Source organism: Microvirga sp. ACRRW (genome assembly GCF_022346925.1).
Classification (GTDB): domain Bacteria; phylum Pseudomonadota; class Alphaproteobacteria; order Rhizobiales; family Beijerinckiaceae; genus Microvirga.
Window position 1 is genome coordinate 1 of sequence record NZ_JAKRNJ010000005.1, and the last position, 57671, is coordinate 57671.

At 58.9% G+C, this 57671-nt stretch carries 49 protein-coding genes, 1 tRNA gene and 1 riboswitch (1 of these 51 running past the window's edge); of the genes, 41 read left to right on the top strand and 9 right to left on the bottom strand.

The window, feature by feature from the left end; all coding sequences use genetic code 11:
* The 12 genes from MHY87_RS12845 to MHY87_RS12900 all read left to right on the top strand — a co-directional run.
* Nucleotides 1–817 (top strand): FadR/GntR family transcriptional regulator (locus MHY87_RS12845; protein ID WP_370644921.1); only part of this gene is annotated, 817 nt, incomplete at its 5' end.
* A gap of 252 nt (nucleotides 818–1069) precedes the next feature.
* Entirely contained in the window at nucleotides 1070–2173 is a 1104-nt protein-coding gene (gene chvE / locus MHY87_RS12850; RefSeq protein ID WP_370644922.1) for a multiple monosaccharide ABC transporter substrate-binding protein, read from the top strand.
* 99 nt (nucleotides 2174–2272) lie between these two features.
* A complete protein-coding gene (gene mmsA / locus MHY87_RS12855) occupies nucleotides 2273–3802 on the top strand; it encodes a multiple monosaccharide ABC transporter ATP-binding protein (protein WP_239352298.1) in 1530 nt (509 codons plus the stop codon).
* 1 nt (nucleotide 3803) lies between these two features.
* Nucleotides 3804–5003: a multiple monosaccharide ABC transporter permease gene (mmsB, locus tag MHY87_RS12860; RefSeq protein WP_239352300.1), complete on the top strand. Its 1200-nt coding sequence runs from the start codon at nucleotides 3804–3806 to the stop codon at nucleotides 5001–5003.
* Nucleotides 5004–5102: 99 nt separating this feature from the next.
* On the top strand, nucleotides 5103–6578 hold the full coding sequence (locus MHY87_RS12865; RefSeq protein ID WP_239352302.1) for an aldehyde dehydrogenase family protein: 1476 nt from the start codon (nucleotides 5103–5105) through the stop codon (nucleotides 6576–6578).
* 72 nt (nucleotides 6579–6650) lie between these two features.
* Nucleotides 6651–7403 (top strand): SDR family NAD(P)-dependent oxidoreductase, encoded by a 753-nt coding sequence (locus tag MHY87_RS12870; protein ID WP_239352304.1) that lies wholly within the window; start codon nucleotides 6651–6653, stop codon nucleotides 7401–7403.
* Nucleotides 7404–7571: 168 nt separating this feature from the next.
* Nucleotides 7572–8045, top strand: coding sequence for a lytic transglycosylase domain-containing protein (locus MHY87_RS12875; RefSeq protein ID WP_239352306.1), 474 nt, complete (start codon nucleotides 7572–7574; stop codon nucleotides 8043–8045).
* A gap of 282 nt (nucleotides 8046–8327) precedes the next feature.
* Nucleotides 8328–9554, top strand: a complete 1227-nt coding sequence (locus tag MHY87_RS12880) for an ABC transporter substrate-binding protein (protein ID WP_239352308.1) — start codon at nucleotides 8328–8330, stop codon at nucleotides 9552–9554.
* A 69-nt stretch (nucleotides 9555–9623) separates the two neighbouring features.
* Complete coding sequence (locus tag MHY87_RS12885) at nucleotides 9624–10553, top strand: YVTN family beta-propeller repeat protein (protein WP_239352310.1); 930 nt, start codon at nucleotides 9624–9626, stop codon at nucleotides 10551–10553.
* Nucleotides 10554–11585: 1032 nt separating this feature from the next.
* Nucleotides 11586–13460 (top strand): methanol/ethanol family PQQ-dependent dehydrogenase, encoded by a 1875-nt coding sequence (locus tag MHY87_RS12890; RefSeq protein ID WP_239352312.1) that lies wholly within the window; start codon nucleotides 11586–11588, stop codon nucleotides 13458–13460.
* Nucleotides 13461–13573: 113 nt separating this feature from the next.
* Entirely contained in the window at nucleotides 13574–14098 is a 525-nt protein-coding gene (locus MHY87_RS12895) for a c-type cytochrome, methanol metabolism-related (protein ID WP_370644923.1), read from the top strand.
* Entirely contained in the window at nucleotides 14070–14921 is an 852-nt protein-coding gene (locus MHY87_RS12900; RefSeq protein WP_239352314.1) for a substrate-binding domain-containing protein, read from the top strand. Before MHY87_RS12895 ends, MHY87_RS12900 begins: the two co-directional genes overlap by 29 nt.
* Nucleotides 14922–14936: 15 nt before the next feature.
* Here the strand turns inward: MHY87_RS12900 and MHY87_RS12905 are convergent, their stop codons facing one another.
* From MHY87_RS12905 to MHY87_RS12915, 3 genes are read right to left on the bottom strand one after another with little or no spacing between them, the layout of a single operon-like run.
* Nucleotides 14937–15536, bottom strand: coding sequence for a hypothetical protein (locus tag MHY87_RS12905; protein ID WP_239352315.1), 600 nt, complete (start codon nucleotides 15534–15536; stop codon nucleotides 14937–14939).
* Between the two features lie 15 nt (nucleotides 15537–15551).
* Entirely contained in the window at nucleotides 15552–16394 is an 843-nt protein-coding gene (locus MHY87_RS12910; protein ID WP_239352316.1) for an ABC transporter permease, read from the bottom strand.
* Nucleotides 16391–17155: an ABC transporter ATP-binding protein gene (locus tag MHY87_RS12915; protein WP_239352317.1), complete on the bottom strand. Its 765-nt coding sequence runs from the start codon at nucleotides 17153–17155 to the stop codon at nucleotides 16391–16393. Before MHY87_RS12915 ends, MHY87_RS12910 begins: the two co-directional genes overlap by 4 nt.
* A gap of 369 nt (nucleotides 17156–17524) precedes the next feature.
* On the opposite strand from MHY87_RS12915, the gene MHY87_RS12920 reads away from it, so the two are divergent.
* The 12 genes from MHY87_RS12920 to MHY87_RS12975 all read left to right on the top strand — a co-directional run bounded on the left by MHY87_RS12920 (nucleotide 17525) and on the right by MHY87_RS12975 (nucleotide 32471).
* A complete protein-coding gene (locus MHY87_RS12920) occupies nucleotides 17525–18472 on the top strand; it encodes an ABC transporter substrate-binding protein (protein WP_239352318.1) in 948 nt (315 codons plus the stop codon).
* A gap of 1 nt (nucleotide 18473) precedes the next feature.
* Nucleotides 18474–19238 (top strand): ABC transporter permease, encoded by a 765-nt coding sequence (locus MHY87_RS12925; RefSeq protein WP_239352319.1) that lies wholly within the window; start codon nucleotides 18474–18476, stop codon nucleotides 19236–19238.
* Nucleotides 19226–19957: an ABC transporter ATP-binding protein gene (locus tag MHY87_RS12930; protein WP_239352320.1), complete on the top strand. Its 732-nt coding sequence runs from the start codon at nucleotides 19226–19228 to the stop codon at nucleotides 19955–19957. The genes MHY87_RS12925 and MHY87_RS12930 overlap by 13 nt, the downstream gene beginning before the upstream one ends.
* A 516-nt stretch (nucleotides 19958–20473) precedes the next feature.
* Nucleotides 20474–20836: a hypothetical protein gene (locus MHY87_RS12935; RefSeq protein WP_239352321.1), complete on the top strand. Its 363-nt coding sequence runs from the start codon at nucleotides 20474–20476 to the stop codon at nucleotides 20834–20836.
* A gap of 137 nt (nucleotides 20837–20973) precedes the next feature.
* Entirely contained in the window at nucleotides 20974–22086 is a 1113-nt protein-coding gene (locus MHY87_RS12940) for an S-(hydroxymethyl)glutathione dehydrogenase/class III alcohol dehydrogenase (protein ID WP_239352323.1), read from the top strand.
* Between the two features lie 293 nt (nucleotides 22087–22379).
* Nucleotides 22380–22958: an S-(hydroxymethyl)glutathione synthase gene (gene gfa / locus MHY87_RS12945; RefSeq protein WP_239352325.1), complete on the top strand. Its 579-nt coding sequence runs from the start codon at nucleotides 22380–22382 to the stop codon at nucleotides 22956–22958.
* A gap of 149 nt (nucleotides 22959–23107) precedes the next feature.
* Nucleotides 23108–23584, top strand: a complete 477-nt coding sequence (locus MHY87_RS12950) for a formate dehydrogenase subunit gamma (protein ID WP_239352326.1) — start codon at nucleotides 23108–23110, stop codon at nucleotides 23582–23584.
* Complete coding sequence (locus MHY87_RS12955) at nucleotides 23581–25137, top strand: NADH-quinone oxidoreductase subunit NuoF (RefSeq protein ID WP_239352327.1); 1557 nt, start codon at nucleotides 23581–23583, stop codon at nucleotides 25135–25137. Before MHY87_RS12950 ends, MHY87_RS12955 begins: the two co-directional genes overlap by 4 nt.
* 12 nt (nucleotides 25138–25149) lie before the next feature.
* On the top strand, nucleotides 25150–27993 hold the full coding sequence (fdhF, locus tag MHY87_RS12960) for a formate dehydrogenase subunit alpha (RefSeq protein WP_239352328.1): 2844 nt from the start codon (nucleotides 25150–25152) through the stop codon (nucleotides 27991–27993).
* Nucleotides 27994–28047: 54 nt separating this feature from the next.
* On the top strand, nucleotides 28048–28302 hold the full coding sequence (locus MHY87_RS12965) for a formate dehydrogenase subunit delta (RefSeq protein ID WP_239352329.1): 255 nt from the start codon (nucleotides 28048–28050) through the stop codon (nucleotides 28300–28302).
* Between the two features lie 324 nt (nucleotides 28303–28626).
* Nucleotides 28627–30909 carry an EAL domain-containing protein gene (locus MHY87_RS12970; RefSeq protein ID WP_239352330.1) on the top strand — a complete coding sequence of 761 codons (2283 nt, stop codon included), beginning with the start codon at nucleotides 28627–28629 and terminating at the stop codon, nucleotides 30907–30909.
* A gap of 182 nt (nucleotides 30910–31091) precedes the next feature.
* Complete coding sequence (locus tag MHY87_RS12975) at nucleotides 31092–32471, top strand: FAD-containing oxidoreductase (RefSeq protein WP_239352331.1); 1380 nt, start codon at nucleotides 31092–31094, stop codon at nucleotides 32469–32471.
* A gap of 41 nt (nucleotides 32472–32512) precedes the next feature.
* On the opposite strand, the gene MHY87_RS12980 is transcribed toward MHY87_RS12975, so the two are convergent.
* Nucleotides 32513–33403 (bottom strand): LysR family transcriptional regulator, encoded by an 891-nt coding sequence (locus MHY87_RS12980; RefSeq protein ID WP_370644925.1) that lies wholly within the window; start codon nucleotides 33401–33403, stop codon nucleotides 32513–32515.
* 155 nt (nucleotides 33404–33558) lie between these two features.
* Here MHY87_RS12980 and MHY87_RS12990 point away from each other — a divergent pair, with 155 nt between their 5' ends.
* The 5 genes from MHY87_RS12990 (at nucleotide 33559) to MHY87_RS13010 (ending at nucleotide 37754) form a co-directional block, all read left to right on the top strand.
* Nucleotides 33559–34407 carry a lysine/arginine/ornithine ABC transporter substrate-binding protein gene (locus MHY87_RS12990; RefSeq protein ID WP_239352332.1) on the top strand — a complete coding sequence of 283 codons (849 nt, stop codon included), beginning with the start codon at nucleotides 33559–33561 and terminating at the stop codon, nucleotides 34405–34407.
* A 73-nt stretch (nucleotides 34408–34480) separates the two neighbouring features.
* Nucleotides 34481–35599, top strand: coding sequence for an FAD-binding oxidoreductase (locus MHY87_RS12995; protein WP_239352334.1), 1119 nt, complete (start codon nucleotides 34481–34483; stop codon nucleotides 35597–35599).
* Nucleotides 35580–35888 carry a (2Fe-2S)-binding protein gene (locus MHY87_RS13000; protein ID WP_239352336.1) on the top strand — a complete coding sequence of 103 codons (309 nt, stop codon included), beginning with the start codon at nucleotides 35580–35582 and terminating at the stop codon, nucleotides 35886–35888. The genes MHY87_RS12995 and MHY87_RS13000 overlap by 20 nt, the downstream gene beginning before the upstream one ends.
* Nucleotides 35885–37387 (top strand): NAD(P)/FAD-dependent oxidoreductase, encoded by a 1503-nt coding sequence (locus MHY87_RS13005; protein ID WP_239352337.1) that lies wholly within the window; start codon nucleotides 35885–35887, stop codon nucleotides 37385–37387. Before MHY87_RS13000 ends, MHY87_RS13005 begins: the two co-directional genes overlap by 4 nt.
* Before the next feature lie 16 nt (nucleotides 37388–37403).
* Nucleotides 37404–37754 (top strand): RidA family protein, encoded by a 351-nt coding sequence (locus tag MHY87_RS13010; RefSeq protein WP_239352338.1) that lies wholly within the window; start codon nucleotides 37404–37406, stop codon nucleotides 37752–37754.
* A gap of 94 nt (nucleotides 37755–37848) precedes the next feature.
* Here the strand turns inward: MHY87_RS13010 and MHY87_RS13015 are convergent, their stop codons facing one another.
* Entirely contained in the window at nucleotides 37849–38529 is a 681-nt protein-coding gene (locus MHY87_RS13015; RefSeq protein WP_239352713.1) for a GntR family transcriptional regulator, read from the bottom strand.
* Nucleotides 38530–38922: 393 nt separating this feature from the next.
* On the opposite strand from MHY87_RS13015, the gene tcuA reads away from it, so the two are divergent.
* From tcuA to MHY87_RS13035, 4 genes are all read left to right on the top strand, one after another.
* Nucleotides 38923–40311 carry an FAD-dependent tricarballylate dehydrogenase TcuA gene (tcuA, locus tag MHY87_RS13020; protein ID WP_239352716.1) on the top strand — a complete coding sequence of 463 codons (1389 nt, stop codon included), beginning with the start codon at nucleotides 38923–38925 and terminating at the stop codon, nucleotides 40309–40311.
* Complete coding sequence (gene tcuB / locus MHY87_RS13025; RefSeq protein WP_239352339.1) at nucleotides 40298–41455, top strand: tricarballylate utilization 4Fe-4S protein TcuB; 1158 nt, start codon at nucleotides 40298–40300, stop codon at nucleotides 41453–41455. The genes tcuA and tcuB overlap by 14 nt, the downstream gene beginning before the upstream one ends.
* A gap of 79 nt (nucleotides 41456–41534) precedes the next feature.
* Nucleotides 41535–42500, top strand: a complete 966-nt coding sequence (locus MHY87_RS13030) for a tripartite tricarboxylate transporter substrate binding protein (RefSeq protein WP_239352340.1) — start codon at nucleotides 41535–41537, stop codon at nucleotides 42498–42500.
* A gap of 206 nt (nucleotides 42501–42706) precedes the next feature.
* A complete protein-coding gene (locus tag MHY87_RS13035; RefSeq protein WP_239352341.1) occupies nucleotides 42707–43519 on the top strand; it encodes a cytochrome c oxidase assembly protein in 813 nt (270 codons plus the stop codon).
* An 18-nt stretch (nucleotides 43520–43537) separates the two neighbouring features.
* Here MHY87_RS13035 and MHY87_RS13040 read toward each other — a convergent pair whose 3' ends face one another.
* Nucleotides 43538–44131, bottom strand: coding sequence for a HupE/UreJ family protein (locus MHY87_RS13040; RefSeq protein WP_239352342.1), 594 nt, complete (start codon nucleotides 44129–44131; stop codon nucleotides 43538–43540).
* Between the two features lie 516 nt (nucleotides 44132–44647).
* On the opposite strand from MHY87_RS13040, the gene MHY87_RS13045 reads away from it, so the two are divergent.
* On the top strand, nucleotides 44648–45073 hold the full coding sequence (locus tag MHY87_RS13045; protein ID WP_239352343.1) for a hypothetical protein: 426 nt from the start codon (nucleotides 44648–44650) through the stop codon (nucleotides 45071–45073).
* A 72-nt stretch (nucleotides 45074–45145) separates the two neighbouring features.
* Here MHY87_RS13045 and MHY87_RS13050 read toward each other — a convergent pair whose 3' ends face one another.
* From MHY87_RS13050 to MHY87_RS13060, 3 genes are all read right to left on the bottom strand, one after another.
* Nucleotides 45146–46273, bottom strand: a complete 1128-nt coding sequence (locus MHY87_RS13050) for a ribonucleotide-diphosphate reductase subunit beta (protein WP_239352344.1) — start codon at nucleotides 46271–46273, stop codon at nucleotides 45146–45148.
* Between the two features lie 72 nt (nucleotides 46274–46345).
* The gene (locus tag MHY87_RS13055) at nucleotides 46346–49210 is read right to left on the bottom strand and encodes a ribonucleoside-diphosphate reductase subunit alpha (protein WP_239352345.1); all 2865 of its coding nucleotides are present in this window, start codon (nucleotides 49208–49210) and stop codon (nucleotides 46346–46348) included.
* A gap of 101 nt (nucleotides 49211–49311) precedes the next feature.
* A riboswitch (cobalamin riboswitch) is annotated at nucleotides 49312–49516 on the bottom strand.
* Between the two features lie 168 nt (nucleotides 49517–49684).
* Nucleotides 49685–49774: transfer RNA gene (locus MHY87_RS13060), tRNA-Ser, on the bottom strand.
* 390 nt (nucleotides 49775–50164) lie between these two features.
* Between MHY87_RS13060 and MHY87_RS13065 the strand changes: the two genes are divergently transcribed.
* From MHY87_RS13065 to MHY87_RS13095, 7 genes are all read left to right on the top strand, one after another.
* On the top strand, nucleotides 50165–51181 hold the full coding sequence (locus MHY87_RS13065) for a septal ring lytic transglycosylase RlpA family protein (RefSeq protein WP_370644926.1): 1017 nt from the start codon (nucleotides 50165–50167) through the stop codon (nucleotides 51179–51181).
* Between the two features lie 140 nt (nucleotides 51182–51321).
* Entirely contained in the window at nucleotides 51322–52533 is a 1212-nt protein-coding gene (locus MHY87_RS13070) for a D-alanyl-D-alanine carboxypeptidase family protein (protein ID WP_370644927.1), read from the top strand.
* Entirely contained in the window at nucleotides 52533–53207 is a 675-nt protein-coding gene (gene tmk, locus MHY87_RS13075) for a dTMP kinase (protein WP_239352347.1), read from the top strand. Before MHY87_RS13070 ends, tmk begins: the two co-directional genes overlap by 1 nt.
* Nucleotides 53197–54261 (top strand): DNA polymerase III subunit delta', encoded by a 1065-nt coding sequence (locus MHY87_RS13080; protein WP_239352349.1) that lies wholly within the window; start codon nucleotides 53197–53199, stop codon nucleotides 54259–54261. The genes tmk and MHY87_RS13080 overlap by 11 nt, the downstream gene beginning before the upstream one ends.
* A 49-nt stretch (nucleotides 54262–54310) precedes the next feature.
* On the top strand, nucleotides 54311–55861 hold the full coding sequence (metG, locus tag MHY87_RS13085) for a methionine--tRNA ligase (RefSeq protein ID WP_239352351.1): 1551 nt from the start codon (nucleotides 54311–54313) through the stop codon (nucleotides 55859–55861).
* Between the two features lie 48 nt (nucleotides 55862–55909).
* Complete coding sequence (locus MHY87_RS13090) at nucleotides 55910–57241, top strand: family 1 glycosylhydrolase (RefSeq protein WP_239352352.1); 1332 nt, start codon at nucleotides 55910–55912, stop codon at nucleotides 57239–57241.
* A gap of 67 nt (nucleotides 57242–57308) precedes the next feature.
* On the top strand, nucleotides 57309–57671 hold the beginning of the coding sequence (locus tag MHY87_RS13095) for a TatD family hydrolase (protein WP_239352353.1). Its footprint extends 447 nt past the window's final position; the window shows 363 of its 810 coding nt (coding positions 1–363); it begins with the start codon at nucleotides 57309–57311; its stop codon lies beyond the right edge, outside the window.

A 57671-nucleotide genomic window follows, 5' to 3' on the forward strand; every position in this document is an offset into this window, starting at 1 on the left:
CGGCAGCGTCGATCCGAACAAGGTAGGGTACAAAGAGCGCATCATGGTTTTGGCGAACGATCTACAGAAGCCTGCGAGGACGCGGTCGGCCCACGATCTCGTGGCCCACGGTATCGGCCAGAACATCATGAGAGGGCGGTTTCCCATCGGTAGCATCCTGCCCGGCGATGCCGAGCTGATGGAGCTGTTTGGCGTCTCCCGCACCGCCCTGCGCGAAGCCCTGAAGACGCTTGCCGCTAAGGGACTCATCGAATCCAAGACCAAGGTCGGCACGAAGGTTCTGGATCGTCATAACTGGAACATGTTCGATGCCGACATTCTCGAATGGCATCTCGAGATGGGCGTCGATGCCAGATTCCTCGGGTGGCTTTTCGAGATCCGCCAGACACTCGAACCATTCGCCTGCGCGACCGCTGCCCTGCGCCGGAACTCCAAGCAGCTCGAGAGCATGAGGTCGGCCCTTCAAGCCATGTATGGTTGCGCATCCAACCGGCAGGGGTTCACCAAGGCGGACCTTGCCTTCCATCAGGCCATTCTTGAGGCCTCGGGCAATCCGTTCCTGCAGTCCATTGGCTCTGTCATCGGTGCCGCGCTCGCCACATCGTTCACAATCAGCTCTCCGGTTTCGAGCGACGACCGCTTTGAGACGGTCATGAGGCAGCATCAGGCCGTATTCGATGCCATCGAGAGCCAGAACCCGGTAGCGGCCAGCGAGGCTATGTCTTTCCTGATCATGCAGGCGGCCGAACGTATTCGGATCAAGCACGGCGCAAGCGCTCTGACCGCGATTCAGACCCACGCCTTCTCAAGCGATTGATCCTCTACTCCTTCGTTTCCCAGGACTTCCGGACTGTCCTGATGCGCTTCTCCACGGCTTAATAGTATTATAGTATTATTGGGCGATTGATCACGTGACTTTCGTGGGGAAATCGCCTGATATGCGACCAGCAAGGGCTCCCGAAGAAGGGCCCAGGATATCGGCGCTTGGACGACATTCTCCAGTCGGAGAAGAGCCTTAAGCCGCCTAGGCCCGCCGTATCAGAACTCTAGATATGAAGCCGGCACAGCCATGAACCGTCCGGCCATAGGATGGAAAGGGAGAACGACCTTGAGGACTTTCACGACTGCTTTCGCAGCACTGGCTCTCGGCGCAACCAGCCTGCTCACTCCGGCATTGGCCCAGGATAAGGGCACAGTCGGCGTGGCAATGCCCACTAAGTCGTCCGCGCGCTGGATCGACGACGGCAACAACATGGTCAAGGTGCTGAAGGAGAAGGGCTACAATGTTGACCTTCAGTACGCTGAAGACGACATCCCGAACCAGCTCGCCCAGATCGAGAATATGATCACCAAGGGCGCGAAGGTGCTCGTGATCGCCTCCATCGACGGCACCACCTTGTCGGACGCTCTGCAGCAGGCCGCGGACAAGGGCATCAAGATCATCGCCTATGACCGCTTGATCCGTAACTCGAAGAACGTCGATTACTACGCCACCTTCGACAACTTCCAGGTCGGCGTGCTTCAGGGCGGCTACATCGAGAAGGCGCTTGGATTGAAGGAGGGCAAGGGCCCGTTCAACGTCGAACTCTTCGGCGGCTCGCCGGACGACAACAACGCCTACTTCTTCTACAACGGCGCCATGTCCGTTCTCGATCCCTACATTAAGAGCGGCAAGCTCAAGGTGCAGAGCGGCCAGACGGGCATGGACAAGGTCTCGACCCTTCGCTGGGACGGCGCGGTTGCCCAGGCCCGCATGGATAACCTGCTCTCCGCCTATTACACCGACAAGCGCGTGGATGCGGTTCTCTCACCTTACGACGGCCTGAGCATTGGCATCATCTCGTCGCTGAAGGGCGTCGGCTACGGTACGCCGAAGCAGCCGATGCCGGTCATCACCGGCCAGGATGCCGAGGTTCAGTCCGTGAAGTCGATCCTCGCCAAGGAGCAGACCTCGACGGTGTTCAAGGACACCCGCGAGCTCGCCAAGGTGACGGCAAACATGGTGGACGCCGTTCTGTCCGGCAAGCAGCCCGAGGTGAACGACACGAAGACCTACGAGAACGGCGTGAAGACCGTTCCCGCCTACCTGCTGAAGCCTGTCAGCGTTGATGCTTCCAACTGGAAGGAAGTTCTGGTGGGCAGCGGCTACTACAAGGAAGACCAGTTCAAGTAAGACTTGAACGGCGGACGGACCCTGCGTTCCGGCGCAGGGTCCTTGCTCATTTCTGGAAGGGCCATCGGGCCCTTTCTTGAGTTGCCCGAGGTTGAAGCGATGAACGCGATCCTTGAGATGCGAGGGATCACCAAGACGTTTCCGGGCGTGAAGGCGCTCGACAATGTCAACATCACCGTCAAGGCCGGTGAGATCCATGCGCTCGTCGGCGAGAACGGTGCGGGAAAATCGACGCTCATGAAGGTGCTGAGCGGCGTCTATCCGCATGGCTCCTATTCCGGCGAGATCGTCTACGAGGGCCAGGAACGCCGCTTTAAGGGCATCTCGGACAGCGAAGAGCTCGGCATCATTATCATTCACCAGGAGCTGGCCCTGGTGCCGCTTCTGTCGATTGCGGAAAACATCTTCCTCGGCAATGAGCAGGCGAAGTTCGGCGTCATCGACTGGTCGGCGGTTTTCTCGCGCACGAAGGAGCTGCTCAAGATCGTCGGCTTGAGCGAGTCGCCGGAAACGCTGGTCACCAATATCGGCGTCGGCAAGCAACAGCTCGTCGAAATTGCGAAGGCACTATCCAAGAAGGTCAAACTGCTGATCCTGGACGAGCCGACCGCCAGCCTGAACGAGAAGGACAGCGATGCGCTCCTGAACCTTCTCTTACAGTTCAAAGCGAAAGGAATCTCCTCGATTCTGATTTCGCACAAGCTCAATGAGATCACGAAGGTTGCCGATTCCATCACGGTTCTCCGCGATGGCGGCACCGTCGAGACCCTCGATTGTCACGCTGGCGAAATCAGCGAGGACAGGATTATCCGCGGAATGGTCGGTCGCACCATGGAGGACCGTTATCCTAAACGCAAATCCCGCATCGGGGAGACCATCTTCCAGGTGGAGAACTGGTCAGCCTATCACCCGCTTCATTCGCATGTGCAGGTGGTCAAGAACGTCAATCTGAACATCCGGCGCGGCGAGATCGTCGGCATCGCGGGACTGATGGGAGCAGGGCGGACCGAGTTCGCCATGAGCCTCTTTGGCCGAAGCTACGGTCAGAACATCTCCGGGCGCGCCCGGCTGCACGGCAAGGAGATCGACGTCAGCACGGTGGAAAAGGCCGTCGCCAACGGCATCGCCTATGCCACGGAGGACCGAAAGACCTATGGTCTGGTTCTCGAAGAGGACATCCGCAAGAACATTACCCTGGCCAATTTGGACGGTGTGTCGAAGAACCTCGTGATTGACGATATTCGGGAACTGGCGGTCGCCAACGATTATCGTGGCAAGATGCGCATCCGCTCATCCAACGTATTCCAGGAGGCTGTGAACCTGTCGGGCGGCAATCAGCAGAAAGTGGTTCTGAGCAAGTGGCTCTTCTCCGACCCGGAGATCCTCATTCTGGATGAGCCCACACGCGGCATCGATGTCGGCGCGAAGTACGAAATCTACACGATCATCAACGGGCTGGCGGATGCCGGCAAGGGCGTCCTCATGATCTCGTCGGAAATGCCGGAACTGCTCGGTATGTGCGACAGGATCTATGTGATGAACGAGGGCTCCCTGATTGCCGAGCTCGATGTCGCCGAGGCCTCACAGGAAAAAATCATGCACGCTATCGTCAAGTCGGGGAGGCGCTGAGATGGATACGAGAACCGCTGACGAGCTTCACGTTTCCCAGCAAAAGACGTCGTGGCTGGAGTTCATCAAGGCTCATTTCCGCGATTATGGAATGCTGCTGGCTCTCTTGGTCATCATGCTGTTCTTTCAGGTGACGACTGACGGTACCCTGTTGCGGCCGCTTAACCTCACGAACCTCGTGCTGCAGAACAGCTACATCGTCATCATGGCGCTGGGCATGCTGCTGGTCATCGTGGCCGGGCATATCGACCTGTCGGTGGGCTCCATCGTGGGCTTCGTCGGCGGATTGGCTGCCATGATGATGGTCCGCTGGGGCTTCGATCCTGTCACGACCACCATCGCCTGCCTCGCGGTCGGCGGCCTGATCGGCGCGGCCCAGGGCTACTGGGTGGCTTATTTCAAGGTCCCATCCTTTATCGTGACGCTTGCTGGCATGCTTGTGTTCAAAGGGCTTACGCTTGCGCTCCTCGGCGGCATGTCGGTAGGCCCGTTCCCGGTTGTTTTCCAACGCCTGAGCTCCGGCTTCATTCCCGATTTCTTCGGAGGCGAGGGGTTCAATTATACCTCTCTCTTCATCGGCGTCGCGAGTGTCATCGCCATTGTCTATTTCAGCGTCCGCAGCCGGACGAACCAGCTGAAGCATGATGTCGAGGCGGCGCCTTTCGGCCTCTTCGTCGCCAAGAACGTGCTTCTGGCATTTTTCGTGATTGCGTTCTGCTATCTCATGGCGACCTATCGCGGCTTGCCGAACGTGCTGGTCATCATGGCCGGCCTCATCATTCTCTATGCGTTCGTGACCAATCGCACGACCATCGGCCGTCGCATCTATGCACTCGGGGGCAATGAGAAGGCGGCAAAGCTCTCCGGCATCAAGACGGAGCGCCTGACCTTCCTTACCTTCGTGAACATGGGCGTATTGGCGGGCTTGGCGGGTCTGATCTTCGCGGCGCGCCTTAACACGGCGACCCCGAAGGCCGGTCTCGGCTTCGAGCTCGACGTCATCGCCGCCGTCTTTATCGGCGGGGCCTCTGCCACAGGCGGTGTCGGCAAGGTCACAGGTGCCGTGATCGGCGCCTTCGTCATGGGTGTCATGAACAATGGCATGTCGATCCTTGGTATCGGAATCGACTATCAACAGGTGATCAAAGGGCTTGTGCTGCTCGCGGCCGTATCCCTCGACGTCTACAACCGGAAGAAGTAACAAGAGGGCCCTCGCTTCACGGCGAGGGCGCGAGGAATTGAATGGTACTTGCCAGGGGCAGGGCGCCTTCGAGCCTGGACACGGAATGGAGAAAGACCGATGACGAAAAACTATATTGCCGGTGAATGGGTTGCCGCGTCCGAAGCGTCGCCTAACCTCAACCCGTCCAACACCAATGACGTGATCGGCGATTTCGCGCGGGCTTCCACAGCCGAGGCGCAAGCCGCCATCGATGCAGCCCATGACGCTTTCCCCGCCTGGTCCCGTTCCTCCATCCAGCAACGCCACGACATCCTGAAGGCGGTGGGCGACGAGATCCTGGCCCGCAAGGATGAACTCGGACGCCTGCTTTCCCGCGAAGAGGGTAAGACCCTGCCGGAAGGCATCGGCGAGGTCACCCGCGCCGGCCAGATTTTCCACTTCTTCGCAGGCGAGTGCCTGCGGATGGCCGGTGAGAAGCTCCCGTCAGTGCGGCCTGCCATCGATGTCGAGATCACCCGTGAGCCGGTGGGCGTCGTCGGTCTCATCACGCCCTGGAACTTCCCGATTGCGATTCCTGCCTGGAAGATCGCCCCCGCGCTCGCCTATGGCAACACCGTTGTGTTCAAGCCTGCCGAGCTGGTGCCCGGCTCCGCGCATGCTCTCTCCGAGATCATCATCCGCGCGGGCGTGCCCGCTGGCGTGTTCAATCTTGTGATGGGTAAAGGCTCCATCGTCGGCGAGGCTCTGCTGCAGAGCCCGAAGGTATCTGCGATCTCGTTCACCGGCTCGGTGCCGACGGGGCGCCGCGTGGCCATGAGCGCCATCACGGCCGACCCGATGAAGAAGATCCAGCTTGAGATGGGCGGCAAGAACCCGATGGTGGTGCTTGACGACGCCGACCTGAAAGTAGCCGTGGAATGCGCCATCAACTCGGCCTTCTTCTCCACGGGCCAGCGCTGCACCGCCTCCTCGCGCCTGATCGTGACGGACGGCATCCACGACCGTTTCGTCGCGGCGATGCAGGAGCGCATGCAGGGTCTCGTGATCGACGACGCGCTGAAGAGCGGCACGCATATCGGTCCCGTAGTGGACCAGAGCCAGCTCGATCAGGACCTCAAGTACATCAAGATCGGCCAGGAGGAAGGCGCCAAGCTCGTGGCGGGTGGCGAACTCCTCAAGCGCGATGCGCCCGGCTTCTATCTCTCACCGGCACTTTTCACGGAAGTAGGCAACCAGATGCGCGTAGCCCGTGAAGAGATCTTCGGGCCTGTCGCCACCGTGATCCGTGCAAAGGATTATGACGAGGCGCTGGAGCTTGCCAATGATACACCGTTCGGTCTCTCGTCGGGTATCTGCACCACCAGCCTGAAATATGCTGGTCATTTCAAGCGTAATGCGGAGGCCGGCATGGTGATGGTGAACCTGCCGACGGCGGGCGTCGATTACCATGTGCCGTTCGGCGGCCGGAAGGGATCGTCCTATGGTCCGCGCGAGCAGGGCCGCTACGCGCAGGAGTTCTACACCACGGTCAAGACCGCCTACACCTTCGATGGCAACGGTCCCTACGTGCCGAAGACCAAGGGCAGCGAATAAGCCTCCACAAAAAGGCGTTGTGGCATCCATACGTCGCAATGCCAGCATTGTCTCCGAACAAACGAGAGTTCCATGACGCAGACGATTTACGGCTCCTTGAAGGGTAAGACGGTCCTCATCACAGGCGGTGCCAGCGGCATCGGCGAGAGCATCGCACGGTCTTTCCATGAGCAGGGAAGCAATGTCGCCATCCTCGACTACAATGCCGAGGCAGGCGAGGCCCTGGCGAAGGAACTTGGTGAGCGCGTGCATTTCGAGCACAACGACGTGCGCGATATTCCGGCCCTGCAAGCGGCCATCCGCCGCGCGAGCGAAAAGCTCGGGCCCATCACCATCCTTATCAACAACGCCGCCCGCGATGACCGCCACACCATCGATCAGGTGACGCCGGAATATTGGCGCGAGCGTTTCGCGACGAACCTCGATCACCAGTTCTTCGCGGCCCAGGCTGTCCTGCCGGACATGGAGAAAGCTGGCGGGGGCTCCATCATCAACATGGGCTCGACTAGCTATATGGTGAGCGACGATTCCTTCGCAGCCTACAAGACCGCGAAATCCGCTTCCGTCGGTCTCACTCGCGCATTGGCGCGTGAACTCGGCCCGAAGAACATCCGGGTGAACTGCCTCGTGCCTGGTTGGATCATGACCCAGCGCCAGATCGATCTCTGGCTCACGCCCGAGAGCGAGAAGGAGCTGCTCAAGCGCCAATGTGTGAAGCGCAAGCTCGTGCCGCAGGATATTGCCAATATGGCTCTCTTCTTGGGCTCGGACGCTTCAAGTGCCATGTCGGCTCAGACCTATCTGGTGGATGGCGGCTGGGTCTGAAATTCGTCTCTACCACCAAATAGAAAGCCGGTGCCCAGCACCGGCTTTTTTGTTGCAAATGCTTGGTTCTAGTCACGTAGATCGAGTATTTCGCGCGCTCTTACAGCCAAGCTGACGCCTTATTGCCACGTTCGGTCGGAGAATGCCCCTTCAAACAAAGGGGTTGTCATGATCGCTCGTTTTGCTCTTGGCTGTGCCATGGTTGCCGCCTGTACCTTGCCGGCCGCCGCTACCGACCGCGCCACCATCGATACTCTCGTCTCCCAGCATGCCAAGGCTTACGGCGTGCCTGAAGGCCTGATCCATCGCGTCATCCGACGCGAGAGCGGCTACAACCCCCGAGCCACGAACCGGATCTATTACGGCCTCATGCAGATCAGCCACGCCACAGCGCGCGGCATGGGTTATCGAGGCTCCGCAGCGGGCCTGCTCGATGCCAACACCAATCTCACCTACGCGGTCGCCTATCTGGCCAATGCCTACCGAGTGGCCGGCGGAAACCAGGATCGTGCCGTCTCTCTCTATGCAGGCGGCTACTATTATGTGGCGAAGCAGAAAGGCCTTTTGGGGCAGCTTAGGACAGCGATGAGCGATCCCGTCGCAACCGGTTCGATTGCGTCAGTATCCGTCTCTGGGCAATGATCCGATCCGTAGGATTGAAGACTGGCCCACAGGCCAGTCCGCCGTCTTGTACTGCGCAAAAGTCAGGAGCTTAGGGCAGCCTTCTCTTCTCATGCTCGTCAGTGATGCCGGAATATTCTTCTCCTGAATGTAAACGATCCGCCGGTAGAAAATGCGGACAGCTAAGTCTTGTTTGATCGGATTGCTGCGCAATAATCGTGTGCATTCGCCGAAGTGAGAGGCCGTCGTTGCGGCATTGGCTCGGCTTTACTCTTCGGCCTCGTGTGAACAAGGCACCTTCCAATGGTACCGCTTCGCTCAAGGCAACAACTCCAGGGTCACCAGGTGATCGGCCTGCTGATCTTGAGTGCATTCATTGCCGCCCTCTGGGTTCTGCCCGCATGGGCGCAGATACCGGCTTCAACTGACATTCGCATCGCGCTGATCACGCGCCAGCCATCGCCGCCACCGCTCTACGAGTTCGACCCTGTGCCTGAGAATGAGGGGATTGCAGGCGGGCAGCTGGCGATCCGCGACAACAACACGACCGGTCAGTTCACAGGTCATCGCTACATCCTCGAAGAGGAGGCGCTCGAAGAGGGCCAGGATGCGGTTGCGGCTGCACGCAGTCGCGTTGCAAGCGGCGTCGGATTCCTGGCGATCAATCTTCCGGCTGACGAGCTTCTGGCGATTGCCGATGCGCTCAAAGACGAGAACGTGGTGCTTTTCAACGTCAGCGCGACAGATGACCGGTTGCGGGGTACCGATTGCCGTCCCAACGTCTTTCATATGGCGCCGAGCCGCGCGATGCTGACCGACGCGCTTGCCCAGTTTCTTGCCTTCAAGCGATGGCGGCGGCTCTTTCTGATCGTTGGTCCGCAACAAGCGGATAAACTTTATGCGGAAGCCATGAGGCGGTCTGCCCGCAAGTTTGGGCTTGTGATAGCAGACGAGAAGCCTTGGGAGTTCGGCCCATTGGCTCGTGCGAAGGCTGACAGCCCAACGACAGCCGAGGCGCTGGCCGTCACGCAGAACATCACTTATGACATCGTCGTCGTGGCCGACGAGGCAGGCGATTTTGGCGACTACGTCGCATATCGAACCTGGGATCCACGGCTCGTCGTGGGAACTCAGGGACTGATCGCAACCACGTGGCACCCAACTCTGGAAGTGTGGGGTGCGGCACAGGCACAGACCCGTTTCCGTCGTTCTGCGGAACGCTTAATGCGGCCTCTCGATTACCAGACCTGGATGGCTGTGCGAACGATCGGCGAGGCCATCACCCAGACCAAAGCGACAGATCCCGGGACGGTGAAGCAGTTCATCCTGGGAGCGGATTTCAGTCTTCCAGCTTACAAGGGTGTGTCGTTGAGCTTCCGTCCCTGGGACCGGCAGCTCCGCCAGCCGCTCCTTATCGTGCAACCACGCTTTCTCGTCTCAGTGGCTCCGGAGAAGGGCTTCCTGCACCAGCGTACACCGCTCGATACCCTTGGCTTCGATCAGCCGGAAACCAGTTGCAAAGCCCAATAGAGGAGAGATTCCATGTCGTGGATTTGTGTCGCTCCAAGGACCGCGCTTGCCGTTATCTGGGCCGTGTGGATGGGCGCTGTACCCGAGGCGAATGCCTATCCGATCTATGTCTCGAACGAGAAGGACAACACTGTTTCGGTCATCGACTCGGACAAGCTCGCGGTGATTGCGACGTGGAAGGTTGGTCGGCGTCCCAGAGGCATCACCTTAAGTCTGGACGGCAAATGGCTCTATGTCTGTGCGAGCGACGACAGTCGGGTGGATGTTGTCGATACGGCGACCGGAAAGGTGGTGCGCAACCTGAGGTCTGGTCCTGACCCTGAACTTTTTGTCCTGCATCCGAAAGGAAACCCGCTCTACATCGCCAACGAGGATGACAACATGGTCACCGTTGTTGATGTGAATTCAAACCGCGTTCTGGCCGAGGTGCCGGTCGGGGTCGAGCCGGAAGGGATGGGGATCAGCCCTGATGGGACGATCCTCGTGAACACGTCCGAGACTACCAACATGGCTCACTTCATCGACACGGTGAACCATCAGGTCGTCGGCAACGTGCTGGTCGATGCGCGTCCGCGAGTTGCCGAGTTCTCCGCCGATGGGAAAGCGCTGTGGGTCTCTTCCGAAGTTGGAGGGACAGTGAGCGTGATCGACCCTGTCAGTCGCAAAATTCTCAAGAAAATTGAATTCTCCATCCCTGGAATTACAAGGGAGGCGATTCAGCCGGTTGGGGTGCGGCTGACGAAGGATGGCAAGAAGGCCTTCGTTGCTTTAGGTCCGGCGAACCGGGTCGCCGTGGTGAATGCTGAAACGCTTGAAGTGGAAAAGTATTTGCTCGTCGGCCAACGTGTCTGGCAACTCGCCATGACACCCGACGAAAAGCTCCTGATCTCGACGAACGGCATCTCCAATGATGTCTCGATCATCGATGTCGCCTCTGAGAAAGTGCTGAAGAGCGTCAGAGTTGGAGGATCCCCGTGGGGAGTTGTCGTCGGGCCGTAAACAGAGCCCCGGTCCCGTCGATCTGAGCATGCTCATGGAGTGTCGAGACGAAGTCCCATTCTAAACTCATTCTGGGTACTTCTTCTGTGTAGTGTTTATAACTCGCATGGAATGGCACGCACTCAGCGTGGATGGAACGTCAATTTGCGAGGCCGATTGTTCTGAAGTGCATCTCATGAGAGGGAGAAACGCACATGAGGACAAACACATTCTTGATCGTCAGCGTAGCTTCCCTGTTGGTAAGCTCTGGAGTGGTAGCCGGGCCTTGCACCGACAGAATCGATACATTCTCGAAGCAACTGGCCAGCCGTGACGCAGGCTCCGGTCCGACCAGCACAGGATCTGCTCAGATGGGGCAGGGCGGAGCTGCCTCCTCAACCGGTACAATACAAGGACAGGGAAGTGCGGCGGGTGCTCCTGGAGCCGCTGCAACACCCCGACAAGTGCCAAAGGCCGGAGCGGTTCCTGAAACTCAAGCGACGCCAGCGATGAATGAGGCCACTCAAGGGCGGGCCGCGTCACCTGCCGATGCTCGCGCTCAGACGCAAGGCCAACCGACGAGTGCGCAAGTTGCACAGGGTGAAAAGGCTTCAGATCCAGATCGAATGCGTCAGGCGATGGCCGCTCTCGACCGTGCCCGCGCTTTCGACCGCGAAGGGAAAGAGACTGAATGTATGAGTTCGATACAGGAGGCCACCCAACTATCCGGTATAAAGTAATGACGGTGGAGTGAGAGGCGTGCATGGCACGTGAAACGCGCAGCAAAGTGAGGACAAGCAGGAGACGAGCAAAAGCAAAAATTGCTTAGTAAGGCAAATTATTCTAAATTGCTTTCGTCTTCGGTTAATCCGGGCTGGCGTTCGCTTCGCCGTCCGACGCCAGCCAAGCTGGGCCTCTCGCTCTCCTTTGGCACGACGCCGTATATGGCCGCCAAACGCTACCGAAGCCGAATGATCCCATGAGTACGCCGCGTGAGCGGTCAGCATGATGTTGGCTGCGTCTTGGCAGAATGCGTCCATCGGGAGGAAACAAATGCGAAGAGTTGTGCTTGCGACCGTGCTGCTAGGCACGGCTTCGGCGGTTTGGCCAGTTTCTGCCAACGAAGACTTGATGAAGATGACCCAGGACCCCAAGCAATGGGTCATTCAAACGGGTGATTATGCAAACACCCGATTTTCCAAACTCAATCAAATCACGAAGGATAATGCCAACAAACTGCAGCCTGTCTGGCAGTTCTCGACCGGCGTTCTCCGTGGCCATGAAGGTGGGCCCCTGGTGATCGGGGATGTGATGTATGTCCATACGCCATTCCCTAACATCGTCTATGCTCTCGATCTGAACAGCGATGGCAAGATCCTCTGGAAATATGAGCCCAAGCAGGATCCAAACGTCATTCCGGTGATGTGCTGCGATACCGTTTATCGTGGTCTCGCCTATGCGGACGGAAAGATCTTCCTGCATCAGGCGGATACGACGCTCGTTGCGCTGGACGCGAAGTCGGGTGAAGTCGCTTGGTCGGTCGTCAACGGCGATCCGAAGAAGGGTGAGACCAACACGGCGACCGTCATGCCTGTCAAAGACAAGGTGCTTGTCGGTATCTCCGGCGGCGAGTTCGGCGTACGCGGTCACGTGACAGCCTATGACATGAAGACGGGCAAGCAGGTGTGGCGTGCCTATTCGACGGGACCGGACAACGAAATGTTGGTCGATCCGGAAAAAACGACTCATCTCGGCAAGCCGATCGGCAAGGATTCGAGTCTCAAGAGCTGGCAGGGAGAACAGTGGAAGATCGGCGGATCGACCACGTGGGGATGGTACTCCTACGATCCCGAGCAGAACCTCGTGTACTACGGAACCGCTAACCCATCGACCTGGAATCCAAAGCAGCGCCCTGGCGACAACAAGTGGTCCATGACCATCATGGCCCGCGATCCGGACACGGGGATGGCGCGCTGGTTCTACCAGATGACCCCGCACGACGAGTGGGACTATGACGGCGTGAACGAGATGATCCTGGTCGATCAGGAAGTCGGCGGGCGCATGCGCAAGCTCCTGGTTCACTTCGACCGTAACGGCCTTGCCTACACTTTGGATCGCACCAACGGCGAGCTTCTCGTTGCGGAGAAGTACGATCCGGCCGTCAACTGGGTTTCCAAGGTGGATATGGACAAGAACAGTCCGACCTATGGGCGCCCGATGGTCGTGTCTCAATACTCCACCGAGCAGCAAGGAGAAGACACCAATACGAAGCATGTTTGTCCTGCAGCCCTTGGCTCGAAAGATCAGCAGCCGGCGGCATTCTCGCCGCAGACGGGGCTGTTCTATGTTCCGACCAATCACGTCTGCATGGATTACGAGCCGTTCCGTGTCAGCTACACGGCGGGGCAGCCTTATGTCGGCGCGATCCTCTCCATGTTCCCGCCTCAAGGCGAAACGAATATGGGCAACTTCATCGCGTGGGATGCCAGAACCGGCAAGATCGCCTGGACGAATAAGGAGCCGTTCTCTGTCTGGTCTGGTGCTTTGGCGACTGCCGGCAATGTCGTGTTCTATGGCACGCTTGAAGGCTATCTGAAGGCCGTCGACGCTCAGACGGGTAAGGAACTCTACAAGTTCAAGACACCGTCCGGCATCATCGGCAATGTGACGACCTATGAGCACAAGGGACGGCAGTACATTGCCGTTCTGTCCGGCGTCGGCGGATGGGCCGGTATCGGCCTTGCCGCTGGTCTGATGGGTGAAGAGGGAGCCGGAGCCTGGCAGACCGCCGTTAATCCCGGACGTCAGGAAACCGGCGCTCGCGCCGTCGAGACGGCGGGCCTTGGTGCTGTCGGTGGTTATGCGGCGCTTGCCAACTACACCACGCTTGGCGGCACGCTGACGGTGTTCGCCTTGCCAGCGCAATAAAGCCGGCGCTCGGCTGAGAAAATGATGCGCCTGGCTTTCGGTTCTAGATAGGCCAGGCGCTCACATTCCTCGATACCGTGAAGACCAACAGCTTCAAGCCGAAGAGATATGGAATGGCAGTCAAGCAAGGATGGGGCAGGGTTGCGGCTTTTGCAGCAATGACAGTCATCGGCTTCTTTCCACCGGCCCTTCAATCGGCCGAAGAACCGGTCAAGGGAGAAGACGGGAAGTACATGACCAGCGAAGGCGCGCCGACTTATCACGTCGGATCGGACAGTACCGTAGATTGGTATACATATAGTGGCTATCGGCGATACCATGCCGATTGCCACACCTGCCATGGCCCCGACGGGCAGGGAAGTTCCTATGCGCCTGCGCTGGCGAACTCGCTCAAAACACTCACTTACGAGCAGTTCATGGATGTAGTGGTCAATGGGCGGCAGAAAGTCGGCGTCGCAGAGAACCAAGTCATGCCAGCCTTCGGAAACAACCAGAACGTCATGTGCTACATCGACGATCTTTACGTCTACCTAAAAGCGCGCGCAGACGGCGCCGTCCCCCGCGGACGCCCGGCGAAGCGCGAGGACAAATCAAAAATTGCGACACAAAATGAAGATTCATGTCTTGGACGCAGTTAACCAGGGCGCAGCGGCCGGCATTCTGCTGACAGCTCTGCTCGTGACGCAGAGTCCGGCCTTGGCGCAACCGGCGGATCTGGTATCGAGAACGGCTCTGCGGGTTTGCGCGGATCCTGCCAACATGCCGTTTTCGAATAAGGCCGGGGAAGGGTTTGAAAACAAGATCGCCGAGCTTCTTGCCGCCGATCTGAAGCTACCATTGGAGTATACATGGTTCCCGCAGGCGACGGGATTCGTGCGCAATACGCTGGGCGCCAAGCGCTGCGACGTCGTGATGGGCTATGTTGCTGCGAGCGAGGTGATGCAGAATACCAATCCTTATTACAAGTCGGCCTGGGTTCTGGTCTATCCGAAGGATGGTGATCTCAAAGGCGTCGAGGCGCTGGACGATCCCCGTCTCAAGGACAAACGTCTCGGCATTGTCGCTGGAGCTCCACCGGCCACTGTCATGGCCACTAACGGACTTATGGCACGTGCGAAGCCTTATGCCCTCATGGTCGACCGCCGCTACGAGTCGCCAGCGGAAGAAATGCTCAAGGATATCGCCTCGGGGGAGGTGGATGCCGGAATCCTATGGGGGCCTATTGCAGGCTATTACGTGAAGAAATCTGGCGCACCTCTTGCGATCATGCCGCTTCTTCATGAAACCAAGGCAGTCCCGATGACCTACAGGATTACCGTTGGATTGCGGCATGGCGAGACCGAATGGAAACACCATCTCAATGAGTTTCTCGCGGCCCGTCAGGCGGAGATACAGTCCATCCTTCTGCAATACGGCGTCCCACTGCTAGACGAGCAGGACAAGCCGATCACAGGTCAATAGCCAATCGATCTGTTGTCATTCGAGATGGCGCGAAATCTCCTGAGCGAGTGCATAGACCTGCTGTTCCAATAATACTGGGCTTTCGCAGACATATTGCAGCGCCTGATTGCGGTCGTCATAGATACGGGTATCCCATTGCAGCCTATGTTCAAGGGTGGCCCGCTCCGGAGCCGGTTTGCTCTCGTGCGTGAGGATGCGGCTGGTTTCGCTGATCTGGTCGGCAAGAGTCTTCTGCTTTCGGGCATAGCGTTCAATGCCATTGATGAGGCGCCGCCGCTCCGTATTGATGAGTTCGAATACGCCGGCAAAGAGCAATGTCAGTTTGGCTTCCTTATCCGGACCTGCATCCTTGCTGAAGCGCTCAATTGCGGCGCTCGCATCATCGAGAGTCGTGCGACGAGAGGCCAATGTCCGCGCAAGTGATGCAAGGCTTGGGTCATCGCGCCATGCACTCGCGGCCGCATCGACTGGCGGGCCCGCCCACATCTGACCCATGCTGAGTTCTGCGACCCTACGCTGGACGCAGGGCCAGTCTTCGTCCGCGGACAGCGCCGGTTCGGTGACCAAAAAACCGATGACAATGAGACCTAATCCGCAGCATTGTCGCAAGGACATGGATTCCTCCAGCGGTTAGCCAGCCGTCGCCGGTCCGCCATGCCGGGCGATAAGGCCTTTCGAAGGATTATACGCGAACAGGGACAGAATGAGGAAAACAGCCGCTACACCAGCGATAATGGTAAGAGAGGTCCAGTCAAACTGTCCGTAAAGCGCAAAGCGGATCGCCTCCACGACGTAGGTGAAGGGATTGAACCGGCAAATCTCATAGAGAAGAGGACTCGATTCCTGGATGCGCCAGAGCGGGTAGAGCGCCGATGACGCGAAGAACATGGGAAAGATGACGAAGTTCATCACGCTGGCGAAGTTCTCGAGTTGCCGGAACAGGGAGGACAGAAGAAGCCCCATGGCTCCCAGCATGAAGCCGGTCAGGACGAGGACGGGAAGAAGGGTAAGATAGCCAATCAAAGGAGGCTCGACCTCCCAAAGATAGGCCACGACGAGAAAGGCGTAGACCTGCAGAATGGAGACAAGCACGCCGGCGATGAGCTTCGCGATAAGAAGGAACCATCGAGGATAGGGGCTGACCAGCAGAATTCGCATGGCGCCGACTTCGCGGTCATAGACCATCGAAAGCGAGGATTGCAACCCGTTGAAGAGCTGGATCATGGCGACAAGGCCCGGTGTCACATAGACCTCATACAACACGTAGGTTTCATAAGGCGGGATGATCGAGACCCCAAGGACGGTTCTAAGGCCAGCCGCGAAGATGAAAAGCCAGACGAGTGGCCTGACGAGGGCGGAGAGAAAGCGTCCCTTTTGGCTGAAAAATCGCAGCGCTTCGCGCCAGACTATCCCGAAAAAGCAGATCGCATAGCCGGGTAGTGAAAGGGCATAAGGCCGTTCCCGAGGCTTCATTCGGCAGCCTCTTGTCCTAGAGACGGCGTTTGAGATGCGTTGATGAGATTGCGAAAGGCCGTTTGCACATCTGCGGCATCTGCCTGGAGCAGCACTTCCGAAACCGTTCCCTGAGCGAGCACGCGCCCCTTATGGAGTACTATAAGGCGATCGGTCATGTGGATTTCCTCGAGCAGATGGGTCGCCCACAGGATCCCATTGCCTTCCTCTGACGCGAGGCGGCGCACTTCCTTGATAAGACTCTCGCGAGCCTCGACATCGAGGCCGACCGTCGGTTCATCGAGGAGTAGCAGCGCGGGATCGTGGATCAGGGCGCGGGCGATTTCCAGCCGGCGCATCTGTCCGCCGGAAAGATTACGCACCTTATCGTCAATGCGGTCGGCAATGGCGAATTTTTCCAAGACGCTGTGCATTCGCAATCGTGCTTGTCGCCGGCCGATACCGTGCAGGGCTGCATGGTAGAGAAGGCTCTGGCGCACGGAAAGGTCGAGGTCGAGGGTCCGCGCCTGAAACACGATACCAAGCCGAGAGAGGGCCGCAGGAGATTCACGCCGGACATCGAACCCAAAGACCTCGATTGTGCCGGAGGTGCTGTCGTAAAGGCGTGTGACCAGGGAAAAGAGGGTCGTCTTGCCTGCGCCATTCAACCCCAGCAGGGCGGTGAACGTCCCCGCAGGCACTGTCAGGCTCACGTTATCGAGCGCTTGGCGTGAGCCGAAAGTGTGGCTCAGACCATCTATGCGGAGCGCGGACTGTGTCATCAACACTGTTCCTCGTTCTGGCGCAGACCACGGCGGAATACGCCGCGAGAGCCAGAAAGCCGCAACGGATTTCGCCATTCGCGGCTGATAGACGTCAAATAGGAAACAGCCCTCTCAAGGCTAGGTCGGTCGTGGCATATGGGTAGTCTTGAGATGGCTCCCAGCCTGTCGTAATCTTTCGAAGAAGCAGTTGCGAGCCGGTTGGGAGCTTCTTGCTTCGCAGCGTTGACCCTATAGTTTGTATCCTGGGCCGCTGCATGATGGACGCCTTCAGAAGGCGCATCAGGCCAGTTTGGTCGAATGTGTATCGAAACGAGGAAGGATCCAATGGATCGACTTCGGCGTGCACTCCTCGGAAGCTTGGCTGTCATGGCCATTGTCCCCTTTGCATCGCGGGGTGATGCCCAGAAATCGGAACCCCTGAAGATTGGGTCGCTCAAGTTCGGAACCGTCAACTGGCTCCTCGATACGATCACGGACGAGAAGCTCGACCACAGGGAGGGAGTGCGCATCGAGCGCTTGGAACTTGCCTCCAATCAGGCTCTGACCGTCGCTTTGCAGGCCGGCGCGGTCGATCTGATCGTCAGCGACTGGCTCTGGGCCATGCGCCAACGGGCGGAGGGCGATAATCTTCGGTTCGCGCCCTACTCGAGCGCGCTAGGCGCACTGATGGTGCCAAGGGATCGAGGGTTCAAGTCTCTTGCTGACCTGAAGGGGAAACGGCTTGGGGTGGCGGGCAGCGCACTCGACAAGAGCTGGCTTCTGCTGAGGGCATTCTCCCGCAATACGCTCCATGCCGATCTTACAGAGATCGTCGAGCCGATCTATGGCGCTCCACCGCTGCTCTCCGAGCAACTAAGATTGGGGCGCCTAGATGGCGTTTTGACGTTCTGGAATTTCGCGGCTCGTCTCGATGCTGCCGGATATCAGCCGCTGATCGATATGGTCGATGTCATGTCGAGTTTGGGCGTTCACCCTGCGCCTCCGCTAGTCGGGTTCGTCTGGCGTGAGGAATTGCTGCGAAACAAGCCTGAGCAAGTGGCAGGTTTTTTCCGTGCTGTAGAAGGCGCAAATCGTGTCCTCAAGGCGGAAGATAAAGCATGGCAACGTCTCAGGCCCGTGATGGCTGTCGAGACGGATGCCGAATTCCAACGATTGAAGGACTATTTTAGAGCTGGAATTCCCTCTCCATGGGGTGCGGCCGAGACGCAGGCGGCAGAGCGGCTTTTCGGTATTCTCAACGAGTTCGGAGGACCGGATTTGGTCGGTCCCAGAACGCGCTTCGATCCTTCCTTGTTCTGGGCGCCGAAGGCTTAGCATGAAGGATCGACAGGTCAGAGCCGTAACGCGGTTTGCATGGCCGGTTCTGTCGATTGTCGTTTTGGTCGCTGCCTGGCAGGTTGCGGCATTCTTCTCCGATCCACGCCTGTTCCCAGGGCCCGGGCGTGTCGGCACAACGCTGGTCGAGGCCGGGCTTGATGGGGCTCTCTTCAGCAATATTGGCATTACCCTGGCGCGGGTCCTCGCTAGCTTCATTCTTGCCATGGCAATCGGAACCGCCATCGGCATTGCGCTCGGTCGCATCCTTCTTCTGAACCGACTGTTCGATCCCTGGCTTATCCTTTTCCTGAATCTGCCTGCCCTCGTCGTTATCGTTCTCTGCTACATCTGGCTGGGACTGAACGAGGCGGCTGCCATAACCGCCGTTGCAATCAACAAAATTCCCAACGTTGCCGTGACTCTCCGAGAAGGGGCGAGAGCACTGGACCGTGACCTTCTCGAAATGGCGGATGTATATGGCATTGGGCGATGGCGGACCTTGCGACACGTGATCCTGCCTCAATTGGCGCCATATTTTATGGGGGCTATTCGTTCGGGACTTGCCCTCGTGTGGAAGATCGTTCTGGTGGTGGAACTCCTGGGTCGCAGTAGCGGGGTGGGTTTCGTCATCGGCGCCGCGTTTCAGGTTTTCGATGTTTCCACCATCCTGGCCTACGCACTTGCATTTGCCATGATCATTCAAATGGTCGAAATTTTCGTTTTCCAGCCATGGGAGCGCAGACTGAATCAATGGCGCCGATGACCGGTCTCGAGATCGAGGCTCTCCACAAGATCTATCCTTCGCTAGGCGGAACGCCGTTGCGTCGGATTCTTGAGAATTTTCATTTGGCAATTGATCCAGGAACATTCGTTTGCCTGCTCGGCCCGTCCGGGATTGGGAAGACGACTTTGCTCAACATGATCTCGAGACTGGACTCCGACTACTCCGGTCAGATCGCTTTTCAAGGCAGGCCGAACCCCCGCATCGGTTATGTCTTTCAGACACCGCGTCTGCTGCCTTGGAGAACTGTGCTGCAGAACATCCTGCTTCCCTTGCCGCTCACGGAGGATTCACGGCAGACTGCTCTCAGCCTCCTTGCTGATATGGGTATGTCGGACACTCGGGATGTTTATCCAGGGCGGCTTTCCCTGGGCATGCAACGCCGGGTCGCACTCGCGAGAGCCTTCGCCATCGATCCAGACATCTTGCTCATGGACGAGCCTTTTGTCTCTCTCGATGAAGCAACCGCCGACCGGTTGCGCGATCTTCTGATGAGAATGCTTGAGCTGCGGCCTGCCACCGTACTCTTCGTCACCCATGACAGCCGGGACGCTGTTCGCTTGGCGGATCGCATTATCGTTCTCTCCGGCTCTCCTGCTCAGATCGTCAAGGATATCCATGTTGGCTTGAGCGACGACGAGCGCCGGGATGAGAGTGCGATCGAGGCGTTCCGGGGCCGTTATTTGGCGCAATCACAATAATATGGCCTGACTTCGAGAAGCGTGGCCGAATGCGGTTTGCGTCCTTCGACCGCATTTGCCCTTGATGAACTATTCTACTTCAGCGCTGTTGGGGCCACTGAGACAGTAGGCTTGATACATCCGAGGTGAGCTGACCCGGTTTCCTGCTAGCAATGATTAGCTGCGAGATGCCGGAGCAGATAGGAGCTATTATGACATTAGTCTTTCTTGTGTGTTTGATTTCATCTCCCGGAACTTGCAGGGAGGAGCAGCTCAGCCTTACCTTCGAGGATGGAAGCAATCTCGGCTGTATGATGGGCGCACAGCCCAGGATGGCAGCTTGGGCGAACACGCATCCCGAGTGGCGGGTTACCCGCTGGAAATGTGTTCCTCCGGGTTCGGCAGAGCGCGCCCTCTAAAAGAATTACAGCTCCATAACCTTAAACACGGAAACTGTCAGGGGCGATTGGCCGTCGCGTATTCGCGCGAATTAGGTTGTTTGATATGCTGCGCTCAGTTCGCACGGGGAAGCAAAGCATGTCTTGGGCTTATGTTGTCTCTAGAGGCTGCCTTATTCTGGGAATTGCGGCGAATTATCCGGCTTATGCCCTCGATGAGGGCTCTAATGACTATCCCACGACAGCACGTGCAGACTATGTATTCGCCTGCATGGCGGCGAATGGAGAGACAAGGCTAGCATTGGAGCGCTGCTCATGTTCCATCGACGTCATTGCATCCATCATTCCCTATGAGCGCTATGTCCAGGCCGAAACTGCTCTCAGCGTAGGGCAGAGACCAGGGGAGAGCGCCGAACTGTTTCGCAATAATCCCTACATGCGAGACCTCGTCGCCGAACTTCGCCGCGCGCAGGCTGAGGCTGAAGTAGAGTGCTTTCCATGATCGATGCGCTCCCCGCGAGGTAGCTCTAGCGGAGCGTTCCGAGCCATGATCTCTGTGGTTCAGAGCCTCACTTTCCGCTAAACTGCGGCATGTCCGGCTCGAACATTTTCGGCAAGTTTGCGGAAAGGGGAAGTGCCATGGAAACGCGCGCTGCTGTGGCGTGGGAGGCGGGCAAGCCGCTGACCATCGAAACCATCCGCCTGGACGGCCCCAAAGCCGGCGAGGTGCTCGTCGAGGTCATGGCCACCGGCGTCTGCCACACCGACGCCTACACCCTCTCAGGCCTCGATTCCGAAGGCAAGTTCCCGGCCATCCTCGGTCATGAGGGCGCCGGCATCGTGCGCGAGGTCGGCCCCGGCGTCACCACCCTCAAAGTTGGCGATCACGTCATTCCGCTCTACACGCCCGAATGCCGCAACTGCAAATCCTGCCTGTCGCGCCGCACCAACCTGTGCACCGCCATCCGCGCCACGCAAGGGCAGGGCGTGATGCCCGACGGCACGAGCCGCTTCCGCTGCGATGGCGAGACCGTGTTCCACTACATGGGCTGCTCGACCTTTGCCAACTTCACCGTGCTGCCCGAGATCGCGCTCGCCAAGGTGCGCGAGGACGCTCCCTTCGACAAGATCTGCTACATCGGCTGCGGCGTGACCACCGGCATCGGCGCGGTGATCTATACCGCAAAGGTGTGGCCGGGAGCCAATGTGGTGGTGTTCGGCTTGGGCGGCATCGGGCTCAACGTGATCCAGGGCGCGCGCATGGTGGGCGCCGACAAGATCATCGGGGTCGACCTCAACCCGGCCAAGGCGGAGATGGCGAAGAAGTTCGGCATGACCGACTTCATCAATCCGAAGGAGGTCGGCTCCGACAAGGTGGTGCAGGCAATCCTCGACCTGACCGGGGGCGGGGCGGACTTTTCGTTCGATGCCACCGGCAACACGGAGGTGATGCGCCAGGCCTTGGAGTGCTGCCATCGCGGCTGGGGCGAGAGCATCATCATCGGGGTGGCGGAAGCGGGCAAGGAGATTGCGACGCGTCCGTTCCAGCTGGTGACGGGACGGGTGTGGAAGGGCACGGCGTTCGGCGGCGCGCGCGGGCGCACGGACGTGCCGAAGATCGTGGACTGGTACATGGAGGGCAAGATCAACATCGATGATCTAATCACGCACACCATGCCGCTCGACGAGATCAACACCGCGTTCGATCTCATGCACGAGGGCAAGTCCATCCGATCCGTCATCGTCTATTGAGAGGAGGCGCTGATGCCTCAAGGTTGGAGCGCGGATGCGCTTATCCAGAACATCAACCTTGAAACAGGCCGCCTTCAGAAGTGTCGATCGTCCGGCTTTATGGGAAAGGTTGAGAGCTCTGGAGACGCGCACAGCAAGGCTGCCGCGCCGACACTCCTTATGAGGTATCAATACTCCAATTTTCTTGGCGTAATTCGAACAATTTGAGGCCCTGGCCCTCATAAGGCACTCTTGAGCATGATAAGCTGTGCCGGTTCGCCGAGTAGACTTTCATGGGGGCATAGGAGCGTCCGATGAATGCAACTCTTTCGATCCATCCATCCGTCGATAATGGCGTAATCCGTGGTGATCCGAATTTCGGCGGTGGCAGACTTACATGTAAATGCGCCGACAATCCTGTCGTCGTAGAGATCAAAGGCAACAGCATGCACAATCATCTGTGCGGCTGTACCAAATGCTGGAAGCCAAGTGGCGCGACGTTCGCCATGGTTGCCGTAGTGCCCAGAGATAGCGTGACCGTGACGGCCAATGAAGACAAGCTTCAGGTCGTCGATCCATCCGCAACAATTCAGCGGCATGCGTGCAAGGTCTGCGGCGTTCACATGTATGGCCGCATCGAGAACAAGAACCACCCCTTCTATGGTCTCGATTTCATCCATACGGAACTCTCTCCCGCACAAGGATGGTCGGCTCCCGGATTTGCCGCGTTCGTCTCATCGGTCATTGAGTCCGGTGTAGATCCGGCGCAAATGCCGCAAATTCGCGCCCGGCTGAAAGAACTGGGCCTTGAGCCCTACGATTGCCTGTCACCTGAGCTGATGGATATTATTGCGGCTCATACCGCCAAGTCCAAGCAGGCAGCAGCAGCCTGAACGACAAAGCGTATGCCAATGTGCAGCCGCACGGCCTGCTAGGCCGTGCGGAATGCCAAGACATATGTCAGGTCGATCCGAAAATCTTGGTTGCATAGCGCTCTCAAGGCGAGCAGTCTTGAGAAAACCAATAATACCCAGGTGTGCAAATGCCGAGGTTTGTCGAGTGGGATCAGGCTCGTGCGCGTGAGATCATTGCGGCGCATGCTTTGCTGGACGGCCCGGTGCTGCCGATCTTCCATGCTCTTCTGGAGGAATTCGGTTACATCCACGAAGAGGCGATATCCTTGGTGGCCTCGGATTTGAATCTCTCGCGGGCTGAGATTCATGGGACAGTAAGCTTCTATCATGATTTCCGCCGCAAGCCCGCAGGCAGGCATGTTCTTAAGCTGTGTCGTGCGGAAGCCTGCCAGTCCATGAATGGCCCCCAGATCGCACGCGATCTGCTGGCCAAGCTTGGGGTCGATTGGGGCGAAACCACATCCGATGGCGCCTTGACCGTTGAGCCCGTCTATTGCCTTGGCCTCTGTGCCTGCGCCCCATCTGCCCTCTATGACGGCGAGCCTATTGGAAGGCTCGATGCAGAGCGGCTGGACGCTGTCGTGCGAGAGGCGCGGTCGATATGACCAGGATCTTCATTTCCCGAGATAGCGCATCGGTTTCTGTTGGAGCCGCACGAATAGCGAAATTGATTGCGGACGAAGCTGCCATCCGAGGGGTGACGCTGGAGATTGTATCGACCGGATCCCGTGGTCTCTTCTGGCTGGAGCCTCTGGTTGAAGTGGAAACACCCGAAGGACGCATCGCCTATGGGCCCATTAGTCCTCCGGACATCCGTAGCCTGGTCGATGCTGCCTTCATCACGGGTGCGAAGCATCCTCTGCGCTTGGGGCATCTGGAGGACCATCCCTACGTCGCAAGGCAACAGCGGCTAACCTTTGCTCGTTGCGGTATCGTCGATCCGTTGTCCATTGAGGATTACAAGGCTCGCGGGGGCTATGCCGGCCTCGAACGCTCCCTGTCTCAAAGCCCACAGGCCATCGTGGATGAGATTAAGCTCTCCGGGTTGCGTGGCAGGGGCGGCGCCGGATTCCCGACCGGTATTAAATGGGACACGGTTCTTCATGCGGAGGCTGATCGCAAGTACATCGTCTGCAATGCGGATGAGGGCGACAGTGGAACCTTCGGAGACAGGTTGCTTCTAGAAGGTGATCCCTTCTGCCTGATCGAAGGCATGACCATTGCTGGCTTGGCCGTCGGTGCCACCAAAGGCTTCATCTACATCCGGTCGGAATACGCTTACGCCTACCGGACCATGACGGAAGCAATCGGCCTCGCCACGAAGGCGGGCTATCTAGGGGCATCCGTGATGGGATCAGCTCGAGCCTTCACGCTTGAGGCGCGTCTTGGAGCCGGAGCCTACATCTGTGGTGAGGAAACATCTCTCCTGGAGAGTCTCGAGGGTAAACGCGGCGTCGTACGGGCGAAGCCGCCGCTGCCGGCGATCAAGGGTCTCTTCGGCAAGCCGACGGTTGTCAATAATGTCCTGACTCTGGCGACGGTGCCGTGGATTCTCGCCAAGGGCGGGCAGGCTTATGCGGATTTCGGCATGGGACGTTCGCGGGGCACGCTGCCGATCCAGCTTGCGGGGAACATCAAGCGGGGCGGTCTCATTGAGATTGGGTTCGGTATCACCTTGCGCGAGATCATTGAAGATTTCGGCGGAGGAACTGCGACGGGGCGTCCGGTAAGGGCCGTGCAGGTCGGAGGACCTTTGGGAGCTTATTTCCCAGCTTCCATGCTGGATCTTCCGCTGGATTATGAGACGCTCGCGGCGGAGAAGGGACTTCTCGGTCACGGCGGGATTGTCGTGTTCGACGATACCGTGGATCTCTCGCAGCAGGCCCGCTTCGCGTTTGAATTCTGCGCTGCAGAGAGCTGCGGCAAGTGCACACCCTGCCGTGTCGGCGCGGTGCGCGGAGTCGAGGTCATGGATCGGATCATAGCCGGGGTTGAGCCTGAGAAGAATTTCGAGGTTCTTGAGGATCTCTGCACCCTGATGACCGATGCTTCGCTCTGCGCCATGGGAGGGCTGACCCCCGTGCCGGTCTTGAGCGCATTGACTCATTTTCCCGAAGATTTCGACAAGGCCCGACGATTTCCGGCGGCCGCCGAGTAAGGGAGCGCAGTCATGGCTCTGATCAAGGAAATCGATTACGGAACGCCGATCCGCAGAACGAAAAAGGTGCTTACGCTCACCATTGATGGGCAGTCGGTTACGGTGCCGGTGGGTACTTCCGTCATGGCCGCCGCCATGGCGCTGGGCACTGAAATTCCAAAACTTTGCGCCACGGATACGCTGGAGCCTTTCGGCTCATGCCGCCTCTGTCTCGTGGAGATCGAAGGAAGGCGTGAAACGCCTGCTTCCTGCACGACACCTGTCGAAGAGGGCATGGTCGTGCGCACCCAGACTGACAGGCTCGCAAAGCTCCGTCGCGGAGTGATGGAGCTCTATATCTCGGACCACCCGCTCGATTGCCTGACCTGTTCCGCGAATGGCGACTGCGAACTGCAGGACATGGCAGGCGCCGTCGGGTTGCGGGAGGTCCGCTACGGTTATGCCGGAGCGGGCCATCTCGATGCGCCGAAGGATACGTCCAATCCGTATTTCACCTTCGAGGATTCCAAATGCATCGTCTGCTCGCGTTGCGTACGCGCTTGTGAGGAAGTGCAGGGCACTTTCGCGCTGACAATCCAGGGGAGGGGCTTCGATTCCCGCGTCTCGCCTGGAGGAATGGACTTCTTCGGCTCCGAATGCGTGTCGTGCGGCGCCTGTGTGCAGGCTTGCCCGACGGCAACGCTGAACGAGAATTCGGTTATCGAGACGGGGACACCTGAGCACTCGGTCATTACCACGTGCGCCTATTGCGGCGTTGGCTGCAGCTTCAAGGCCGAGATGAGGGGCACGATGGTGGTTCGCATGGTCCCCTACAAGCACGGCAAAGCGAATGAGGGGCATTCCTGCGTCAAAGGGCGCTTTGCCTGGGGATATGCGACACACAAGGACCGTATGACGAAACCCATGATCCGGGAGAAGATTACAGATCCATGGCGGGAGGTTTCCTGGGAAGAGGCAATCGAACGGGCCGCCGGCGAACTGAAGCGCATTCAAGCGAAATACGGCCGGGACTCCATCGGCGGCATCACGTCCTCCAGGTGCACGAACGAGGAGACGTTCCTTGTTCAGAAACTCGTCCGGGCAGCGTTCGGCAACAACAATGTCGATACCTGTGCCCGCGTCTGCCATTCACCGACTGGGTATGGCCTGAAGACGACCCTTGGCACGTCGGCAGGAACTCATGACTTTGCATCGGTGGATCAAGCGGACGTCATCATCGTGATCGGCGCCAACCCCACGGATGGCCATCCGGTCTTTGCTTCACGTATGAAGCGGCGTCTGCGCGAAGGCGCTCGCCTGATCGTCATCGATCCACGGCGGATCGACCTCGTGAGATCGCCTCACATCGAAGCGGACTATCACCTGCCCCTGAAACCGGGAGCCAATGTCGCGATGATCAATGCGCTCGCGCATGTGATTGTGACGGAAGGGCTGGTGGACGAGGAGTATGTGCGCGAACGGTGTGAGGTGGACGCGTTTGAGTCATGGGCCCGCTTCGTCGCCGACGAACGTCATTCGCCCGAAGCCGTCGAGGACATCACCGGCGTTCCTGCCGCGGACATAAGAGGCGCTGCAAGGCTCTATGCCACCGGCGGCAATGCTGCGATCTATTACGGACTTGGCGTCACCGAGCACAGCCAGGGATCGACCATGGTCATGGGAATGGCGAACATTGCCATGGCGACAGGCAATATCGGAAAGCCCGGCACAGGCGTGAATCCGCTACGCGGGCAGAACAATGTGCAGGGCTCCTGTGACATGGGTTCTTTTCCGCATGAGTTCTCCGGCTATCGGCATGTCTCGGACGACGCGACGCGGCAGATGTTCGAGACTCTCTGGGGCGTGAGCCTCCTGAGCGAGCCCGGACTCCGTATTCCAAACATGCTCGACGAGGCCGTGTCCGGCTCTTTCAAGGCGCTTTACATTCAAGGTGAGGATATCGCGCAATCCGATCCCGATACGCAGCATGTGACCGCCGCCTTGAAGGCGATGGAATTCGTGGTCATTCAGGATATTTTCCTGAACGAGACGGCTAAATATGCCCATGTCTTCCTACCCGGCTCCTCCTTCCTCGAAAAAGACGGGACGTTCACGAATGCGGAGCGTCGCATCAATCGAGTGCGGAAGGTGATGCCGCCGTTGGGAGGATTGGCGGATTGGGAAGCTACCATGGCTCTCTCGAATGCGCTGGGATACCTGATGAACTATTCGCATCCCAGTGAGATCATGGATGAGATCGCCCGTCTCACGCCGACCTTCGCGGGCGTGTCTTATGAGAAGTTGGATCGGCTTGGATCGATTCAGTGGCCGTGCAACGATGCGGCTCCATCCGGGACGCCGATGATGCATGTGGACCGCTTCGTCCGCGGCAAGGGCAAGTTCATGATCACGGAGTTCGTCCCCACCGAGGAGCGCACAGGCCCACGCTTCCCGCTGATCCTCACGACGGGCCGCATTTTATCGCAGTACAATGTCGGCGCGCAGACACGGCGCACGGAGAACAGCCGCTGGCATGAAGAGGATGTTCTCGAAATCCATCCGTTCGATGCAGAAAGCAGGGGGATCCTTGATGGCGATCTTGTCTCCCTGGAAAGCAGGTCCGGCGACATCGCCTTGCGGGCTCAGATCAGCGAGCGCATGCAGCCGGGAGTCGTCTATACGACATTCCATCATGCGAAGACCGGTGCAAACGTGATCACGACCGACTACTCCGACTGGGCGACGAATTGCCCGGAATACAAGGTCACGGCAGTTCAAGTGCGGCGCACGAACCGCCCATCCGACTGGCAGGCCCGCTTCTATGAAGAGGATCTGGCGCTCAAGCGTATCGATGCGAATATGAAGGCCGCTGAATGAAAGATCGGTTTAACAGAGAGTTGCTCTGGCATGAGTGCTGAAAAACTCGTCCGCATGGCCAATCAGATCGCCAGCTTCTTCCGCTCCTACCCGGAAGAGCAGGCGATCAAAGGCATTCACGACCATCTCGTGGCCTTCTGGACACCTGGTATGCGAAGAGATCTTCTGTCTTATGCGTCTCAAGGTGGCGGAAAGCTCGATCCGCTTGTCGTGAAAGCAGTGAGTGATCCGCAAACTGGCAAGAATCCAATCAAGAAGGCGATTTCCGGCCCTGAAGTAGTGGGTGATTTGGCGAGCGATGCTGGGTGATGCCGGTACTCGTTACATCAAGACAAGCTGAGTTGTTGTGCATGCGCCAGTCGAGCTCGTCAGAATCAATTGAGCACAAGATTCATCTATCCGATGTATCGTTACAATTAACGCGTCTGGGTTGACCAACTGGTTCGAAGGGTACAGACTTTAAGCAGGCTGGGGACATCGGTCCTCCCTGACTGAGGCTTCCTGAGGGAAGCCTCTTTTGTATTCAAGAGATTTCATTTCCTGCCAAAGTTAACGGAATGACCACAACTCTTGGCGAAGTCTGCTGAGGATTGCCGCCCGAAAGCCGAATCGAATTTCATCGTGCTCACTTACGTGATCCTGCTCCTCAGCGTCGTGATGACGGTAGCCGCATTCATCGGCGCGGTTTTCCTGTTGCTGCGTGAGCATAACGAGGATCTCGCAAGAGCGGAGGGCGATCTGGCTACCCTCGCGCTTTCTCTTCAGGAGCGAGCCGATGCGGCTCTTCAGTCTATTGAGAACGTTCTTCAGGACGTAATTGGCCGTATACCTGACGCTTGCCTGGCAGTCAGTGAGTTCGACGGGTTCGCCGCATCACAGGCGACAAAGGCCGTTTTGGTCGGAGCGTGTCACTCCCTTCCTCAGATCCACCGCATCGATCTCGTCAATTCCAGGGGGCGGATCGTGGGTACATCCAATCCACGCCCGATCGCGAACCCGACCTATTTGAGCGACGCATCATATTATCAGGCTCTGTCGAGCGATCCATTGCTCCTGGTGTACTTGAGCGAGCCGATGATCATTCGCGCGACCGGAAAAAAGTTTTTCTCTCTCGCCCGAAAAATCAAGGATTCCAACGGAAACTTCATCGGCCTCGTCGTATCGACGATCGACGTCAGCCATTTCGAGAAAATGTTTGAGGTGCATTTCAAGTCACCTTCGCTCGCGATCGCACTCTATCGCCGCGATGGGATCATTCTCGCGAACGGCCCAAGATCCGACAAATCCCTTGGGCGCAAGGTCTGGCGGCCAGGCACGCCGCTGCAACGGATGGTTGCCAAGAACAGCCCGACACTCATTCGCGATATCACCTGGATCGACAAGAACGAGCGGCTGGTCGCTCTTCATCCTCTTGCTCATTATCCGAGCGGCATCGCCGTCAGCAGGACCATGGCGGAGCTCATGGCCGGAAGGCGGCTCGAGGCGCGCGTGATCAGACTCATCGCCCATCTCATGGACATCGCCATCGATGCGGCTAGCTTGCTGGGGCTGAAGCATGTGAGAGCCGGTATCCTGAGAGCCGCCAGTGAGAGTTATCTTTCGCATCATGACATTCTGACCAAGCTGCCCAACAGGCAGCTCTTTTTGGAAGAGCTGAAGCGCACATTTCTCGCTTCCCAAAGGACCGGAAGAGATTTTGCGCTGCATCTTCTCGATCTCGATCGCTTCAAGGATATAAACGACAACTATGGACATGCCGCTGGAGACGAAATCATCCGGACAGTAGCGCGGCGTCTGCGCGAGCGGCTCAGGAAGGGCGACTTCATAGCCCGCATCGGTAGCGACGAGTTCGCCATTATTCAGAGACCTATCAGAGGAAAGCAGCAGGTCATGGATCTCGTTGCGGCCATTCAGGCTGCGATGAAGGTTCCATGTACAGCTGGCAACACGGAGATCGACGTCGGAGTTTCAATGGGCATTGCGGTTGCATCGGCGGATGGCAAGTCCTCGACCGAGCTGATGAAATCGGCCGATGTCGCGCTTTATGCGGCAAAGACCGACTCAAGCTGCAGTTACCGCCTCTATGATGCAAGCATCAAGGATCCCCGTGCAGAGCGACGCGCGCTTGAGGGGGCGCTGAAAAGCGCGCATGACAACAGAGAGTTCGAGCTGTTCTACCAGCCAATCCTGGATTTGGCGACCAATCGGATGTGGGGTTGTGAAGCGCTGGTGCGCTGGAAGCATTCGTCGAAAGGAATGATCTCCCCCGTCGAGTTTATTCCGACCGCCGAAGAGTCTGGGCTCATTGGTCCCATCGGCGACTGGATTCTCGAAGAGGCTTGCTCGACGGCCATGACCTGGGTGCTGCCGCTGAAGGTTGCGGTCAATCTCTCGCCAGTGCAATTCCAACGCCGGGATGTTTTCGCCAGTGTCAAACAGGCCTTGGACGCATCTGGCCTGCCGGCCCAGCGCCTGGTTCTGGAGATTACGGAGTCGGTCAAGCTCACCGAGGAAGCCACCGCGACCCTCAAGCGACTAAAGGCTTTGGGAGTCTCGATCTCGCTTGACGATTTCGGTACCGGCTATGCGTCTATGAGCTATCTTCGAAGCTTTCCTTTCGACAAGATTAAGATTGATCAGTCGTTCGTGCGCGGGATCACGGATTCATCGGACAGCCGCGCGATCATCAAGGCAACAATCGGCCTTGCGAACGATCTGAAGATTAGTACGACGGCCGAAGGCGTTGAAACGGAAGAACAACTCAATGCCTTGCGTCTGGCAGGCGCCTCCCAAGCCCAAGGCTATCTGATAGCCAAGCCCATGTCCCGCGAATCCATCGCATGTTTCATCGCGGATATCCAAGGCACACAGCAGAATATGCAACGAGAGGCCTTAACTCCACGGGTCATCGGGTAAGCGATAGCTCATCAATTCGTCTCCGATAAGTGATGCTCCTGGAAGGGGCAATCCGCATGAGCGGCTTTCGGTTGTGTCTCCATCCCGTAAGATGAAAACGGCAGGATGGCAGTCCTGCCTTGTCTGTTCGGGCAGGGCAATTGGCCAAGCCTTATCTCATCGCTCGTGATTGGAGCAGCGCCATGACAGAAACCTTCGACGCGATCATCATTGGGGCCGGACAGGCTGGGCCACCGCTCGCAGGGCGTTTGACCGCCGCCGGGATGAAAGTCGCGCTCATCGAGCGAAAGCTGTTCGGCGGCACTTGCGTCAACACCGGGTGCATGCCGACGAAAACACTCATCGCGAGCGCTTATGCCGCTCACCTTGCCCGCCGAGGCGCTGAGTATGGAGTTGACGTCGAAGGGCCGATCAAAGTCGACATGAAACGGGTCAAGGCTCGTGCCGACACTGTCTCAACAAACGCACGTACCAATCTTGAAAAGTGGCTGAATGGGCTAGACGGGCTGACAATCATCGAAGGGCATGCTCGCTTCGAGGGGCGCGATGTCGTCCGGGTAGGCGAGAGGCTGCTGAAGGCACCGAGGATATTCATCAATGTCGGCGGTCGTGCAAGCGTGCCCGACATGCCGGGCGTCGATACAGTGGACTATCTCACCAACACCTCCATCCTCCGGCTTGATACTCTGCCCAGGCATCTCGTCGTGGTTGGCGGCAGCTATATCGGCCTTGAATTCGCACAGATGTATCGACGCTTCGGCGCCGAGGTTACTGTCGTCGAAAAAGGGCCGCGCCTGATCGCCCGCGAGGATGAGGATGTGTCGGAGGCCGTCAGGAACATCCTTACAGATGAAGGGATAATGGTTCGCACCAACGCCACCTGCATCGGCTTCAAGCCTCACCCAAATGGCGTAGCAGTCGACATAGATTGCACCTCGGGAGAGCCCTTCGCAGTCGGTTCGCATGTGCTGTTGGCCGTGGGACGTCGGCCGAATACGGATGATCTCGGCCTCGACACGGTGGGCATCATGGTCGATGCCAGGGGATACATCGGAGTGGATGACAGCCTGGCGACCAATGTTCACGGCATATGGGCATTGGGCGACTGCAACGGTCGCGGGGCTTTCACGCACACTTCGTACAACGACTACGAAATCGTCGCCGCCAATCTTCTCGACGGCAAAAGCCGCCGGGTGAGCGACCGGATACCGGCTTATGCGCTCTACATCGATCCGCCTCTCGGTCGCGTTGGAATGTCAGAGGCGGAAGCTGCCCGTATGGGCCGTGATCTCCTGGTGTCGAAACGCCCGATGACTCGGGTTGGGCGTGCCATCGAGAAAGGTGAAACCAAGGGCTTCATGAAAATCGTGGCCGATGCAGAGACAAAGCAGATCCTAGGCGCCGCCATTCTCGGCCTAAATGGGGATGAGGCGCTCCATGGCATTCTGGACATGATGAATGCCAAGGCAGCCTATCCGGTTCTGCAATGGGCAGTTCCCATCCATCCTACGGTGTCGGAGTTGATCCCCACCGTTCTTGGGGATCTAAAGCCTTTCAATTAAGGCCGCATCGTCGGCGCTCAAAGTATCGACGATGCGAGAGATCATGGAAGCTTCCAATTGCCAACATGCTCACGGAACTCTTGCATAAATGCCGTTGCCAAGGTGGAGGCCGGGAGGTGAGGAGAGCGCAAAGCCACGAACCCAGCATCAATGAAGGGCATGAAGGGTTTCGCGACGATCCCCTTGTCGAGGAACTCTGCCGCCGAATGGGGATCGACAAGGCTGATGCCGCCGCCTTCAGCAACTAGGAGGCAAGCGATCTGAGATAAGGTTGTCTCAAGCGAGATCGTTCGTGGAATTTCTGCAAGAGCCGTGTCAATTCTTGAACGGAAAAGGGTGCCGCGACCGATCCCAACGAAACGTTCGCCGCTGAGATCGTCCGGCGTAATACAATCACGCCGGGCCAAGCGGTGGCTCTTCGGCATGATAGCCACCGCCGCCATCGGAATGGTTTCAATCTCCAGCCCAACGCGATCCAGAGGACCATCCGCGTATCCGAAATCGACCTGACCGCTAGCCACCGCGTCCGTCACGAGATGGGAAGGTGTTCCGGTGATCGAAATATGAACGTCGGGCCTGCGCATGGAGAACCGGGCGACGAAGCGGGTCAGGATACTTCCGGCAAGAGCCGGCATCGCTGCGATCCGGAGTGAGCCAACGGTTTGGGCGCGGAGTGCCTGTGCGAAGGCTGCGATGCGCGACAATCCTACAAACGATCGCTCGACCTCCGCGAGAAGCGTTGTCGCTTCCGCTCTGGGAACGATGTGGTTCCCACGCCTTTCAAACAGGGCGAGGCCGATCTCGTCTTCCAGGCTCTGAATGAGCCGGCTGACGGCTGGCTGTGTCACGAAAAGGGCTTCTGATGCGCTGGTGATGCTTCCAGTGAGCATCACCATGCGAAAGGCTTCGATCTGGCGGGAGCTGATATTCACGCGGCCCTCCAAGCATGTCTTTGATGCATGCTGGGATAATTATATCTGATTTGACGTTATGGAAAGTCATGTCGATTGTCCATCAGAGAGGCTTGGAGCAACTGCGACGCAATCGGCGGATGCCAGCCTTGATAACTGGATGAGGGAATGAGGATATGAACACCTTCGGAGTTCTGGGAGCCGCGGCTCTCGGTGTGCTTGTTGCGGTCGGCGGAGCCTCCGCGCAGGAGAAGACGGTCAAGATCGCGACGGAAGGCGCCTATGCCCCGTGGAACTTCACGGGCGCCGGCGGCAAGCTGGAAGGTTTCGAGATCGATCTCGCCAATGACCTCTGCTCGCGCATGAAGGTGAAGTGCGAGATCGTCGCTCAGGACTGGGACGGCATTATTCCCGCTCTCAATGCCAAGAAGTACGACGCCATCATGGCCGGCATGACGATCACCGATAAGCGCAAAGAAGCGATAAACTTCTCCATTCCATATGCAGACACGCCGAGCGTCTTCCTGACAGCGAAGAGCTCACCGCTGGCAAAGCTCCCAGGCACGGGCCAGTCATTCAACCTTTCGACCCAGCAGGCCGCCGCTGAGAAGGCTCTGAACGATCTCAAGCCGCTTCTGAAGGGCAAGACCATCGGTGTCCAGACCTCAACCATTCAGGCAAGCTTCGCCGATAAATACTTGAAGGACACTGCCGAAATCCGCGAATACAAAACCACTGAGCAGCATGATCTCGATATGGCTGCCGGCCGCATCGATGCAGTCTTTGCAGGAGCCGCTCAAGTCATCGGCACGCTTGAAAAGCCTGACTTCAAGGACGACTACGTCGTCGTAGGGCCGTCGTTGACGGGCGGCCTGCTCGGCGCCGGCATCGCGGTTGGCCTGCGCAAAGACGAAGCAGATCTCAAGAAGGCCTTCGATGAAGCTATCCAAGCCGCCATCAAGGACGGCACCATCGGAAAACTCTCGATGAAGTGGTTCAAGACCAACATCACTCCTCAGAGCTAAGGCTCATCATGCCCTGCGGGACGCTCCCGAGCGTCCCGCAAATACGGAATGACAGGAAAAGGCAGTCGCTCGAATGCATCGAGAACCCGACATCGTCGTGATCGGCGGCGGTCTCATGGGCGCTTGCGTCGCCTGGGGGCTCGCACGACGGAATTTGCGGGTATGCGTTCTGGACGAGGGCGACATCGCGCTGCGTGCCTCCCGAGCTAATTTCGCACTGATCTGGGTTCAGGGGAAAGGATTAGGTTTCCCTGCCTACGCAGCCTGGACGAAGACTGCTGCTGCTGATTGGCCAAGGTTTGCTGCGGATCTCGAGTCCGATACCGGCATCGATGTCGGTCTCGACCAACCCGGCGGCTTCACCCTTTGTCTTTCAGACAGGGAGTTGCAGGCGAGTGTCGATGCGTTGGAGCAACTTCGTGAGCAGTCCGGCGCATTGGCGCATCCCTACGAAGTGCTCGATCACGCGCAGACGAAGATGCGACTTCCCGCGATTGGTCCTGATGTGACGGGGGCGATCTATTGTCCACTGGACGGGCATGTGAATTCGCTCCGGCTTTTCCGAGCTTTGCATGCGGCTCTTCTGTCGCGCGGTGTCGACTACCGGGCGGAGCATGCTGTCGACACGGTCGAGCCGCGAGATGGCGTCTTCATCGTGAAGGGCACCTGGGGTGAGATCAGAGCTCCTAAAGTCGTTCTCGCCGCTGGGCTCGGGAATGCAGGATTGGCTCCTATGGTGGGGCTGGACGCTCCGATGAAAGCCAGCCGCGGGCAGATCGTCGTCACTGAGAAGGCTTCCCGTTTCCTCCGCTATCCCATCGTCACTCTTCGTCAGACCGATGAGGGCGGCGTCATGATCGGTGATAGCGAGGAGGCGAACGGTGCGAGCCTCGCGGTCGATCACGCGATCTCCTCCGTGATGGCAGATCGAGCCATTAGAATGTTTCCGCTGCTGGCGGATTTGAATGTGGTCAGAACGTGGTCTGCCTTTCGCGTCATGACATTGGATGGCTATCCCATCTACGATCAGTCGCAGGCTTATCCCGGCGCTTTCATCGCGATGGCGCATTCCGGTGTCACACTGGCTTCCCGGCACGCCACAATCCTCGCGGATGCGATCGCCGCTGGGACGATTCCGGAAGAGGTGTCGGCTTTCGCGACCAGGAGGTTCCATGTTTCGGCGTGCGCCTGACCGCATCAGGGATCAGTTTACATTCACTTTCGACGGAATGCCGATTACGGCATCGACAGGAGACAGCGTTGCCGCCGCTCTCCTCGCGGCAGGAATTCGCGCGTGTCGCACGACACCCGTTTCAGGCGCGCCAAGAGGGCCCTATTGCATGATGGGCGTCTGCTTCGAATGTCTCGTCAGGATCGATGGCGTGGGCAATCGGCAAGGATGTCTTATCCCGGTGCGGGAAGGTATGAAGGTCGAAACCCAGAAGGGTTCGCATGTCCTGACAGTGGAGCAGGGCTCATGACATCTGCACATGCACATCGGGACGTCAAAGATCTCGCCGAGTCCTATGATGTCATTGTCATCGGCGCTGGGCCTGCCGGACTTTCCGCAGCAACGACAGTGTCGACTTTTGGAGCGCAGACGCTTCTCGTTGACGAAAATCAGACGCCCGGCGGCCAGATTTACCGATCCATTCTTCTGGCGCAGGCAGCCGACCGTCGGCGCCTTGGGGGCGATTACTGGCGTGGCCGTGAGATTGCCGAGGCGTTCACTCGCTCGGGCGTGCACTACGCTCCCGCAACGACGGCCTGGAGCATCGGGCCGCAGCATGATGAGCAAGGTCAAGTCATAGGGCATGAGGTAGGTGTGTCGGCGAATGGAACGGCGCGCTTGATCCGGGCGAAACAAGTAGTGCTGGCAACGGGCGCCCTTGAGCGACCTTTTCCCATTCCCGGGTGGACGCTGCCCGGTGTCATGACGGCAGGCGCCGCTCAGATTGCGCTCAAGTCATCGGGGCTTATTCCGGAGGGCAGGGTGGTCATCGCTGGGACGGGACCACTGCTCTATCTTCTGGCCGCTCAATTGATCGACGCTGGAGCAGACGTTTCCGCAGTTCTCGACACAACTCCTAAAGAAAACTGGCTGAAAGCTTTGCGTCATGTGCCCGCCTTCTTGGTCTCGCCTTATGTCGCCAAAGGATTGCGGCTCTTGCGAAAGGTCCATCGCCGCACGAAGGTCGTTCGATGGGTCTCGGCCTTGTCAGCCGAAGGCGCGGGGATGTTGAAAGAGATCGTGTGGATTGCGGATGGGCAGGAACACCGCATGACCGCGGACCTTCTCCTTCTTCATCAGGGCGTGGTGCCCAACATCAATTTCTCGAATGCAATAGGCTGCAAGCACGCATGGGATGAAATGCAACTCGCATTCAGGCCCTGGATCGATGACTGGTATGAGACCTCTGTTGCCGGAATTGCCATCGCTGGAGACGGAGCGGGAATTCGCGGCGCCGATGCGGCTGCTCTTCAGGGCTCGCTGGCAGGGCTCGGCTGCGCGGGCAGGCTCGGACTGATCGGTTCAGATGATCGGGATCGGCACGCAGCGCCGCTGAAAGCACAACTCGCGGAAGTCACCCGAGGGCGGAATTTTCTCGACACGCTTTATCAACCCTCCAGATCGTTCAGGATTCCTCAAAACCCCGACACCATCGTTTGCCGATGCGAAGAAGTCTCCGCAGGTAAAGTTCGAGAGTCCGTGAGAGCGGGTGCGATTGGTCCCAACCAGATGAAGGTTTTTCTCCGCTCCGGAATGGGGCCGTGCCAGGGGCGATTTTGCGGTCTCACAGTGACGGAATTGATTGCGGATGAGCGCAATGTGAGCCCGGAGAAGATCGGTTATTACCGACTACGCTTTCCCATCAAGCCTTTGAAGCTGCGTGAGCTTGCCAGCTTGCCGCAATCGGATTCAGCTAAAATCGCCGTTCTCGCCGACTTGGCCGATACGCACCATTCCAAGTCTCAATAACCAAAGGAAAATTGAAATGACTGAAAGGCATATCCAAACGCCCATCATGCATCGTGTCGTGGTGCACAACGGCATCGTCTTCGTCGGTGGGACGGTTGCCGATGACATGTCGGTAGGACTTGAGGGGCAGACGGATCAGATCCTCGCGAAGATCGACGGGTATCTCAAGGAGGCTGGCACCGACAAAACCCGCCTTCTGTCCGCGACCATCTTCCTCACGGATCTCAATCGCAAGCCCGAAATGGACAAGGCTTGGAAGCGTTGGCTCTCCCCGGAGCATTTCCCCACTCGTGCAACGGTGGGGGTGGCCGATCTGGGAGAGGATACCCTGATCGAGATCGTGATCACCGCTGCGGCCTCAGCTTAAAGCGTCATCGCTTTCCCGTTCCGTCGCATATCCTGCGCCGGGACGGGGGAGCCTGATAGAGCTCAGCAAAAGGACGCCCCTGAAAAAGGGCCGTTTAGTGTTGCTGCAGCAGCCTCAAGCGAACGCGTAAGGCTTCCTGAATGTGTGATCGTGCAATTTTCTCTGCACGATCCGCATCGCGCGCGGCGATGGCGTCTATGAGCGCACGATGTTCCTGGGCCGCCGTCGAAGGTCTCGCCGCGACGCTGAACGTGGTCGCGCCAAGGAGGGCGATGCCGTCCTGAAGCTCCTGCAAGGCGCTGTCCAGATAGCGGTTCCTTGCGGACCGGAAGATCATTTCATGAAAGGCGCGGTTGAGCCGCGCCATCTCGGCAGGATCGTTCGTATGAGCCTCGAAAGATTGCTCCAGGTCGATGAGCGCATCGATCTCCGGCTGAGAGGCATGCTGGGCGGCGAGGCGAGCCGCCGCGCCTTCCAGGATCTCGCGCATGGCATAGAGCTCAAGCACCTCGGCCGGACCGAGGCTGCGGACGATCAGCCCTCGTCCTCCGGCCGGCTCCACGAACCCTTTTGCCAGGAGGCGTCCCAAGGCCTCGCGAACTGGGGTACGGCTGACCTTGAGACGCTGGGCTACGTCTTCCTCGCGCAGTCGATCACCGGGGCGGTAAAGGCCGGCGCGTAATGCTTGGCAGAGTGAGCGGAAAACCGCTTCACTCAAAGGAATGCCTGCATCCCGGTCGACCAGTTCCAACTCATTCAGTGCTTGGCTCGGCATCGGCGTTCCCAAAATTGACGCAGCCCTTTTGAACCATTGAACATTCAACTTGACTAGGGGATGCGTTCGGATATCTTTGTATACAAAGGTGTGCGAATTTAGGCTGGAATTAAATTCCCCCAAGAAGGCTTCTGGCAAACTAACCTGCTGGCAATGAATTGTTTTCCGGGTTGAGACTCCTTGCTCGGGCTGTATTTCGGCTCTGGCTCCTTGCCCCAAGCGCCCCTCAAGCAAGCGCGGATCCGCCCCTGGATCTGGCAATGAAAGATATGACCCAACGGGAGTGTGAGGGTTGGACACATGAAGGCGGGAACAGCTTTTTCACAAAATCTACCGCTGGAAGGAGGCGCATCCTCCACTACGGCAGTACAGACCCAGGCCGTTCCTGTGGAACTGACGCGTAAATACGATGTCCTGGTTGTCGGTGGCGGCAATGCCGCCCTCTGCGCTGCCATCAGCGCCCGCCGTTCCGGCTCGTCCGTGCTGGTGCTGGAAGCTGCCCCCAAGTTCTATCGGGGCGGCAACACACGCCACACGCGCAACATGCGCTGTGCACATGATGCGGCCACAGAAATCCTGTCCGGTCCTTACACGGAGGAGGAGTTCTGGGAGGATCTCCTGCGCGTCACGGGCGGGCAGACGGACGAGGAGCTCGCCCGCTTCATGATCCGTGAATCCAAGGAGATTCTGAACTGGATCGTCGAACAGGGCGTGCGCTGGCAGCCGTCTCTCGGCGGAACGCTCAGCCTCGGCCGCACGAACTCGTTCTTCCTCGGGGGAGGGCGTGCGATGCTGAACGCGCTTTATCTCACTGCCGAACGTCTTGGCGTCGATGTGCTCTACGATGCCGAAGTCGTGGATATGGATATTCGGCATGGGACGTTCTTCTCGGCGACTGTCGCTTATGGCGGTCAGCGGCACGAGGTTCGTGCGTCGAGCTTGGTCGCCGCTGCAGGAGGTTTCGAGGCCAATATCGAATGGCTGAAGCAGTATTGGGGAGACGTCGCTGAAAACTTCCTGATCCGCGGCACGCCCTATAACCGGGGTTCCATGCTCAAGATGCTGCTGGACAAAGGCGTGCAGCAGATCGGAGATCCTACGCAGTGTCATGCAGTCGCCATCGATGCGCGTGCGCCGAAATTCGACGGCGGCATCATCACGCGCCTCGACTGTGTCGTGTTCGGCATCGTGGTGAACAAGAACGCGGAGCGTTTCTACGACGAGGGCGAGGATATCTGGCCCAAACGATACGCCATCTGGGGACGCCTCGTGGCGGCGCAGCCCGACCAGATCGCCTACATCATCTTCGATGGGCCATCGCTCGAGCTGTTCATGCCGTCGCTCTACCCGCCAGTGAAGGCGGACACGATCCAGGAGCTCGCCGGCAAGCTCGGGCTCGACCCGCAGGCACTTGAGAAAACCGTCGAAACCTTCAACCAGGCTGTACGCCCCGGCACATTCGATCACACGATCCTGGACGATTGCCGGACGGAAGGGCTCACGCCGCCCAAGACTCATTGGGCGCGAAAAATCCAGACCGCTCCGTTCTATGCTTATCCGGTTCGCCCGGGCATTACCTTCACTTATCTGGGCACGCGCGTGAACAAAGAGGCTCGGATGATCATGGCCAACGGCCAACCATCGGCCAACATGTTCGCCGCTGGGGAGATCATGGCCGGAAACGTGCTCGGCAAGGGCTATGCCGCCGGCATTGGAATGACCATCGGCAGCGTTTTTGGACGCATCGCCGGACGAGAGGCTGCGAAGAATGCACGCAACTGAAGCTTTGAAAGAAGCCGACCGTCTGATGACGGTCTGCAATTCCTGCCGTTATTGCGAGGGTCTCTGCGCCGTCTTTCCTGCGATGGAAATGCGCCGCGCCTTCACGGATGGCGATCTCAATTATCTCGCCAATCTCTGCCACAGCTGCGGTGCCTGCTATACGGACTGCCAGTTCTCCCCGCCGCACGAGTTCAATGTCAATGTTCCCCAGACACTGGCGAAGGTGCGTAACGATTCCTACAAGTTCTACGCTTGGCCGAGGGCGTTGGCTCCGCTTTTCGAACGCAATGGTTTGGCGATCAGCCTTGTCGTGGCTTTCAGCGTCGGCATCTTCTTCTTCGGCCTAATGGCCATCAACGATCCGGCGGTGATGTTCGGCGTGCAGACGGGGCCGGGCGCGTTTTACCGGATCATGTCGCATAACGCGATGGCGGGTGTGTTCGGCGCAGCGTTCTTCTATGCGATTGCGGCGATCATCATGGGCTTCCGCATGTTCTGGCGGGACATCGGTGAAACGAAAGAGACGCTGACCAACGGCGTCTCGGTGTGGCAGGCCATGAAGGACACGATGGCATTGCGCTACCTCGATGGCGGTGGCCCCGGCTGCTTCAACGAGGACGAGCGTCCCACCGACCGCCGCCGTCTTTATCACCACATGACCTTCTACGGCTTCTTCCTCTGCCTTGCGGCAACGAGCACGGCGACGCTCTATCACTATCTCCTCGGGATGGAGGCTCCTTATCCTTGGTACGATATGCCCGTGGTTCTTGGCACGATAGGCGGAATCGGACTCGTCATCGGGCCCGCCGGCCTCATGTGGGCGAAGTTCAAGCGCGACCCTGCTCTTCGGGACGAGAATGGACGCGGCATGGAGATGGCTTTCATCGCGATGCTGTTCCTGGTGAGCTTGACCGGCCTGATGCTCCTGGTCCTGCGGGCAACACCTGCGATGGGAACGATGCTCGCACTGCACATGGGCTTCGTGTTCGGCTTCTTCATCACGATGCCCTACAGCAAATTCGTTCACGGCATCTACCGGTTCGGCGCGCTTGTTCGCTACGCCAAGGAACGGCGCGCGCTTCATGAGCCGACGCCGTCGAAAGCCAAAGCTCTCGCAATCCCTGACGCCAAGGCAGGAGCCTGAGGGCGCGAGCCAGCATCAATTTCACAAAGACCGCCACGACAAAGCTGGCAGTCGAACATTCGACTAGGAGAAAACAATCATGAAGTTCAATCGAAGGACATTGTTGGGATTGGCGTTGATCGCCGGTGCTGCTCTGCCGTCGGCAGGTCTCGCTCAAGAGGGAAGCCTGAAGATCATGGCGCCCGCGGCTCCCGGGGGAGGCTGGGACCAGACGGCCCGGTCCGTGGCGCAGGCCCTCATGGAATCTGGCCTTGCCAAGTCGGCGCAGGTGACGAACGTGCCGGGTGCAGGCGGGACGATCGGCATCGCCCAATTCGTGAACAGTGCGAAGGGCGATGCGACGCAGCTCATGGCAAGCGGATATGTCATGGTCGGCGCCATTATTACGAACAAGTCTCCGGTGACGCTGGACCAGGTTACGCCGATTGCGCGACTGACGGGTGAATGGCAAGCCATCGCCGTTCCGGCGGCTTCTCCGATCAAGACGATGAAGGAACTCGGCGAGCTCATTAAAGCCGATCCGGCGAAGGTGACCTGGGCTGGCGGATCGGCCGGCGGGCCTGACCATATTCTGGCTGCCCTGATCACGAAGAACGTTGGCGCGGATCCCAGCAAGACGAATTACATCGCATTCTCGGGCGGTGGCGAGTCTCTCGGCGCGCTTCTTGGTGGAAAGGTGACCGCTGGCATCAACTCACTGAGCGAGTTCATGAGCCAGGTTAAGGCAGGAAAGCTGCGCCTTCTGGCTATCTCCACGCCGAGCCGCATACAGGATGTCGATGCTCCGACCCTGAAGGAAAGCGGCATTGATCTTGAACTCTCCAATTGGCGCATGATCGTCGCCCCGTCCGGGATCAGTGCCGATGAACGAGCCCGCCTCGTGAAAATGTTCGAGGATCTCGCAAAGTCCGATGCATGGAAGAAGATGCTCCAGACCAAAGGTTGGGACGACATCTTCCTGACGGGATCCGCTCTGGACGAGTTCGTGAAAACCGAGCAGACGCGAACAGGCGCTGTGCTCAAGGAGGTCGGCTTGGTCAAATAAGCGAGCGAAGGCGTTTGATCCTTCCGCAGCAAACCGAACGTAGCGATAACTGGAAAGGTGCGCCTTGTGCGCGCCTTTTTGCGTGAGGCTCTTGTACTGGCAGAATAAAGTGAGACGAAAATCTCCGAGCTCTTCTAAGGCTATGGCGGGAACATTCGTCTTTCGCGGCACGTTGGCCGATGCCACCTTCGCGAGTGCGAGACATCATGAGCGCCGTTCCGTACATTCCCTATTGCGGCTCCCCGCCGGTTCCCGGCCAACTGGCCTGGAACACAGACCCGGTGCTCGTCGCAATTCTGTTCGGCATTGCCGCCTTTTATGCTTTGGGGTGCCGTGGACGGGAAACGCCGGACAGGTATCGGCAAATCTGCTTCTTTGCCGGCTGGATACTCGTCGTGGCGGCACTGGTATCTCCTTTGTGCAACCTCAGCGTCGCCCTGTTCTCAGCGCGGGTCGCCCAGCACATGCTCCTGACCTTGGTCGCTGCCCCCTTGATCATTCTCGGCCGACCCGGAGAGGTCTTTAGCCGTATGATTCCCCATCGCATGCCGGTCAGTTTACCCCTTGGAGACGGTGCGCTGCAGGCTCTTGCGACGCTCGGTTTCGCGGCTGCGCTCTGGATCTGGCATCTGCCCGGACCGTATGACCTCACGCTTCAGAGCGACCTGATTTATTGGGCCATGCATCTCACGACATTCGGGGCGGCGTTGTTGCTCTGGCATGCCCTGTTTGAGCGCTTGAGCTGCATTTCCGCGGCCCTGCTCATAGGCTTCGGCACCACAGTCCAGATGAGTCTCCTGAGCGCGTTGCTGACTTTGGCACCGCGTCCTCTCTTCAGGGCCCATGTCGGAACCACTTGGCCGTGGGGACTTTCGCCCGGGGAGGATCAACAGCTCGGCGGACTTATCATGTGGGTGCCCGGGGGAACGCTTTTCACGGTGATTGGCGTGCTAGCCTTCGGAGCTTGGCTGCAGGGAGTATCGGCTCGAGCAGACACTTCGACGCTCCGCAAATCATGACAGATCGGCGATAGGTTCTCAGAGCACGCCTCCGAGGATGGCCAATCCGGTGATCGTCACTGCTCCGCCGGCAACTTGCGTCATGCGAGTACTCTGGTGTTGCCCTATGGCGCTCATCACACGGCCCAATCCGATGCCGAGGGCGTGGAGAAGAGCGGTCACAAGGATGAAGCCAATCCCATAGGCCAATCCGGACATTGCTTCCGGCAGTTCCGTGCCATGTGCATGGCCATGGAAAATCGCGAAAAACCCGGCCAAGGCCATAGCCGCAACAGCCGAAAGGCGCTGTCGAAAAGCAAGCACTGCTCCGAAAACCACAATGGAAAGAGCGATGCCTGCCTCGACGAACGGCATCTTCACTTCGGCCGCGCCGAGAATTCCACCGACGGCCATCATGCTGATGAAGGCGAGGGGAACGAGCCACAGAGCCCGGCCGCCGAGATGAGCTGCGAAAAGGCCTGCCGCCACCATAGCCAGCACATGATCGAGCCCTCCGATGGGATGCGCGAAACCATGAACGAATCCTTCCGGACTGCCAGCGCCCGTATGAGCCAGGACAACTGAGGGAAGAAAGGCAAGTGCCGCAGCCAAGGCCATTACGGTTCGTGACATTCATGCCTCCGAGTCATCTTGGGCCGACTATCGGTCGTGTCTATCAAGAGAGGCAAGCTCAACAATTTAGCACGCTGCTTCGTTTCTGCTCATCCAGAAGAGAGCATCACGATCCTCTCTTCAGTCTGTGCCTCGCCTCTGCATATGGAGCGCCGTTTACGAATGCCCTTAGCGCTGGGCAGGGCTTGAGAAAGAGCTTGAGAATAAGCACTAAAAGCAAGCGGGATTTTATCTGCCGAGAGCCGTTTTTTGAATTTGTGTCCAAATTTGCATCAAAGATGTCCAAATTTGTTAAGCGAATGGCCCGCCCGATCAAGCAGGGCTGATGGAATACTCTAGGATGACGTCCGCGCAATCGCCTGACCCGCGATGCTCGTCCGAGACGATACTGCGCATATGGCAGGCGTAAGCTTGAAAAGCGATGCGCTCCAGAAACAGCCAACCGTGTGAGATGGGCGTATCCGCAGCGCTTCGTTCACATGTCATCCTTTGCCATGCTGCGGAGAGGAGGCTCCCATGAGGACACTGACCCTGTTGATCGGTGGAGCATTGTTGACTTTCGCGGGGCTCACTTCTGCTCAGGCGCAGCCCAATCCCATTCAAGGAACGCCCAGCTCGCTCTTCCCCTATGCCGCTCCGAACGAGATTAAGATCATCAACGGCATTCCATGCCGGACTATCTTGGTTCAAGGCACCAACCTCCGCGTGCCTATTGAGTGCGCAGACCGTGTTGCGACCGGGACCTTTGAGCCGAGTTCCACAGGGAGCATACGCGTCGAGGAAGGGGGCGGGCGCGATTTTGCCGGACGCCCAATCTCGGGCACTCCCAATGCGATCTTCCCTTATGCCGCGCCGAATGAGGTTCAGATCATCAACGGGGTGCCGTGTCGCACCATCCTCGTTGAAAACAGCTACCGTGTTCCTGTGGAGTGTGCCCGCTGATCGACCGCACATTCCCCTTGGCCCAAGAACACATCGCGCGCCCTGTGAGAGGGCGCGCGACAACGTTGGCTTCTAATCCCAGGCGAGAGCCCCGCCGCTCTGGTAGTCGATGACACGTGTCTCGAAGAAGTTCTTTTCCTTTTTCAGATCCATCGCCTCCGACATCCAGGGAAACGGGTTTTCGGCCTCCGGGAAAACGGGCTGAAGTCCGAGCTGGCCGCAGCGGCGGTTGGCAATGAAGTGCATGTACTGCTCGCAGGATGCCGCGTTGAGGCCAAGGAAGCCGTTGGGCATCGTGTCTCGGCCATAGGCTGCCTCGAGTTCGGCGCCCTCGCGCAGCATGGATCTGATCTCGTCCTGGAAAGCCTTCGTCCACAAGTGCGGATTCTCGGCCTTGATCTGGTTGATGACGTCGATGCCGAAGTTGAGGTGAATGCTCTCGTCGCGCAAAATGTATTGGTATTGCTCGGCGATGCCCACCATCTTGTTGCGCCGTCCGAGCGACAGAATCTGCGCGAAGCCGGTGTAGAACCACATGCCTTCGAAGATCACATAAAATGCCACGAGATCGCGCAGAAAGGCCTGATCGGCCTCGGGCGTGCCCGTCGTGAATTCGGGGTTCTCGATCCCTTGAGTGTGCTTGAGAGCCCACGCCGCCTTGTCGGTAATCGACGGGACCTCGCGGTACATGTTGAACAGCTCGCCCTCATCGAGGCCGAGGCTTTCCACGATGTACTGGAAGGTATGCGTATGGACTGCCTCCTCGAAGGCCTGACGCAGCAGATACTGGCGGCATTCCGGATTGGTCAGGTGGCGGTAGATCGCCAGCACGATGTTGTTCGCCACAAGGCTCTCGGAAGCCGCGAAGAAACCGAGGTTGCGCTTGACCATGCGCCTTTCGTCTTCGGTCAGACCATCCCTCGACTTCCACAACGCAATGTCGGCCTGCATGGAGACCTCGGTCGGCATCCAATGATTGTTGCAGGCGGCGAGATACTTCTCCCAGGCCCACTTGTACTTGAGCGGCAGGAGCTGGTTTACGTCGGCGCGGCAGTTGATCATCCGCTTGTCGTCCACGCTGACACGCCCGCCCGAGCGGTCGATGGCACCAAGGCCCGTCGTCTCAGACGATTGAGTTGAAGAAGCGGTTGGGTTTGGGAGGGCGTCAGAGACGCGGCGCGGTTCGGACCAATCGAGCATGGTTTAATCCTTGAATGATGCGTATGAGAAGCCGCGCCAGACGGCGCGGCCCAAACAGTGTGCGGGCCAGAGTTATTGGCAGGCCTCGCACTCGGGATCGTCGATGGAGCAGGCCTTGCCTTCGGGCACTACGCTGGCAGGCATGGCGATGGGCATGACCTGCACGGCGTTGAGCTTGCCGTCCGTGCCCTTCAGGGTGGACTTCTCCACATGCGTCGCCGAAGTGGCGCGCAGGTAGTAGGTCGTCTTGAGGCCGCGCTCCCAGGCCAGGCGGTACATGGAGTCGAGTTTCCGGCCATTCGGGTTGACGATGTAGAGGTTCAGCGACTGCGCCTGATCGATCCATTTTTGACGTCTTGCCGCTGCCTCGATCAGCCAGGAGGCGTCGATCTCGAAGGCCGTGGCATAGAGTGCCTTGAGGTCGTCCGGCACCCGGTCGATCGAGGCGAGGCTGCCATCGAAGTATTTCAGGTCCGCGATCATCACCTCATCCCACAGGCCGCGCTCCTTGAGGGCGTGGATGAGGGAGGCATTCACGACGGTGAAGTCTCCGGACATGTTGGCCTTGACGAACAGGTTGCGGAAGGCCGGCTCGATGGATTGTGACACGCCGCAGATATTCGAAATCGTGGCGGTCGGGGCGATGGCCATGCAGTTCGAGTTGCGCATGCCAGTGGTCCGCACCCGCTGCCGGAGGGCGCCCCAATCCAGGGTCGATGAGGCCTCCAGATCGACACCGCGGGAATCGGCGAGAAGCCGGACTGAATCGATGGGCAGTATGCCCTTCGACCACAGCGAGCCCTCGAAGCTCGGATAGCGCCCCCGCTCTGCGGCGAGGTCCACCGAGGCAGAGATGGCGTGGTAGGAGAGAACCTCCATGCTCTCATCGGCAAAATGAACGGCCCCATCCGAGGCATAAGGCAACCGCAGGATCTGGAGCGCATCCTGGAAGCCCATCAGACCCAATCCCACCGGGCGGTGGCGTAGGTTCGAGCGGCGAGCCTCCGGGATGGTGTAGAAATTGATGTCGATCACGTTGTCGAGCATGCGCATGGCAACACGCACCGTGCGCTCCAGCTTGGCGTGGTCGATGCCCTGTGCCGTTACGTGCCGGGCTAGGTTGACGGAGCCGAGATTGCACACCGCCACCTCATCGCGTGAGGTGTTCAGCGTGATCTCCGTGCACAGGTTCGAGGAATGTACGACGCCCACATGGCCCTGCGGCGAGCGGATGTTGCAGGGGTCCTTGAAGGTGATCCAGGGATGCCCGGTTTCGAACAGCATCGTGAGCATGCGCCGCCAGAGGTCAACGGCACGCACCTGCTTGAACACCTTAATCCCGCCCGCAGTCGCCTTGGCCTCGTAAGCTTCGTAGGCTGCTTTGAACGCCGGGCCGTAAAGATCGTGCAGATCAGGGGTCTCGTCCGGCGAGAACAGAGTCCAGGTGCCGTCCTCCGCGACGCGCTGCATGAACAGGTCCGGCACCCAATTGGCGGTGTTCATGTCGTGGGTGCGGCGGCGGTCGTCACCCGTGTTCTTGCGCAGGTCGAGGAACTCCTCGATGTCGATGTGCCAGGTTTCGAGGTAGGCGCACACCGCACCTTTCCGCTTGCCGCCCTGATTGACGGCAATTGCCGTGTCGTTTGCGACCTTCAGGAACGGCACGACACCCTGGCTCTCGCCGTTGGTGCCCTTGATGTGAGCACCAAGGCCTCGGACAGGTGTCCAATCGTTGCCCAGGCCGCCTGAGTACTTGGCGAGCAGCGCGTTGTCCTTCACCGACTTGAAGATGCCATCGAGGTCGTCGGGCACGGTGGTGAGGAAGCAGGACGAGAGCTGCGGGCGCGTCGTGCCGGCATTAAACAGGGTTGGTGTCGAGGCCATGAAGTCGAATGACGACAGCAGGTCGTAGAACGCGATGGCCTTGGCCTCGCGGTCGATCTCTCGAAGGGCCAATCCCATCGCGACACGCATGAAGAAAGCCTGCGGCAGCTCGAAGCGGACGCCCTCGACGTGCAGGAAATAGCGGTCGTAAAGTGTCTGGAGGCCGAGGTACTGGAATTCCAGATCACGCTCGGGCTTCAGAGCCGAGGCCAGCCGCCCCAGATCGAAGCGTGCGAGCTCCGGATCGAGCTGCTCGGCGTCGATGCCTTTACGGACATACGCTGGGAAGTAATCGGCATAGCGGCTTGCCATCTCTCTTTGCGTGGCCTGATGCGTGCCTCCATGGACAGCCGAGAGCGCCTCGCGGCGCAGGCTGTCGAGGAGCAGACGAGCGCTGGCATAAGCGTAGTTCGGCTCGCGCTCGATCAAGGTGCGGGCGGCGAGGACAGGAGCCTGGGCCAACTCATCCTCGGTGATGCCGTCATAGAGATTCCGCATCGTCTCGGCGAGGATCGCCTCCGCCGACACGTCGGCCAGTCCTTCGCACGCCTCGGCTACGAGGACGTCGAGGCGGGCCATGTCCAGAGGGACGCGCGTGCCATCATCGAGACGCATTTGAAGGCTGGGCGTGACCGGGACGACCTCGGGTGCTGCCTTGGCACGTTCTGCTGCGTGCTCTTCCCGGTAGAGAACGTAAGCCCGGGCGACCTTCTGGTGTCCGGCGCGCATGAGAGCGAGTTCGACCTGATCCTGCACATCCTCAATGTGGAATGTGCGACCGGCCTCGGCCCGGCGGGTTAGGGCGGTTACGATCTCGCGGGTCAATTCCTCGACGATGTCGTGCACACGCCGGGAGGCCGCGGCCGAGGAGCCCTCGACACCGAGGAAGGCTTTGGTGAGTGCAACGGCAATTTTTGTGGGATCGAAAGGCGTGACTGCGCCGTTGCGGCGGATGATCTGATAGCTCAGTTCTCCGCGGTTCACGCTGACTGGACCCGATGAAGCCAAGATCCCGACGGGAGCGGCGTGGTCGGTGTGGAGGGAAGAGGACATTCGGCAACCCCAAAATGTTGGGGGCATGGGCCGAGGAACGCAAAACGCGACCGTGAAGACGACGGTTCGCCAAGCGATCCAACGGGGCACCCCGCCCGAGGACATGATCGACAGTCCTGGGCAGGTCTCCTGGCTTGCGGGTCGTTGCTTCCTGCCGGCCTTCCCGGTGATGGCTCACCAGTGACGCTGAATGGCAGTTTGCTCGCCGCTCACAGTTGCGGGGGCAGCCCCGGATTCGCCTTTCGGCACACCGGATTCCCTCTTAGCCTCGACTCACCATCGAGGACCCATGAACTACCAGATATGGTGGATGTGGCGGGTGAAGGCGTCAATATACAGCGCCTGTCATCGTCCGCCTTTCCCCAGCCAATCACCATCGGGGATTTGCGGCGGCATTGTCTGAGACGGCTGCTCGACGAGCCCGCTTCGAGGATACTTTATGATTACGGTATCTGGGGGCTGTTTATAGGATATTGGCGGAGAGGGTGGGATTCGAACCCACGGTGGGCTTGCACCCACGGCGGTTTTCAAGACCGCTGCCTTAAACCACTCGGCCACCTCTCCAGCGCAGCGCCATTAGGCTTCCAGAGCCTTTCATGGTTCGCATGGTTCTGTAAGGCCGCAAAGCCGCTCCCGTCAACTTCCACGAATGAAGACTGGGGCGGGTATAGGAGGGTGTAAGCGTTTCCTGGCGCAGAAAAGGGATCCAGGAAAAGGGATTCTAAGCCTCGGAGGCTCTTGAAGCCTGCTATGACAAGGTAAGTTATCGATCCCTATGTCATTGCGGTTGTTTAGTTTTTAAGCCATACGAAACACTGTTAAGAATTTAGTAGCTTTGCGATTGACAAGCGGGGCCATTTAACTTCCTTTTAAGGCGATAAAAGCACTTTGGTTGGCTGTTCGGGGCAATTCTGACGCCGCCATGCGCAGTGCTCAAAGGGGATGCAAAACAACATGCATTGTGAACGCGCTGAAGCGAAAAGCGGTCTGGCAGGCTTCATGCCTTTCAACGGCCAAGCTCTCATCCGTGTTGCAGGTGTCGTGGCCATTGCCCTGACTGTTGCAAACTGCTCCTCGAATGTCCGGGGCGGCGTCGATCCCAAATATGGCGTTGCTCCCAGCCCACGCGTTGTGGCTAATGGCCAGGTGGTCCCGAAGGGCGGCGGACGCAACATGGTAGGCAAGCCCTATACGGTTGCCGGCCGCACCTACGTTCCTTCCGAAACGCCCCGTTCCGTCGAGGGTCTCGCATCCTGGTACGGCTCCAATTTCCATGGCCGCATGACGGCGAACGGCGAGATATTCGATCGCGATTCGATTGCTGCGGCTCACACCACCATGCCGCTTCCGAGTTATGCGCGCGTCACGAATCTTCAGAACGGCCATTCCATGATCGTCCGCGTGAACGATCGCGGCCCGTTCCATGGTAACCGCGTGATCGACGTGTCCGAGCGTGCGGCTTCCGCCCTTGGCTTCCATAGGGCAGGGACGGCCAAGGTTCGCGTCGACTATGTCGGCCGCGCCTCCACCAATGGCAGCGACGACCGCATCCTGCTCGCCAGCCTTCGTACGGACGGCCAGCCTGCAAGCCTGACCGGCGGGGCTCCGACGATGATCGCGCAGGCGACGCCGCGTCCTGCCGCTGCTCCGCGTCAGGCCATCGGCATCAACACTTATGAAGCCGAAGACGAGATCGAGGCTGCAGCCCCAGTTGCTCCTCAGCAGCTTGCGGCCTCTGCGATCCCGGTTCGCAGCAATGTCCCGCTGCCTCCCGAGCGCCCGTTCGATCTCGGCACGATTCCCGGCGCGAGCACTCCCGGCATGAATATGAGCTCCGCTGGGCAGAGGGCTCTGCCTGCATCTCGTCCTGTCGTCGCGGGCCTTTACTATGCTGCGCCGGAGCCGGCTAACAACGGCTTCCAGAAGGGCGGCAGCTTCAACACGCTGAACCAGTCGCAGTTCGTCCGCTAAGAATCGAGGGCAGGGCTCCCAACGGAGCCCCCTTGTGACTGCCGTGTGGCGGCACACAGCTTATCCTTACGTAACGTTGATTTGCCATTGACGCGCTACAGATTCAGGCTCTCCTAACGGAAGAGCTTGGATACCTTACGATGCGTCATATTCTGCCTGCCCGTTTTCTCAAGATCGCCATTCTGTCCTTCGGCGCCCTGGCCCTGAACTGGGTTATGCCGCATGAGGCGCGGGCGCAGAGCTTTCAAACATCGGCCCCGACGGCGATTCTCATGGACGCCGACAGCCATGCCGTTCTCTTTGAAAAGAGCGCCGATGAGCTGACGGCTCCGGCGAGCATGGCAAAGACCATGACCGCTGAAGTCGTTTTCAATGAGATCAAGGCCGGGCGGCTTTCCTTCGACAGCACGTTCACGATTTCCGAAAACGCATGGCGCAAGGGCGGTGGCGGCTCGGGCGGCTCTTCCATGTTCGCCCAGGTCAACACCACGATCCGCCTGGAAGACCTGTTGCGCGGACTTATCATCCAGTCCGGCAACGATGCGGCCATCGCCATCGCGGAGGGCATCGCGGGTACGGAGGAGAACTTCGCCAAGCTCATGAATGAGCGCGCCCGCGCTATCGGGCTGACGAAGTCAACTTTCCGCAACGCGACCGGCTATGGACATCCGGAGCAGAAGGCGACGGCTCGCGACCTTGCGAAACTCGCGATCTACATCGTTGAGATCTATCCCGATCTCTACAAGATGTTCGGCGAACGCGAGTTCACCTGGAACAAGATTCGCCAGCAGAACCGGAATCCTCTGCTGGCCATGGATATTGGAGCCGATGGCCTCAAGACCGGCAATATCGACGAAGCCGGCTATGGCCTGATCGGCTCTGCCGTTCAGAACGGACAGCGCCTTGTCGTCGTGGTCAACGGCCTCAAGAGCGCCAAGGACCGTGCCAATGAGAGCCGAAAGCTCCTGGATTGGGGATTCAGGGCCTTCGAGTCCCGGCAACTCTTCGCGGAAGGCCAGGTCGTGGGCGAGGCTCAGGTCTTCGGGGGCAGCAAGCGTTCCCTCCCGCTTGTCTCCATGAAGCCTATTCGTGTACTGGTGCCTCGTGGAGAGAGTGAGCGGGTGACGGCTCGCATCATCTACACCGGCCCTCTGAAAGCCCCTGTCCAGAAGGGGGCGGAAGTGGCCCGGATTCAGGTCAACCGGGGTGAGATGCAGGCGCTCGAAATGCCGCTTTATGCCAATGAGGACATTCAGGAAGGCACCCTGAGCCAGCGCGCTCTGGATGGCCTGCTTGAGTTCGGAACAGGCTGGGTGCGGCGCGCCTTTTCGAGTGTCATCGAAAGAATTTGATGGCGGGTCGATTCATTACGTTCGAAGGCGGGGAGGGCGCAGGCAAGTCGACCCAGATCACGCGGCTTAAAGGTAGGCTGGAAAAGCTCGGTCATCCGGCTCTCGTGACGCGTGAGCCCGGCGGCTCGCCGCTGGCGGAGGAAATCCGGTCCTTCATCTTGTCGGGCCTCGCCAAGCCCCTCGGGCCTTTTGCCGAAGCCCTCATGTTTGCGGCCGCGCGGATCGATCATCTCGACAAGACCATCGTACCGGCCTTGAAGGACGGGAAAACCGTTCTCTGCGATCGCTTCGCCGATTCCACGCGCGCCTATCAGGGCTCATCGGGAGCAATCGATTCCTCTCTGATCGACGATCTCGAAAGGGTGGCTCTGGCCGGCACGAGGCCGGATCTCACCTTCATTCTCGATCTTCCCGCCGAAGTCGGGCTCGCCCGGGCCGGAGAACGTCAGGCTCAGAAAGGCGAGGGGGGCGACAGGTTCGAGGATGAAGCCCTTTCCTTCCACCAGAATCTGCGCCTGGCTTATCTCGACATCGCCAAGAACGCACCGCAGCGCTGCGCCGTCATCAATGCCGATCAGTCGGCGGATGAAGTCGAGGCTGCGATCTGGGCCGCCTTGCGCGAGCGAATCCCTGAATTGACCGAACGTGCCGAGAGGCCTCTCGATGTCGCGTGACGATCAAGACAGCATCGAACCCGATCAACTCGACGGCGCTCCGCATCCGCGCAATCAATTCGCTTTCTTCGGCCACCGGGAAGGCGAGGGAGCCTTCATCGAAGGCTTGCGCAGCGGCAGGCTTCATCACGCATGGCTTATCGGCGGCCCACAGGGAATCGGCAAGGCGACCCTTGCCTATCGCTTGGCCCGGGCCGTTCTTGATCCGCGGAAGGCGAATGATCCGGCGCTTGCGAGCCTCGATGTCTCGCCCGAGGCCCAAGTCGCCCGGCAGGTTTCTGCCCTTTCGCACCCCAATCTGTCCATTCTCCGCCGGGCGCCCGCCACCGACAAGAAGGCCGCCTCGACGACCATCCCCGTAGATGCGGTCCGCAAGGCCCTGAACATGTTCGGCTCCACTGCCGCCGATGGCGGCTACAGGGTCTGCATCGTCGACAGCGCCGAGGATCTGACGATCTCGAGCGCCAATGCGCTGCTAAAGGTGATCGAGGAGCCGCCGCCGCGCTCCCTGTTCCTGATCGTCAGTCACGCCCCTCAGCGTGTTCTGCCGACGATCCGCTCACGCTGCCGCCGCCTGCTTCTGCGTCCTCTGGATAACGACCAGATCAAAGGCGCCATTCGTTCGCTGGGCGAGCCCTGGGCCGATGTGCCGAGCGATTTGCTGGATCAGGCCTTGCCTTACGGTGAAGGCTCTGTCCGACGCACGCTCGAACTTTTGGATGCCGACAAGGTTGCCTTCATCGAGCAGGTCACGCGACTCCTGGAGGGACTGCCGAGGGCCGACACCAAGCAGATCTATGCCTTGGCCGAGGCGCTCTCGAAGAGGGACGCCGAGGACAGCTACGAGCTTGCATTGGAAACGATCGAGCGCTGGGTTTCGGCCAAGCTGCACGAGCGGGCGGGGGCAGGGGCCGAACGCCTTGCGCCTTTGGTGGAGGTATGTGAGAAGATCGCCCGGACGGCTCGCGAAATCGATGTGTTCAATCTCGACCGCCGGCCTTTCATTCTGACCCTGTTCGACGATCTGGCCGATGCGGTTCGCCGAACGGCTTAAGCTCGTTTTGAGCGCCGCGTTCGAGATTTCAGAGTTTTAAGGATCCGCCATGGCCGACAAGCAGAAATTCTACATCACCACGGCTATCTCGTATCCGAACGGCGCGCCGCATATCGGACATGCCTATGAGGTCGTCGCATCCGACGCGATTGCGCGCTTCAAGCGCATCGACGGTTATGACGTGTTCTTCATGACGGGCACGGACGAGCACGGCCTCAAGATCCAGCAGACGGCAGACAAGAATAGCACGACGCCGAAGGCCTTCGTGGATGAGATGGCCGCGAAATTCCGCGCCATGGCGGACCGTCTCGATTGCTCCTACGACCGCTTCATCCGTACGACGGATGCCGACCACCTGCCGTCGACGCAGGAACTCTGGCGCCGGATGCAGGAGAAGGGCGACATCTATCTCTCCAAGTATTCCGGCTGGTACTCGGTGCGCGATGAGGCCTATTACGACGAGAGCGAGCTGACGAAGCAGCCCGACGGCAGCTGGCGCGCACCTACAGGCACGCCTGTGGAATGGATCGAGGAGGAAAGCTACTTCTTCCGCCTCTCAGCCTATCAGGATCGCCTGCTCGAGCATTATGCAGCTAATCCGGATTTCATCAGCCCGGACATGCGCCGCAACGAGATCACCAATTTCGTTCGCTCCGGCTTGCAGGATCTCTCCATCAGCCGCACCACGTTCAATTGGGGCCTGCCGGTCCCGAACGATCCGAAGCACGTGATGTATGTGTGGATCGATGCGCTCAACAACTATCTGACCGGCTGCGGCTTCCCGAACGAGAACGATCCGCGACGGCATTATTGGCCCGCTGATGTGCACATCATCGGCAAGGACATCGTGCGCTTCCATACGGTCTATTGGCCAGCCTTCCTCATGTCGGCGGAACTGCCGCTGCCCAAGCGCGTCTTCGGTCACGGCTTCCTGCTCAACAAGGGCGAGAAGATGTCGAAGTCGGTCGGCAACGTGGTCGATCCGTTCGACCTCGCCGATACCTACGGCGTCGATCAGATCCGCTACTTCTTCATGCGCGAAGTGCCCTTCGGCCAGGATGGCAATTACTCGCACGAGGCCATCGTGAACCGCATCAACGCGGATCTCGCGAACGACCTCGGCAACCTGGCGCAGCGCTCATTGTCGATGATCGCGAAGAACTGCGACGCCGCCGTGCCGCAGCCCGGAGCCTTCACACAGGCCGATCAGGACATTCTCTGGCTTGCCGATGCGCTGCCGGGAAAGACGAGGGCGGCCATGAAGGATTTCGCCATCCACACGACCCTTGCCGAGATATGGGCCGTGGTGGCCGAAGCCAATCGTTATTTCGCCTCTCAGGAGCCCTGGTTGCTGCGCAAGAGCGATCCGGAGCGCATGAACACGGTGCTGTACGTGACCGCCGAAGTCTTGCGGGCGGTCGGCATTCTGGCTCAGCCCTTCGTGCCGACGGCTGCGGCCAAGCTTCTCGACCTCCTGGCGGTCGCTCCGGAAAACCGAGGCCTTGCAGCCGTGGGGCCCGAACACCGCCTGGCGGCCGGAACGGCTCTCCCGCAACCGGCGCCGATTTTCCCGCGTTATATCGAGGCGGAAGCATCCTGACGCTTCCGCTTTGATGGGCTCTTCGGAGCCTTCAGCGGAAACGGAAGCATGTACACCAGCTTTATGTTCGCGACCGGGATCGAGAACAGCATCCCGACCATCAACAATGGCCGCACGCGCATCGACCAGATGGAGAAATGCGGCCATTACAAATACTGGCAAAAAGACTTCGATCTCCTGGACGATCTCGATATTCAGGTCCTGCGCTACGGCCCGCCGTTGCATAAGACCTTTCTAGGTCCTGGGCGGTACGATTGGTCCTTCGCCGACATGACCTTCGGCGAACTCGAACGCCGCAATATCATTCCCATTGTCGACCTGTGCCATTTCGGCGTTCCGGATTGGATCGAGAATTTCCAGAATCCGGATTTTCCCAGTCTCTTCGCAAGCTACGCCGAAGACTTTGCAAAACGCTTCCCCTGGGTGCAGCTCTATACGCCCATCAACGAGATGTTCATCTGCGCCACCTTCTCGGCGGCTTACGGATGGTGGAACGAGCAGCTGCGAAGCGACCCGGCCTTTGTTACGGCTCTCAAGCATATCGTGAAGGCAAACGTGCTCGCCATGGAGCGCATCCTCAAGGTTCGACCCGATGCGCTTTTCATCCAGAGCGAGTCATCGGAATATTTCCATGCGGAGAATCCAGCCGCCATCAAGCCTGCCGAGATCATGAATGCGAGACGCTTTCTTTCTCTCGACCTCAACTACGGTCGCCGCATCGATTCCGAGATGTATGAGTTTCTCATGGATAATGGGATGACGCGGGATGAATATCATTTCTTCCTCAGCCGCTCGTCTCTTCGTCACCACTGCATCATGGGCAACGATTATTACGTCACCAACGAGCATCGGGTGGCGGCGGATGGATCATCGCGATCTGCGGGCGACATTTTCGGTTATGACGAGATCACGCGCCAATATTATGAACGCTACAAGCTGCCCGTGATGCACACCGAGACGAACCTGATGGAAGGGCCGACCGGTGAGGAGGCCGTCAACTGGCTCTGGAAACAATGGGCCAACGTCCTTCGCGTCAGGAATACGGGCGTGCCTATCGTCGGCTTCACCTGGTATTCGCTGACCGATCAGATGGATTGGGATGTCGGCCTGCGCGAGGAGAACAACCGGGTCACGCCGGTCGGACTTTATGATCTCGATCGCAACATTCGGCCTGTCGGGCGCTGCTACAAGCAGCTGATCCATGATTGGTGCAATGTGCTTCCGGCTCAAAGCGTGTGCCTGACGGTTCCCGTGGTATGGCCGCAGGACAAGGATGAACTCACCGTTCGCAGAAATCAGGAAAAATTGAGAATAATGCGGAGCAAAGAATCCCGCGAGGACGATGAGCCTGCCGCCACAACCCAGGAGGTCCGTCGCTAGACGAAGCCGGCAATCCGATCTATTGAGCCCGAAGAGTTAACGGCCTCGGAGGAGGGCGCATTCACCCATGCTGGTCGATAGCCATTGCCATCTGGATTTCCCGGATCTTCAGACACGCCTGCCCGAAATTCTGGCGTCAGCTCAAGCTGCCGGTGTCGGTCGATTGGTGACGATCTCGACCCATGTAGCCCGCTATGAAACCTACAAGGCACTGGCCGAGGCGAACGACGCGGTATTCTTCTCCGTCGGCACGCATCCGCATAATGCCGCCGAGGAGCCTGATGTACCGGCGTCGCACCTCATAGAGCTCTCCGCTCATCCGCGCTGCATTGCCATTGGAGAAGCAGGCCTCGACTATCACTACGACAAGAGCCCCCGCGATGTGCAGCGAAAGGTATTCCGGACGCATATCGAGGCTGCGCGAGAGACC

Bases quoted from the DNA above. Each gene is read 5' to 3' on its own strand.
- chvE (WP_370644922.1), top strand. From the start codon at position 1,070: ATGAACCGTCCGGCCATAGGATGGAAAGGGAGAACGACCTTGAGGACT.
- mmsA (WP_239352298.1), top strand. From the start codon at position 2,273: ATGAACGCGATCCTTGAGATGCGAGGGATCACCAAGACGTTTCCGGGC.
- mmsB (WP_239352300.1), top strand. From the start codon at position 3,804: ATGGATACGAGAACCGCTGACGAGCTTCACGTTTCCCAGCAAAAGACG.
- MHY87_RS12865 (WP_239352302.1), top strand. From the start codon at position 5,103: ATGACGAAAAACTATATTGCCGGTGAATGGGTTGCCGCGTCCGAAGCG.
- MHY87_RS12870 (WP_239352304.1), top strand. From the start codon at position 6,651: ATGACGCAGACGATTTACGGCTCCTTGAAGGGTAAGACGGTCCTCATC.
- MHY87_RS12875 (WP_239352306.1), top strand. From the start codon at position 7,572: ATGATCGCTCGTTTTGCTCTTGGCTGTGCCATGGTTGCCGCCTGTACC.
- MHY87_RS12880 (WP_239352308.1), top strand. From the start codon at position 8,328: ATGGTACCGCTTCGCTCAAGGCAACAACTCCAGGGTCACCAGGTGATC.
- MHY87_RS12885 (WP_239352310.1), top strand. From the start codon at position 9,624: ATGGGCGCTGTACCCGAGGCGAATGCCTATCCGATCTATGTCTCGAAC.
- MHY87_RS12890 (WP_239352312.1), top strand. From the start codon at position 11,586: ATGCGAAGAGTTGTGCTTGCGACCGTGCTGCTAGGCACGGCTTCGGCG.
- MHY87_RS12895 (WP_370644923.1), top strand. From the start codon at position 13,574: ATGGCAGTCAAGCAAGGATGGGGCAGGGTTGCGGCTTTTGCAGCAATG.
- MHY87_RS12900 (WP_239352314.1), top strand. From the start codon at position 14,070: ATGAAGATTCATGTCTTGGACGCAGTTAACCAGGGCGCAGCGGCCGGC.
- MHY87_RS12905 (WP_239352315.1), bottom strand. From the start codon at position 15,536: ATGTCCTTGCGACAATGCTGCGGATTAGGTCTCATTGTCATCGGTTTT.
- MHY87_RS12910 (WP_239352316.1), bottom strand. From the start codon at position 16,394: ATGAAGCCTCGGGAACGGCCTTATGCCCTTTCACTACCCGGCTATGCG.
- MHY87_RS12915 (WP_239352317.1), bottom strand. From the start codon at position 17,155: ATGACACAGTCCGCGCTCCGCATAGATGGTCTGAGCCACACTTTCGGC.
- MHY87_RS12920 (WP_239352318.1), top strand. From the start codon at position 17,525: ATGGCCATTGTCCCCTTTGCATCGCGGGGTGATGCCCAGAAATCGGAA.
- MHY87_RS12925 (WP_239352319.1), top strand. From the start codon at position 18,474: ATGAAGGATCGACAGGTCAGAGCCGTAACGCGGTTTGCATGGCCGGTT.
- MHY87_RS12930 (WP_239352320.1), top strand. From the start codon at position 19,226: ATGGCGCCGATGACCGGTCTCGAGATCGAGGCTCTCCACAAGATCTAT.
- MHY87_RS12935 (WP_239352321.1), top strand. From the start codon at position 20,474: ATGTCTTGGGCTTATGTTGTCTCTAGAGGCTGCCTTATTCTGGGAATT.
- MHY87_RS12940 (WP_239352323.1), top strand. From the start codon at position 20,974: ATGGAAACGCGCGCTGCTGTGGCGTGGGAGGCGGGCAAGCCGCTGACC.
- gfa (WP_239352325.1), top strand. From the start codon at position 22,380: ATGAATGCAACTCTTTCGATCCATCCATCCGTCGATAATGGCGTAATC.
- MHY87_RS12950 (WP_239352326.1), top strand. From the start codon at position 23,108: ATGCCGAGGTTTGTCGAGTGGGATCAGGCTCGTGCGCGTGAGATCATT.
- MHY87_RS12955 (WP_239352327.1), top strand. From the start codon at position 23,581: ATGACCAGGATCTTCATTTCCCGAGATAGCGCATCGGTTTCTGTTGGA.
- fdhF (WP_239352328.1), top strand. From the start codon at position 25,150: ATGGCTCTGATCAAGGAAATCGATTACGGAACGCCGATCCGCAGAACG.
- MHY87_RS12965 (WP_239352329.1), top strand. From the start codon at position 28,048: ATGGCCAATCAGATCGCCAGCTTCTTCCGCTCCTACCCGGAAGAGCAG.
- MHY87_RS12975 (WP_239352331.1), top strand. From the start codon at position 31,092: ATGACAGAAACCTTCGACGCGATCATCATTGGGGCCGGACAGGCTGGG.
- MHY87_RS12990 (WP_239352332.1), top strand. From the start codon at position 33,559: ATGAACACCTTCGGAGTTCTGGGAGCCGCGGCTCTCGGTGTGCTTGTT.
- MHY87_RS12995 (WP_239352334.1), top strand. From the start codon at position 34,481: ATGCATCGAGAACCCGACATCGTCGTGATCGGCGGCGGTCTCATGGGC.
- MHY87_RS13000 (WP_239352336.1), top strand. From the start codon at position 35,580: ATGTTTCGGCGTGCGCCTGACCGCATCAGGGATCAGTTTACATTCACT.
- MHY87_RS13005 (WP_239352337.1), top strand. From the start codon at position 35,885: ATGACATCTGCACATGCACATCGGGACGTCAAAGATCTCGCCGAGTCC.
- MHY87_RS13010 (WP_239352338.1), top strand. From the start codon at position 37,404: ATGACTGAAAGGCATATCCAAACGCCCATCATGCATCGTGTCGTGGTG.
- MHY87_RS13015 (WP_239352713.1), bottom strand. From the start codon at position 38,529: ATGCCGAGCCAAGCACTGAATGAGTTGGAACTGGTCGACCGGGATGCA.
- tcuB (WP_239352339.1), top strand. From the start codon at position 40,298: ATGCACGCAACTGAAGCTTTGAAAGAAGCCGACCGTCTGATGACGGTC.
- MHY87_RS13030 (WP_239352340.1), top strand. From the start codon at position 41,535: ATGAAGTTCAATCGAAGGACATTGTTGGGATTGGCGTTGATCGCCGGT.
- MHY87_RS13035 (WP_239352341.1), top strand. From the start codon at position 42,707: ATGAGCGCCGTTCCGTACATTCCCTATTGCGGCTCCCCGCCGGTTCCC.
- MHY87_RS13040 (WP_239352342.1), bottom strand. From the start codon at position 44,131: ATGTCACGAACCGTAATGGCCTTGGCTGCGGCACTTGCCTTTCTTCCC.
- MHY87_RS13045 (WP_239352343.1), top strand. From the start codon at position 44,648: ATGAGGACACTGACCCTGTTGATCGGTGGAGCATTGTTGACTTTCGCG.
- MHY87_RS13050 (WP_239352344.1), bottom strand. From the start codon at position 46,273: ATGCTCGATTGGTCCGAACCGCGCCGCGTCTCTGACGCCCTCCCAAAC.
- MHY87_RS13055 (WP_239352345.1), bottom strand. From the start codon at position 49,210: ATGTCCTCTTCCCTCCACACCGACCACGCCGCTCCCGTCGGGATCTTG.
- MHY87_RS13065 (WP_370644926.1), top strand. From the start codon at position 50,165: ATGCATTGTGAACGCGCTGAAGCGAAAAGCGGTCTGGCAGGCTTCATG.
- MHY87_RS13070 (WP_370644927.1), top strand. From the start codon at position 51,322: ATGCGTCATATTCTGCCTGCCCGTTTTCTCAAGATCGCCATTCTGTCC.
- tmk (WP_239352347.1), top strand. From the start codon at position 52,533: ATGGCGGGTCGATTCATTACGTTCGAAGGCGGGGAGGGCGCAGGCAAG.
- MHY87_RS13080 (WP_239352349.1), top strand. From the start codon at position 53,197: ATGTCGCGTGACGATCAAGACAGCATCGAACCCGATCAACTCGACGGC.
- metG (WP_239352351.1), top strand. From the start codon at position 54,311: ATGGCCGACAAGCAGAAATTCTACATCACCACGGCTATCTCGTATCCG.
- MHY87_RS13090 (WP_239352352.1), top strand. From the start codon at position 55,910: ATGTACACCAGCTTTATGTTCGCGACCGGGATCGAGAACAGCATCCCG.